This is a genomic window from Micromonospora qiuiae, from assembly GCF_016863555.1.
GTDB classification, from domain to species: domain Bacteria; phylum Actinomycetota; class Actinomycetes; order Mycobacteriales; family Micromonosporaceae; genus Micromonospora; species Micromonospora qiuiae.
On sequence record NZ_BOPC01000015.1, the window covers coordinates 1 to 56795 of the forward strand.

General features: G+C 71.6%; 54 protein-coding genes (1 of these 54 running past the window's edge). 23 read left to right on the forward strand and 31 right to left on the reverse strand.

Features of this window, described 5'->3' with window-relative positions; genetic code table 11:
• The coding region (locus tag Vqi01_RS06005; protein WP_204033535.1) for an MFS transporter at nucleotides 1-1373 on the reverse strand (1373 nt) is incomplete at its 3' end.
• 219 nt (nucleotides 1374-1592) lie between these two features.
• Between Vqi01_RS06005 and Vqi01_RS06010 the strand changes: the two genes are divergently transcribed.
• From Vqi01_RS06010 to Vqi01_RS06020, 3 genes are all read left to right on the forward strand, one after another.
• A complete protein-coding gene (locus Vqi01_RS06010) occupies nucleotides 1593-2573 on the forward strand; it encodes a helix-turn-helix domain-containing protein (protein ID WP_204033536.1) in 981 nt (326 codons plus the stop codon).
• Nucleotides 2574-2641: 68 nt separating this feature from the next.
• Nucleotides 2642-2878, forward strand: a complete 237-nt coding sequence (locus tag Vqi01_RS06015) for a DUF397 domain-containing protein (protein WP_204033537.1) — start codon at nucleotides 2642-2644, stop codon at nucleotides 2876-2878.
• 214 nt (nucleotides 2879-3092) lie between these two features.
• Nucleotides 3093-3365 (forward strand): hypothetical protein, encoded by a 273-nt coding sequence (locus tag Vqi01_RS06020; RefSeq protein WP_204033538.1) that lies wholly within the window; start codon nucleotides 3093-3095, stop codon nucleotides 3363-3365.
• A 340-nt stretch (nucleotides 3366-3705) separates the two neighbouring features.
• Here the strand turns inward: Vqi01_RS06020 and nudC are convergent, their stop codons facing one another.
• The 9 genes from nudC to Vqi01_RS06065 all read right to left on the reverse strand — a co-directional run bounded on the left by nudC (nucleotide 3706) and on the right by Vqi01_RS06065 (nucleotide 16812).
• The gene (gene nudC, locus Vqi01_RS06025; RefSeq protein ID WP_204033539.1) at nucleotides 3706-4695 is read right to left on the reverse strand and encodes an NAD(+) diphosphatase; all 990 of its coding nucleotides are present in this window, start codon (nucleotides 4693-4695) and stop codon (nucleotides 3706-3708) included.
• Nucleotides 4692-6017 carry a M16 family metallopeptidase gene (locus tag Vqi01_RS06030; RefSeq protein ID WP_204033540.1) on the reverse strand — a complete coding sequence of 442 codons (1326 nt, stop codon included), beginning with the start codon at nucleotides 6015-6017 and terminating at the stop codon, nucleotides 4692-4694. The genes nudC and Vqi01_RS06030 overlap by 4 nt, the downstream gene beginning before the upstream one ends.
• 118 nt (nucleotides 6018-6135) lie before the next feature.
• On the reverse strand, nucleotides 6136-7446 hold the full coding sequence (locus Vqi01_RS06035) for a M16 family metallopeptidase (RefSeq protein WP_204033541.1): 1311 nt from the start codon (nucleotides 7444-7446) through the stop codon (nucleotides 6136-6138).
• Nucleotides 7447-7544: 98 nt separating this feature from the next.
• On the reverse strand, nucleotides 7545-7724 hold the full coding sequence (locus tag Vqi01_RS06040; RefSeq protein ID WP_204033542.1) for a hypothetical protein: 180 nt from the start codon (nucleotides 7722-7724) through the stop codon (nucleotides 7545-7547).
• Nucleotides 7725-7929: 205 nt separating this feature from the next.
• On the reverse strand, nucleotides 7930-8133 hold the full coding sequence (locus Vqi01_RS06045) for a cold-shock protein (protein ID WP_013735772.1): 204 nt from the start codon (nucleotides 8131-8133) through the stop codon (nucleotides 7930-7932).
• A gap of 233 nt (nucleotides 8134-8366) precedes the next feature.
• Entirely contained in the window at nucleotides 8367-11723 is a 3357-nt protein-coding gene (locus tag Vqi01_RS06050; RefSeq protein ID WP_204033544.1) for an ATP-dependent helicase, read from the reverse strand.
• Between the two features lie 2 nt (nucleotides 11724-11725).
• Nucleotides 11726-15145 (reverse strand): ATP-dependent helicase, encoded by a 3420-nt coding sequence (locus tag Vqi01_RS06055; protein WP_204033545.1) that lies wholly within the window; start codon nucleotides 15143-15145, stop codon nucleotides 11726-11728.
• 281 nt (nucleotides 15146-15426) lie between these two features.
• Nucleotides 15427-15972 (reverse strand): LOG family protein, encoded by a 546-nt coding sequence (locus tag Vqi01_RS06060; protein WP_204033546.1) that lies wholly within the window; start codon nucleotides 15970-15972, stop codon nucleotides 15427-15429.
• Nucleotides 15973-15975: 3 nt separating this feature from the next.
• Complete coding sequence (locus Vqi01_RS06065; protein WP_204033547.1) at nucleotides 15976-16812, reverse strand: LOG family protein; 837 nt, start codon at nucleotides 16810-16812, stop codon at nucleotides 15976-15978.
• Nucleotides 16813-16947: 135 nt separating this feature from the next.
• Here Vqi01_RS06065 and Vqi01_RS06070 point away from each other — a divergent pair, with 135 nt between their 5' ends.
• Complete coding sequence (locus Vqi01_RS06070) at nucleotides 16948-17091, forward strand: hypothetical protein (RefSeq protein WP_204033549.1); 144 nt, start codon at nucleotides 16948-16950, stop codon at nucleotides 17089-17091.
• Nucleotides 17092-17166: 75 nt separating this feature from the next.
• Here Vqi01_RS06070 and dapE read toward each other — a convergent pair whose 3' ends face one another.
• Nucleotides 17167-18240: a succinyl-diaminopimelate desuccinylase gene (dapE, locus tag Vqi01_RS06075; RefSeq protein WP_204033550.1), complete on the reverse strand. Its 1074-nt coding sequence runs from the start codon at nucleotides 18238-18240 to the stop codon at nucleotides 17167-17169.
• Between the two features lie 138 nt (nucleotides 18241-18378).
• Between dapE and dapD the strand changes: the two genes are divergently transcribed.
• Nucleotides 18379-19338, forward strand: a complete 960-nt coding sequence (dapD, locus tag Vqi01_RS06080; RefSeq protein ID WP_204033551.1) for a 2,3,4,5-tetrahydropyridine-2,6-dicarboxylate N-succinyltransferase — start codon at nucleotides 18379-18381, stop codon at nucleotides 19336-19338.
• A gap of 68 nt (nucleotides 19339-19406) precedes the next feature.
• Here the strand turns inward: dapD and Vqi01_RS06085 are convergent, their stop codons facing one another.
• Nucleotides 19407-22742, reverse strand: a complete 3336-nt coding sequence (locus tag Vqi01_RS06085; protein ID WP_204033552.1) for a S8 family serine peptidase — start codon at nucleotides 22740-22742, stop codon at nucleotides 19407-19409.
• Nucleotides 22743-23129: 387 nt separating this feature from the next.
• On the opposite strand from Vqi01_RS06085, the gene Vqi01_RS06090 reads away from it, so the two are divergent.
• Nucleotides 23130-25745, forward strand: coding sequence for a hypothetical protein (locus tag Vqi01_RS06090; RefSeq protein ID WP_204033553.1), 2616 nt, complete (start codon nucleotides 23130-23132; stop codon nucleotides 25743-25745).
• Here the strand turns inward: Vqi01_RS06090 and Vqi01_RS06095 are convergent.
• From Vqi01_RS06095 to Vqi01_RS06105, 3 genes are read right to left on the reverse strand one after another with little or no spacing between them, the layout of a single operon-like run.
• Complete coding sequence (locus Vqi01_RS06095) at nucleotides 25722-26369, reverse strand: nucleoside/nucleotide kinase family protein (protein ID WP_204033555.1); 648 nt, start codon at nucleotides 26367-26369, stop codon at nucleotides 25722-25724. The two genes, Vqi01_RS06090 and Vqi01_RS06095, sit on opposite strands and share 24 nt — an antisense overlap.
• Complete coding sequence (locus Vqi01_RS06100; protein ID WP_204033556.1) at nucleotides 26369-27016, reverse strand: SIMPL domain-containing protein; 648 nt, start codon at nucleotides 27014-27016, stop codon at nucleotides 26369-26371. Before Vqi01_RS06100 ends, Vqi01_RS06095 begins: the two co-directional genes overlap by 1 nt.
• A 50-nt stretch (nucleotides 27017-27066) precedes the next feature.
• Entirely contained in the window at nucleotides 27067-28083 is a 1017-nt protein-coding gene (locus Vqi01_RS06105; protein WP_204033557.1) for a prephenate dehydrogenase, read from the reverse strand.
• Between the two features lie 436 nt (nucleotides 28084-28519).
• Here Vqi01_RS06105 and Vqi01_RS06110 point away from each other — a divergent pair, with 436 nt between their 5' ends.
• Nucleotides 28520-29191, forward strand: a complete 672-nt coding sequence (locus Vqi01_RS06110) for a hypothetical protein (RefSeq protein ID WP_204033558.1) — start codon at nucleotides 28520-28522, stop codon at nucleotides 29189-29191.
• Here the strand turns inward: Vqi01_RS06110 and dapC are convergent.
• The gene (gene dapC, locus Vqi01_RS06115) at nucleotides 29178-30287 is read right to left on the reverse strand and encodes a succinyldiaminopimelate transaminase (protein WP_275408730.1); all 1110 of its coding nucleotides are present in this window, start codon (nucleotides 30285-30287) and stop codon (nucleotides 29178-29180) included. The genes Vqi01_RS06110 and dapC overlap by 14 nt on opposite strands.
• Nucleotides 30284-30610: a ferredoxin gene (gene fdxA, locus Vqi01_RS06120; RefSeq protein WP_088992046.1), complete on the reverse strand. Its 327-nt coding sequence runs from the start codon at nucleotides 30608-30610 to the stop codon at nucleotides 30284-30286. The genes dapC and fdxA overlap by 4 nt, the downstream gene beginning before the upstream one ends.
• Before the next feature lie 79 nt (nucleotides 30611-30689).
• On the opposite strand from fdxA, the gene Vqi01_RS06125 reads away from it, so the two are divergent.
• Entirely contained in the window at nucleotides 30690-31682 is a 993-nt protein-coding gene (locus Vqi01_RS06125; protein ID WP_204033559.1) for a GNAT family N-acetyltransferase, read from the forward strand.
• 572 nt (nucleotides 31683-32254) lie between these two features.
• On the opposite strand, the gene Vqi01_RS06130 is transcribed toward Vqi01_RS06125, so the two are convergent.
• The 4 genes from Vqi01_RS06130 to mshB all read right to left on the reverse strand — a co-directional run bounded on the left by Vqi01_RS06130 (nucleotide 32255) and on the right by mshB (nucleotide 34950).
• Nucleotides 32255-32542: a transposase gene (locus tag Vqi01_RS06130; protein WP_204033561.1), complete on the reverse strand. Its 288-nt coding sequence runs from the start codon at nucleotides 32540-32542 to the stop codon at nucleotides 32255-32257.
• A gap of 483 nt (nucleotides 32543-33025) precedes the next feature.
• On the reverse strand, nucleotides 33026-33490 hold the full coding sequence (locus Vqi01_RS06135; protein ID WP_204033562.1) for a hypothetical protein: 465 nt from the start codon (nucleotides 33488-33490) through the stop codon (nucleotides 33026-33028).
• A gap of 78 nt (nucleotides 33491-33568) precedes the next feature.
• Complete coding sequence (locus tag Vqi01_RS06140) at nucleotides 33569-34009, reverse strand: hypothetical protein (protein ID WP_204033638.1); 441 nt, start codon at nucleotides 34007-34009, stop codon at nucleotides 33569-33571.
• Between the two features lie 14 nt (nucleotides 34010-34023).
• Nucleotides 34024-34950 (reverse strand): N-acetyl-1-D-myo-inositol-2-amino-2-deoxy-alpha-D-glucopyranoside deacetylase, encoded by a 927-nt coding sequence (gene mshB / locus Vqi01_RS06145; protein WP_204033563.1) that lies wholly within the window; start codon nucleotides 34948-34950, stop codon nucleotides 34024-34026.
• A gap of 86 nt (nucleotides 34951-35036) precedes the next feature.
• Between mshB and Vqi01_RS06150 the strand changes: the two genes are divergently transcribed.
• The 7 genes from Vqi01_RS06150 to Vqi01_RS06180 all read left to right on the forward strand — a co-directional run bounded on the left by Vqi01_RS06150 (nucleotide 35037) and on the right by Vqi01_RS06180 (nucleotide 45459).
• A complete protein-coding gene (locus Vqi01_RS06150; protein WP_204033564.1) occupies nucleotides 35037-37181 on the forward strand; it encodes a S9 family peptidase in 2145 nt (714 codons plus the stop codon).
• Nucleotides 37182-37354: 173 nt separating this feature from the next.
• Nucleotides 37355-38791, forward strand: a complete 1437-nt coding sequence (locus Vqi01_RS06155; RefSeq protein ID WP_204033565.1) for a TldD/PmbA family protein — start codon at nucleotides 37355-37357, stop codon at nucleotides 38789-38791.
• Nucleotides 38788-40212, forward strand: a complete 1425-nt coding sequence (locus tag Vqi01_RS06160; RefSeq protein ID WP_239098216.1) for a TldD/PmbA family protein — start codon at nucleotides 38788-38790, stop codon at nucleotides 40210-40212. The genes Vqi01_RS06155 and Vqi01_RS06160 overlap by 4 nt, the downstream gene beginning before the upstream one ends.
• Nucleotides 40213-40469: 257 nt before the next feature.
• Entirely contained in the window at nucleotides 40470-41276 is an 807-nt protein-coding gene (sdhC, locus tag Vqi01_RS06165; RefSeq protein ID WP_204033566.1) for a succinate dehydrogenase subunit SdhC, read from the forward strand.
• A 12-nt stretch (nucleotides 41277-41288) separates the two neighbouring features.
• On the forward strand, nucleotides 41289-43271 hold the full coding sequence (locus Vqi01_RS06170) for a fumarate reductase/succinate dehydrogenase flavoprotein subunit (RefSeq protein ID WP_239098217.1): 1983 nt from the start codon (nucleotides 41289-41291) through the stop codon (nucleotides 43269-43271).
• Entirely contained in the window at nucleotides 43271-44338 is a 1068-nt protein-coding gene (locus Vqi01_RS06175; protein ID WP_204033567.1) for a succinate dehydrogenase/fumarate reductase iron-sulfur subunit, read from the forward strand. Before Vqi01_RS06170 ends, Vqi01_RS06175 begins: the two co-directional genes overlap by 1 nt.
• A gap of 191 nt (nucleotides 44339-44529) precedes the next feature.
• Nucleotides 44530-45459: a PDDEXK family nuclease gene (locus tag Vqi01_RS06180; protein WP_239098218.1), complete on the forward strand. Its 930-nt coding sequence runs from the start codon at nucleotides 44530-44532 to the stop codon at nucleotides 45457-45459.
• A gap of 169 nt (nucleotides 45460-45628) precedes the next feature.
• Here Vqi01_RS06180 and Vqi01_RS06185 read toward each other — a convergent pair whose 3' ends face one another.
• Entirely contained in the window at nucleotides 45629-46060 is a 432-nt protein-coding gene (locus tag Vqi01_RS06185) for a (deoxy)nucleoside triphosphate pyrophosphohydrolase (RefSeq protein WP_204033568.1), read from the reverse strand.
• A 181-nt stretch (nucleotides 46061-46241) separates the two neighbouring features.
• On the opposite strand from Vqi01_RS06185, the gene Vqi01_RS06190 reads away from it, so the two are divergent.
• A complete protein-coding gene (locus Vqi01_RS06190) occupies nucleotides 46242-46547 on the forward strand; it encodes a 4a-hydroxytetrahydrobiopterin dehydratase (protein WP_204033570.1) in 306 nt (101 codons plus the stop codon).
• A gap of 61 nt (nucleotides 46548-46608) precedes the next feature.
• On the opposite strand, the gene Vqi01_RS06195 is transcribed toward Vqi01_RS06190, so the two are convergent.
• Together Vqi01_RS06195 and Vqi01_RS06200 are read right to left on the reverse strand one after the other, a co-directional pair.
• The gene (locus Vqi01_RS06195) at nucleotides 46609-47004 is read right to left on the reverse strand and encodes a VOC family protein (protein ID WP_239098219.1); all 396 of its coding nucleotides are present in this window, start codon (nucleotides 47002-47004) and stop codon (nucleotides 46609-46611) included.
• Nucleotides 47001-47159: a hypothetical protein gene (locus Vqi01_RS06200; protein ID WP_204033572.1), complete on the reverse strand. Its 159-nt coding sequence runs from the start codon at nucleotides 47157-47159 to the stop codon at nucleotides 47001-47003. The genes Vqi01_RS06195 and Vqi01_RS06200 overlap by 4 nt, the downstream gene beginning before the upstream one ends.
• 111 nt (nucleotides 47160-47270) lie before the next feature.
• Here Vqi01_RS06200 and Vqi01_RS06205 point away from each other — a divergent pair, with 111 nt between their 5' ends.
• From Vqi01_RS06205 to Vqi01_RS06215, 3 genes are all read left to right on the forward strand, one after another.
• The gene (locus Vqi01_RS06205) at nucleotides 47271-48269 is read left to right on the forward strand and encodes a LysR family transcriptional regulator (protein WP_204033573.1); all 999 of its coding nucleotides are present in this window, start codon (nucleotides 47271-47273) and stop codon (nucleotides 48267-48269) included.
• A 57-nt stretch (nucleotides 48270-48326) separates the two neighbouring features.
• Nucleotides 48327-48689: a PH domain-containing protein gene (locus Vqi01_RS06210; protein WP_204033574.1), complete on the forward strand. Its 363-nt coding sequence runs from the start codon at nucleotides 48327-48329 to the stop codon at nucleotides 48687-48689.
• A gap of 103 nt (nucleotides 48690-48792) precedes the next feature.
• Nucleotides 48793-49554, forward strand: coding sequence for an Ig-like domain-containing protein (locus Vqi01_RS06215; protein ID WP_204033575.1), 762 nt, complete (start codon nucleotides 48793-48795; stop codon nucleotides 49552-49554).
• Here Vqi01_RS06215 and Vqi01_RS06220 read toward each other — a convergent pair.
• From Vqi01_RS06220 to Vqi01_RS06235, 4 genes are all read right to left on the reverse strand, one after another.
• The gene (locus Vqi01_RS06220; RefSeq protein ID WP_204033577.1) at nucleotides 49547-50296 is read right to left on the reverse strand and encodes a hypothetical protein; all 750 of its coding nucleotides are present in this window, start codon (nucleotides 50294-50296) and stop codon (nucleotides 49547-49549) included. The genes Vqi01_RS06215 and Vqi01_RS06220 overlap by 8 nt on opposite strands.
• Nucleotides 50293-51621, reverse strand: coding sequence for a hypothetical protein (locus Vqi01_RS06225; RefSeq protein ID WP_204033578.1), 1329 nt, complete (start codon nucleotides 51619-51621; stop codon nucleotides 50293-50295). Before Vqi01_RS06225 ends, Vqi01_RS06220 begins: the two co-directional genes overlap by 4 nt.
• 80 nt (nucleotides 51622-51701) lie before the next feature.
• Nucleotides 51702-51959 carry a hypothetical protein gene (locus tag Vqi01_RS06230; RefSeq protein WP_204033579.1) on the reverse strand — a complete coding sequence of 86 codons (258 nt, stop codon included), beginning with the start codon at nucleotides 51957-51959 and terminating at the stop codon, nucleotides 51702-51704.
• The gene (locus tag Vqi01_RS06235) at nucleotides 51959-52237 is read right to left on the reverse strand and encodes a DivIVA domain-containing protein (protein ID WP_372444318.1); all 279 of its coding nucleotides are present in this window, start codon (nucleotides 52235-52237) and stop codon (nucleotides 51959-51961) included. Before Vqi01_RS06235 ends, Vqi01_RS06230 begins: the two co-directional genes overlap by 1 nt.
• A 24-nt stretch (nucleotides 52238-52261) precedes the next feature.
• Here Vqi01_RS06235 and Vqi01_RS30605 point away from each other — a divergent pair, with 24 nt between their 5' ends.
• The 3 genes from Vqi01_RS30605 to Vqi01_RS06245 all read left to right on the forward strand — a co-directional run bounded on the left by Vqi01_RS30605 (nucleotide 52262) and on the right by Vqi01_RS06245 (nucleotide 53867).
• Complete coding sequence (locus tag Vqi01_RS30605; RefSeq protein ID WP_239098222.1) at nucleotides 52262-52423, forward strand: hypothetical protein; 162 nt, start codon at nucleotides 52262-52264, stop codon at nucleotides 52421-52423.
• A gap of 227 nt (nucleotides 52424-52650) precedes the next feature.
• Entirely contained in the window at nucleotides 52651-53067 is a 417-nt protein-coding gene (locus tag Vqi01_RS06240) for a GntR family transcriptional regulator (protein ID WP_204033582.1), read from the forward strand.
• A 299-nt stretch (nucleotides 53068-53366) separates the two neighbouring features.
• The gene (locus Vqi01_RS06245; RefSeq protein WP_204033583.1) at nucleotides 53367-53867 is read left to right on the forward strand and encodes a hypothetical protein; all 501 of its coding nucleotides are present in this window, start codon (nucleotides 53367-53369) and stop codon (nucleotides 53865-53867) included.
• Nucleotides 53868-53952: 85 nt separating this feature from the next.
• Here the strand turns inward: Vqi01_RS06245 and Vqi01_RS06250 are convergent, their stop codons facing one another.
• The 3 genes from Vqi01_RS06250 to Vqi01_RS06260 all read right to left on the reverse strand — a co-directional run bounded on the left by Vqi01_RS06250 (nucleotide 53953) and on the right by Vqi01_RS06260 (nucleotide 56202).
• A complete protein-coding gene (locus Vqi01_RS06250) occupies nucleotides 53953-54429 on the reverse strand; it encodes a hypothetical protein (protein WP_204033584.1) in 477 nt (158 codons plus the stop codon).
• 477 nt (nucleotides 54430-54906) lie between these two features.
• A complete protein-coding gene (locus Vqi01_RS31520) occupies nucleotides 54907-55656 on the reverse strand; it encodes a DUF6932 family protein (protein WP_372444319.1) in 750 nt (249 codons plus the stop codon).
• Between the two features lie 75 nt (nucleotides 55657-55731).
• Nucleotides 55732-56202, reverse strand: a complete 471-nt coding sequence (locus tag Vqi01_RS06260) for a hemerythrin domain-containing protein (RefSeq protein WP_204033587.1) — start codon at nucleotides 56200-56202, stop codon at nucleotides 55732-55734.
• A 174-nt stretch (nucleotides 56203-56376) separates the two neighbouring features.
• Between Vqi01_RS06260 and Vqi01_RS06265 the strand changes: the two genes are divergently transcribed.
• Nucleotides 56377-56795, forward strand: partial view of a SanA/YdcF family protein gene (locus tag Vqi01_RS06265; protein ID WP_204033589.1) — the 5' portion only. It continues 301 nt past the right edge of the window; the window shows 419 of its 720 coding nt (coding positions 1-419); its start codon is at nucleotides 56377-56379; its stop codon lies off the right edge, out of view.

Genomic DNA, 56795 nt, shown 5'->3' on the forward strand with positions numbered 1-56795 from the left:
GGGCTCGTTGAGGGCGGGCTCGTTGAGGGCGGGCTCGTTGAGGGCGGGCTCGTTGAGGGCGGGCTCGTTGAGGGCGGGCTCGTTGAGGACGGAGGGCTCAGCCGGCGGCCGCTCCAGAGGTAGCCGCCGGCGCCCAGGGTGGCCAGGCCGACCAGCGCGAAGACCAGCCGGTAGTCGAGCACGCCGACGACCAGGGCACCCATGCCGACCGAGAGCGCCTGCGGACCCCGGATCACGGCCTCGGAGGCCGCCGCGACCCGGCCGAGCAGCTCGGGCGGGGTCCGCCGCTGGACCAGCGTGTGCAGCCCGACCAGGGCCAGCGGCAGCGACACGCCCGCCAGCAGCACCGCGGCGAAGCCGAGCCACAGATTCGGGTACGCCAGCACCAGCGCGGCGGGCCCGAAGAACGCGACACCGACGCCCAGCGTGCCCAACTCGCCGACCCGCCGCAGCACGGCGGCGGAGCAGAGGCCGCCGAACAGCCCGCCGACGCCCTGCACCGTGATCAGCACGCCGACGAACGCCGCGTCCCGGCCGAGCCCCTGATCGACGTACGCGAAGATCAGCGACTCGGTGAAGCCCATCACCAGCGAGCCGAGTCCGTAGCCGAGCAACGCCCGCCGCAGCGCCAGCTCACGGGTGAGGTGGCGGAGCCCGGCGATCAGCTCCGCCGACCACCGTCGCGCCGGCTTGGCACCGTCGGCCATCGTCACGCCGCCGGGCGAGGTGACGCCGCCGGACGGGACAGCGCCCCTGGGCGGGACAGCGCCCCTGGGCGGGACAGCGCCGCCGGGCGAGGTGGCGGACGGCTCGGCCGGACGCAGCGTACCGACCACCGCAGCAGCGGTCAGGAAGCCGGCCATCCCCACGGCGGCCAGCATCCAACCGCCGAGGACCGCGTAGAGCCCGGCACCGGCCAGCGGACCGACCAGCCGTAGCCCCTGACGAACCGTCTGCAGCACCCCGTTCGCCTCACCGAGCAGGTCGGACGGCACCAGTTCCCGGACCAGCCGGCTGAGCACCGCGCTGACCGTGAGGTTCGACAGGCCGTAGAGAGCGGCGACCCCGTAGATGATCCACATGTCGCCCGCGTCCCGGACCGCGAAGAGCGGCGTGAGCAGCAGCGCCATCGCCAGGTTGGTGGCCACGAAAAACGGGCGCCGGGGGTACCGGTCGACGAACCAACCGACCAGCGGCGCGAGCGTTCTCGGCGCGAGGATCACGAAAATGGTGGCACCGGCGAGCCCATCCGATCCGGTCAGGTCCTTCACCCAGATGGCGAGCGCCAGCAGCAGAATCGACTCGGCGGTCATGCTGGCCAGCAGTCCACCGAAGAGCAGGCGGAAGTCCGGGCGACTCAGGACGGTGCGCATTTATCCCTCCGGGGGTGGCGCGACGCGGGGCGGCAGACGCCCGTGGCGGATCCGGCGACGCAGGTCACGGCGGCTCCCGTCCGGGCATCAGTACGCGTTTTCTGATGACACGCCCTCCGCCGGTACCTCCGGCGCCGGTCGCGACGTCCATACTGACCGTGGGGGGCGAATTCATACAGTTACCGTCGCGTCGCCGGCGGTCGACGAAAAGAGGAGACGGTGCCTCCTGCCGTACCCAGCCCGATCCGGCGCCGAGGCCGGCTCGGCAATGAACTGCGCCAGTTGCGCGAGGCCGCCGGCCTTACCGGGGACCAGGTCATCGAACAGATCGGCTGGGCCTCCGCATCCAAACTGTCCCGACTGGAGAACGGCCGCAGCCGGCCCGATCCACAGGACGTCCAGACCCTGCTTGACCTGTACGGTGCCGGCGAAGCAGTGCAGAAGAAGTTGCTCGACATCACCCACCAGGCCGGCGACATGCGCGGCTGGCTCAAGAAGTTCCCGGCGATGACCCAGCAGCAACGCGGCTTCGCCGAACTGGAGGCGGGCTGCGCCGAGATCTCCGAGTACAGCCCGGTGCTGGTGCCGGGGCTGTTGCAGACCACCGGGTACGCCCGGCTACGGCTCTCCTCGGCGCAACGGGTCGACCAGGAGGCCGGCGACCCGCAGACCGGTGAGGACGTCGAGGCTGAGATCGCGGCCCGGCTGGCCCGGCAGGAGCTGCTCACCCAGGACACCGACCCACCTCGTTACACGGCAGTGCTGGAGGAGGCGGCGCTCGGCCATCGGGCCGGCCCGCCCGAGGTGCTCCGAGAGCAGTTGGCACAGCTGCGCGAGCTGGCCACCCTGCCGAACGTCACGCTGCACGTGCTCCTCCGGGAGACCCCGGTCGACCGGTGGTACCTTCCGCCGACCGCGTTCTCGCTCTACCGGTTCGCCGACCCCCTCGATCCGGAGACGCTGGCCATCGAAGGTGGATTCACCGACGTCATGTCGACCGAGATAATCGCCCTAAATCGCTATAAAGTGGTGTTCGAGTGGCTACGCACGGCGGCACTCTCCGACACGGACACCTACCAATGGCTGACGCAGTCGCTGGGACGGCTGTCCGGGGCGGCGACCCCGTCCACCCTGGCCAGTGGCTCGGCAACGGCGCCGGCCCAGCGTCGCGGATCCTCCGGGCGCCTGACGGAGCGGTGACCCGCGGAAAACCGCCGTCGGGACGTGCGGTGCCACTCGTTTTATCGGTTCACCACAGGAGCGCAACGATGAACGAGATCCGCAACACGCCGTCCGTCCTGGCTCAACTCGCGGACGCGCCATGGCGTACCAGCACGCGCAGCCAGACCTCCAACTGTGTCGAGGTCGCGCCGCTGCGTACCGGCTCTGCCGCAGTGGCCCTGCGTGACAGCAAGGACCGGGGCGGCCCGGTGCTGCTGTTCGACCGGGCCGGCTGGCAGGGCTTCATCTCCGGCACCAAGGCCGGGGAGTTCGACCTCACGTAGGGCCGTGCGATAGCGCGGGGCCGCCGGTACCCACCGGCGGCCCCGTCGTCGTTCCGAGCCGACAACGCCGCTGAGCAGGGGTCGGATGATCGGACGGGGCCGTAGGGCCGATAGGCGCGTTTCACTTGCTGGGACGCGGGCCGGGCGTACGATGACGGGGTAGTGACGTGGAACTTCCACGGATTCCACCCGTCGCGCACATCCGGAGACCCAGATGCGGTTCCTGATCGTTCGCACCGCCATTCGCGCCGCCGCCGACACCGACATCACGGCTGCCTGGGCCGGCGGTCGCCGGCTGCGGGACGAGACCACCCGACCCGAGCTGCGTCGCCAGGTCGTCCACGCCGAAGACCGCGACGCCGCCCTCCTGCTCGCCCGGGCGCTCGCCACGGTCGGTGCCGTACGCTCCGGCAAGCAGCGGGTCAAGGTGCTGCCGCTAGATGACCCGGGGGACTTCCGTGCCCGCCCGGGCTCGCCCGGCACCTGACCCAATCCGCGTCCGTCGTGGTCGACCGGCTCCCCCGCCGTGTTCCTCACCCAGCCGACCACGACGGCCCGTGTCCCCGGCCCGTGTCCGCCGCGGCAACGACGGTCACGGGCCGGGGCCGCACCCACACGACGCCCCGCCACACGTGCACGCCGCCCCGCCGCACGCCCCGCCGCCGCCCGGCCGCACGCCGCCCCGCGCCGCGCCGCCCCGCGCCGCCCCGCGCCGCCCCGCCCCGCGCCGCCCCGAGCCGCGCCGCCCCGCCCCGCGCCGCCGCAGGCTTGTTAAAAGGGGCCCCCTGCTATACACGAGGCGTTAAAAGGGGGCCCTTCCTTACACCTCAGCAGTGTCCGTCGAGCCAGCGGTGGATCAGGAACAACGCGATCGACGACGACGGAGGCAGCTGCAGTTGGGCACCCCCCACGTCGACCGTCCGCCCGGCCAGCGCCGCACCGATCTCCTGTCGGGAGAACCAGCGGGCCTGGGCGATCTCGACGGGATCGATCCGAAGCGGGTGCGCCGGATCGGCCGTGGCCAGGAAGCCGAGCATCAGCGTGCCGGGGAACGGCCACGCCTGGCTGCCCACATACGTGATGCCGGAGACCGGCAGGCCCACCTCCTCGCGTACCTCCCGCAGCACCGTCACCTCGACCGACTCGCCCGGTTCCACGTAGCCGGCCAGGCAGGAGAAGCGGAGCTGCCCCGCGGCGTTGGGCCAGGTCGCGTTGTTGCCCAGCAGGCACCGCCCGTCCAGCCCGTCGACCCCGTCGTGCACGAGCACGATCATCGCCGGGTCGGTTCGCGGCCACACCCGCTCACCCTGGGCGTCCACCCGGGACCACCCGGCCTCGGCTGCCCGGGTCGGCGCGCCGGTGATCGGGTGGTAGAGATGCCGCAGATGCCAGTTGGTCAGCGCCAGCGCCGTGGTGAACAGCCCCGCGTCCCGGTCGCTGAGCAGGTGCCCGACGTGTCGCAGGTGCGCCGCTCGGGTGCCCGGCACCACCGCCAGCGCCGCGTGCACACAGAACACCGGCACCCCGTCCGGCTCGACGCCGAGGAACATCGCCTCGGTGGCGAGCGCCGGCGGCAGATCGTCCGCGTCCGCGATGACCAACGCCGGCACCGGAGTGTCCGTACGCACCAGGGCCTGCCCGCCGGACTCGACGTCCAGCACCAGCACCCGGGCGCCGGCCCACGCCTGCGCCAGCCACTGCGGATCGGTACGTCGGTGCGCCGCCCGATCCAGCGTGGAGCGGGCCAGCGGCGGGACCGCTTCCCCACGCGCGTCGGCGAGCTGCCCGGTGCCATCCGGCCCGGCGTGCGGCCTCATGACGGCACCGGCACGGTCTCGATCGGGGTCAGGGCGGCCAGCGACGACGCGATCCGCTCGGCGTCGCCGAGCACCACGGTGACCGCCCGCGCCGGGGCGAGATACCGGGCTGCCGCCTCGGCCACGTCGTCGGCGCTCGCCCCGGCCAGTCGGGCCGCGTACTCGGGCAGGAAATCCAGCCGCAGTCCGTTGCCGGCGTACGCGCTGACCAGCGATGCCAACCCCGCCTGGGTGGAGACCCCGAGCTGAAGCGTGCCGAGGGCGTACTGCCGGGCCTGTTCCAACTCCTCAGGGTTGGGTGGCACGGTGGCCAGCCGGCCCAGCTCATAGCTGGTCTCCAGCAGCGCCGGGGCGGTCACCTCGGTGGCCACCTCCGCGGCGGCCACCAGCAGCGAGCCGGCCACCGAGTGCTCCACCAGCGAGTGCGGCCCGTACGTGTAGCCCTTGTCCTCGCGGATGTTCTCCACCCACCGGGAGGAGAAGTACCCGCCGAAGATCAGGTTGGCCAGTTGCAGCGCGGCGAGGTCGGGGTGGGTGCGCGGCACCGCCGGCAACGCCAACCGCAGCGAGGACTGCACCGACCCGGGCCGGTCGACCAGCAGCAGCGGGCCGGGCACCAGCGGCGGGGCGGGCGGCAGGTCGCCGCGGTGCCCGTCGCCCTGCCAGCCGCCGAGGGCCTTCTCGGCCACGTCCAGCGCCCGCTCCGGCCGAACGTCGCCGACCAGCGCGAGCACCGCACCCGCCGGGTGCACCCGCTGGGCGTGCAGCGTACGCAGCCCGGCCGGCCGGACCGCGCGGACCTGCTCGGGGTCCGGCGTCTGCACCGCGTACGGGTGCCGACCGTAGATCCGCTTGAGCAGGGCGGTACGGGCCAGGTGGGCGGGCTGGCTCCGGGCAACCTGGATCCCGTCGATCAACCGGTCCCGCTCGACCCCCACCCACTCGGCCGGGTAGCTGGCGCCGGTGAGCACCTCGGCGAGGATCTCCAGCATCCGATCCAGCCCGGTGGCCAGACCGGTGCCGGAGAGCATCAACCGGTCCGGGTCCAGCCCGACGGAGAGCCCCCCGCCGATCTTCTGCAACTCGGCGGCGATCTGCACGCTGCTCATCGTCTCCGTGCCGGAGAGCATGGTCTGCGCGAGCATCTGCCCACGGGCCAGATGAGCCCGACCGAAGGGAATCCACAGCCGCACCTCGACCAGCGGCACCGCCGGGCGGCGTACCGCGATCACGGTGAGCCCGTTGTCGAGTGTGCGCTCGGCCTGCTGGGGCAGCTTGAGCCGGCGGGTCGGGCCGAGCGGCGGCAGCGGTCGCGCGCTCACCGGGCCGTCTTTCGTTCGCGACTGCGGGGCTCGCAAACCCGGCTCACTCCTCGCGCTCACCGAGCCATACCTTTCGTTCGCGACTGCGGGGCTCGCAAACCCGGCTCACTCCTCGCGCTCACCGGGCACCTCCGGGGATGACCTCGACGGACGCGCGGCACTCGGGTCGTAGCGCGGCTGCGGCGGCCCGGACCTGTTCGTCGGTGACCTCGCCGACCAGCCGGGGCAGCTCGCCCAGCAATTCCGGTTCGCCGCGTTGCTGCTCCAGCACCGCCATCCGCAATGCGCGGCCGAGCACCGCGTCGGTTTCGCGCAGCAGGTGGGTGGCCATCCGGGCCTGGGTGCGGGCCAGCTCGCCATCGCCGAGCCCGTCGGTGGCGAGCCGGTCCAGCTCCTCGTCGACGGTACGCAGCACCTTGTCGACGTCGCCGCCGGGCGGCAGATGGGACTGGAGCAACAGGGCCGTGGGGTCGCGTACGTCGAACGGATCCCCCATGAAACCGAGGTAGCCACCCACGCTGGTCACCGCGCGGTCCCGGTGCACCAGCCGCTCGACCAGCCGGGACGCGTCGCCGTCGGTGAGCACCTCGGCCAGCACCACGTACGGCAGGTAGGCGGCGAAGTCGCCGATCGGGTCGGGCACCCGCCACGCCGACGCCACCGCCGGCAGCGGAGCAAGCTTGTCGGTGTACGCGGAGCGTCGCTCGGCGGTCAGCTGCGGCTCGGCGAAGTCCGGCCGGGCCGGCGCCGGCCGGGCCGGTACATCACCGAAGTGCCGCTCGATCAGTTCGGTCGCCTCGGCGGTGTCGATGTCGCCGCTGACCGAGAGCACGGCATTGCCGCTGGCGTAGTAGCGCCGGAAGAAGTCGGCGGCGTCGGCGACGGTGGCCGACTCCAGGTCGTCGAAGGAGCCGTAGCCGTCGTGCGCGTTGGGAAAGGTGTCGAACATGACCGGCGGCAGGGCCAGCCAGGGGAACCCGCCGTACGGCCGGTTGAGCACGTTGACCCGGATCTCTTCCTTGACCACGTCGACCTGGTTACGCAGGTTCTCCTCGGTCAGCCGGGGACCACGCATCCGGTCGGCCTCGAGGAACAGCGCCCGCTCCAGCGCGTTGCTCGGCAGGGTCTCGAAGTAGTCGGTGTAGTCCAGGTGGGTGGAGCCGTTGAAGGTGCCGCCCGCGCCCTGCACGTGCCGGAAGTGGGCGAGCTTTTCCAGGTTTTCCGAGCCCTGGAACATGAGGTGCTCGAAGAGGTGGGCGAAGCCGCTGCGGCCCTCGGGCTCGGAGCGGATGCCTACGTCGTAGACCACCGCCACCCCGATGACCGGGGCACTGCGGTCGGGGGCGAGGACCACCCGCAGTCCGTTGTCGAGGGTGAACCGCTCGACCGGATACCTCGTCGCTGGGATCTTCGCTCTGCGCGTCGGCACGGATCCGACCCTAACCTGTCGGCGCGTCCCAAGCGCCATCCTGCCGCCACCCCGCCCCTCCCACATCCGGCCCACGGGTGCGCGGAAGGCCGTTGCTTTCAGGCCGAACTCCGGTCGGGCGGAGTGGGTGGGGTGTGTAGCTCCACCAGCCCGGACGGGGCGGCCCCGCCCGGGGTTACGGGCCAGGGCGTGAACGCCGCCACTGTGGCGAGCAGCACCCCGAGGATCGCCACCGCGACCACCAGGAGCAGTTCGCGTACCCCCGTGGAACCCACCATGGTCGTCCCTTTCCGCACCGAGCCGAATCCCCCGGATCGAGCGTGGCCCGGCCGGGTTGCTGGCGGCAGTCGCCCACCCGACCGTCCAATGGCTGATTGCCGACTCAGGGTTGCGAGCGCGGCTGACCGCGGTGCGAACGGCCGGACCACCGCAGACGAGACCTGCCCGCCGCGATGACCCGACCGTCGCTGACGACCTGCGAGATCAGAGCGGGCGGATGTTCTCCGCCTGCGGGCCCTTCTGGCCCTGGACGACCTCGAACTCCACCCGCTGGTTCTCGTCCAGGCTGCGGTAGCCGGAGCTCTGGATCGCCGAGAAGTGGGCGAAGACGTCGGCGCCGCCGCCGTCCGGGGTGATGAAGCCGAAGCCCTTGTCAGCGTTGAACCACTTGACGGTGCCAATAGCCATGCTTGTTTCGTCTCCTTGACGGAACGTCGAACCCGCACCTGCTGCGGGATCGGAGAGAGGAATGCTCCGTGCGGACATGCCCGGAACATTTGTCGCTTCTGGTCGCCCCGCCCGGAGAACTCCGGACACAACAAAGTGCGCCTGGGTCTCGTATCCACCAGGCGCATACAGAGCTGGTAACCAAAACTGCAACGCGGGAACCCTACCACGGGTCCGGCCCAGGCGCGGTAGGTTCAGGGCAACTCCGGCACCGAGGTGATCAACGCGGCGAGCCCGTCAGCGTCGAGCAGGTCCGCCGGACGGACGGTCACGCCGTCCCGTACGTAGTGGAAGGCGGCGCCGACCCGGTCGACCGGTACGCCGGCCAGCTCCGCCCAGGCCAGCCGGTAGACCGCCAACTGCACGGCGGCCACCTCGGCGGCTGACCCGGACGGGCGGGCACCGGTCTTCCAGTCGACCACGTCGAAGCGGCCGCCGGGCCGACGGAACACCGCGTCCATCCGGCCGCGTACCACCACACCGCCGATCACGGTGGCGAACGGCACCTCCACCTCGACCGGCATCCGGTCGGCCCACTCACTGGACAGGAAACGCTGCTGAAGCTCGGCCAGCGCCTCGTCCGGTGCGGCATCGGCGTCCGCCGCGCCGGGCAGCTCGTCGGTGTCGAGCAGCCGGTCCGCGCCGAACCGCTGCTCCAGCCAGGCGTGAAAAGCGGTGCCCCGGCGGGCGTACGGGTTCGGCTCGACCGGCAGTGGTCGGCGCAGCGTACGGGCCAGCGCCACCGGGTCCCGGCGCAACGCGACCAGCTGTGTCACCGACAGGTGCTCGGGCAGCGCCACATCGATCGGGCCGGAAAGTCGACTCAGCTCCGCCCGCTCGGTCAGCAGCAGGTCTGTTTCCCGCCGCCATCTGGCGATCTCCGGATCCGCCGCCGCCTCGTCCGACCGGGCGGCCCTGTCGCCCTCGGTGAGGCTACGCCGCACCAGCGCCGCCGCCTCGGTCAGCAGCGGACGGCGCACACCGAGCGGGTCGGCCGGCCATTCGGCGCGCAACACCACCTCGGTGGTCGGGTTCACCGCGTCCGGCGTCGGCTCCGGCGCCCACTCGTCGATCAGGTGACCGGTGCCGCCGGCCAGGCACGCGTCGTGTACCTCACGCAGCAGTGCCGACGGTCCGCGCGGTCGCTTGGTGCCCTCCCCCCACCAGTGACCAGAGCAGAGCAGCAGTCGGCGCGGGCGGGTGACCGCCACGTACGCCAGCCGGCGCTCCTCCCGCTCGTCGTGGGCTCGCCAGGCGTCGGTGAAGTCCGCCACGGCCCGGGCCACCGCGCGCTGGTCGGCGGCCTCGGCCAGGGCCAGATCGGGCAGGCCGTCGACGTCACCACGCAACGGAAAGGGCAGCACCCCCAGCCCGCCGAGCCAGTGATCCGAGTTGCGCACCGGCCCCGGCCACACTCCCCGGCTCAACCCGGCCACCGCGACCACGTCCCACTCCAGCCCCTTGGCAGCGTGCGCGGTGAGGATCTGCACCGCCCCCTCGACCACCTCCACCTCCCCCGGGGCCAGGCCGCGCTCCTCGTCCTCGGCAGCGGCGAGGTAGGCCAGGAAACCGGCGAGCGTGGCACCCGGGCTCTCCCCGCTGAACCGGGCCGCCACGTCGCCCAGCGCGTCCAGGTGTCCCCGGGCCAGGCCGGCGTCGCCGGCGCCGCCCCCGCCGGACCGCACCGCCACCTCCACGTCCAGGCCGGTGGTCCGCTCGATGTCCGCGATCAGGTCCGGCAGGGACTGGTCCAGCCGGTAGCGGAGCAGGCCCAGTTCCCGGGCGTACGCGCGCAACCGCGCGTACCCCTCGGCCGAGTACGCCTGCGCCGGCCCGAGATCGGCCAGCGCCTCGACCAGGGTCGCCTCGTCGAGGCGGTCCGGGACGATCTCCGGGGGGTCGTCGTCGGCGAGCTGCCGGCGGGCGGCGGCGATGGCCCTGGCCCGTCGGTGCAGGGCGACCAGGTCGCGTGGCCCGATCCGCCACCGGGCACCGGTCAGCAGGCGCAGCAGCGCGGCGCCGTCGGTCGGGTCGGCCAGCACCCGCAGCGTGCACACCACGTCGCGTACCTCGGGGGTGTCCAGCAGGCCCCCCAGCCCGACCACCTCGACCGGCAGGCCGCGTTCGCGCAGCGCGGCGGCGATCGCCGGGATCTGACTGCGCAGCCGGACCAGCACCGCCGTGGTCGGGCGCCGGGTGACCGGGATCTGCTCGGGCAACGCGCCGGGCATCGCGGCCGCGCCTCGCCAGGCGGCGAGCAGGCTGTCGGCGATCCAGTCGGCCTCGTCGGCGTATGTGGACAGCAGCGCACAGTGCACGGTGCCGGCGGCGGCGCCACCCGGGCTGCGGTGGGCGATGGGTTCGTCGACGCTGAGCGCGGCGTGCAGTTCCGGCACCCGGGCACCGGCGGCACGCAACGGGGTGGACAGGGCGTTCGCCACCGCGAGAATCTCCGGGCGGTTGCGCCAACTGGTGGTCAGCCCGAGCACCGGGGCCGGGCTGCCGTCGGCCCGGGCGAACTCGGTCGGAAAGCGGTCCAGGGTGCCGGCGCTGGCGCCCCGCCAGCCGTAGATGGACTGGCACGGGTCACCCACGGCGGTCACCGGGTGCCCGCCGCCGAACAGCGCGCCGAGCAGCACCACCTGGGCATGGCTGGTGTCCTGGTACTCGTCGAGCAGCACCACCCGGTAGCGGCTTCGCTCGATCTCGCCGACCCCCGGGTGGTCCCGGGCCACCCGGGCGGCCCGGGCGAGCTGGTCGGCGAAGTCCATCGCCTCGAAGTCGTCCTTGCGCCGGGCGTATGCGCGCACCAGCGGCAGCAGCTTCAACCGGGTCTGTTGCAGTGCGAGGGCCTTGCGCACGTCGGCGTAGACGCGCCCCGGGCGGGACTGCACGTCGGCGAAGAAGCGGCCGGTCCACGCGGCGAGGGCGTCCGGGTCGACCAGGTGCTCGTCCAGCTCGCCGGCGAGCGCCAACACGGCGTCGGTGATGCTGCTCGGCATCCGGTCCACCCCGGACATGTCCCCGTCGTAGTTGCGCACGATCAGGTCGACCAGCTGCCAGCGGGACGCCTCGGTGAGCAGCCGGGTGGTGGGTTCGTAACCGGCGCGCAGGCCGTGCTCGGTGACGATCCGACCGGCGTACGAGTGGTAGGTGGCCACCGTCGGTTCCCCGGCCAACGGGTCGTCGAGCGGGTCGCGCCCGCGCCGGCCCAGTCGACGGATCAGCTGGTCGAGCCGGGTACGCACCCGGTGCGCCAGCTCGCCGGCGGCCTTGCGGGTGAAGGTGAGGCCGAGGACCTGTTCCGGCCGGACGTACGAGTTGGCGACCAGCCAGACCACCCGGGCCGCCATCGTCTCGGTCTTGCCCGAGCCGGCGCCCGCGACCACCAGCAGCGGCTCCACGGGCGCCGCGATGATCGCCGCCTGTTCCCGGGTGGGTGCCGGCAGACGCAGCAGCCTGGCCAGCTCCACCGGGGTGTATCGGGGGCCGGCGTCGGCCGCCCGGGGCGCCGGGGTGGCGGGGTTGAACAGGGCGGGCTGGGAGGGCACGCTCACTCCTCGCGCTCCGGCCGCCGGACGGTCGGCGGCTCGACCACCTGCCGCCCCTGCCCGGACACCGGGCAGCTGGTGCGCACCGGGCACACCCGGCACTTCGAGTTGGCGACCGCGGCGAAGGTGGCGGCGGCCATCGTATCGGCGGTGCGCCGGACCAGCGCGGTGGCCCAGCCGGCCTCCGGCCCGTCGGTGGCCGGTGGCTGGGCCTGCTCCCGGGCGTCGCGGGCACCGGTGCCGAGTTGCACCAGGGCCGCTCCGCCGGGCTCGTCGCCGAACTCGGCGAAGGCACCCGCCTCCACCGCCGCCTGGTACCCGCCGAGTTGTGGATGCTCGGCCACCTCACGTGCGGTGACGGCAGTGGACTTGCCGGTCTTGAGGTCCACCACCACCAGCCGGCCGTCCGCGTCCACCTCCAACCGGTCCACCCGGCCAACCAGCTCGATCGGCCGGCTCGGGTCGTCCAGGCGTACCGCGAACTCGTGCTCGATGGCGAGCAGCCGGCGCGGGTTGGCGGCCAGCCAGCGCAGCAGCTTGTCGACCATCTCCTCGGCGCGGGCCCGCTCCGGGCCGACCATCCACCGCGCGGCCAGTTCGATCGCGTCGAACCGGGCGGCGACGTAGTCCAGCAACTCGCTCCGGTCGGCGCTGGCGTCCTCGGCCAGCATCGCCGCCGCGTGCACCAGGTTGCCGACACTCTGTGCGGTGCTGGCCGGAGCGCTCCCGCCGTGCCGTTCCAGCAGCCAGCGCAGGCTGCACCGCAGCGCGCTCTCCATCGCCGACGGAGTGACCCGGACCGGCTCTCCCTCGTCCACCAGCGGCCGGTCGTCCGACAGCGGGCGCAGTCCCCACCAGTCGTCGGGGTGCGCGCCGGAGACCCCGGCAGCGGCCAGCCGGGCCAGTTCGGCCGCCGCCGCCCGCCGCCGGACGACCGGGACCGCCGGGTCAGCGACCGCGGTACGCAACTCCGCCACCAGCGCGGGCAGGGTGAGCGCGCGGGGCGGGCGGCTGACCGGCAGTGCTCGCGGGGCATCCGGTTCGGACCCGCCCGGTGGGTCGCCGTCGCCGGGGCCGGGCGGGTCGGTGGGACCGATCTCGTGGAGGAAGCGGCTGGGCTGCTCCTCGTGGTCGTCGCCACCCACCGCCGCGGAAGCGACTGCGCTGACCAGCAGCCGGCGTCGGGCCCGGGTAACCGCGACGTGGAACAGCCTCCGCTCCTCGTCGAGCAGGGCGGAGGTCTGCCCGACCAGGGTGGCCGCCCCACCGGCCCCGTCCGACCGGCCGGCCAGCACGTCCACCAGGCGTTCGGAGCCGAGCAGGCTGCCGCGCAGTCGCAGGTCGGGCCAGACTCCCTCCTGCACTCCGGCGACGGCCACCAGGTCCCACTCGAGGCCCTTGGCGGCGTGCGCGGTGAGCAGCCGGACGGCGTCGCCCCGGTCGGCGGTCGGGGCCAGGGTGTCGGCCGGCAGCTCCTGGCCGAGCACGTGGTCGAGGAAGACTTCGGTACGCGCACCCGGAAGCCGGTCGGTGAAACGGGCGGCGGCGTCGAAGAGAACCAGCACCGCGTCCAGGTCACGGTCGGCCGCCTCGGCCCGGCGGCGCCGGGCGAGGTCACCCTCACCGGCCACGGCGGGGCCCCGGGTCAGCGCGGCGGACCACAGCTCGGCCAGCCCGCTGGCCCGCCACACGGCCCAGAGCACCTCCTCGGCGGTGGCACCGGGTCGGCCGGCCGCCTCGCGGGCCACGGCCAGCAGCCCGGCCACCGTCTGCGCCGGCTCGGCCCAGCGCCGTTGCACGCCGGCCAGTTCGGCCGGGTCGCGCAGTGCCTCGACGATCAGCTCGCCGGAGGGCCGGCGATCGCCGGTGGCCAGGGCGATGGCGCGCAGGCCCTGCCGTAGCCGCCGCTCGGCCAGCGGGTCGGCACCGCCGAAGGGCGAGTGCAGCAGGGCGACGGCGGCCTCCTCGTCGAGCCGCTCCGGCTCCAGCGCGCAACGCAGCAGGAGCAGCAACGGCGCGACCGCCGGTTGCAGGTGCAGCGGCAGATCCTCGCCGTGCACCACGGTCGGCACGCCGGCCGCGTGCAGGGCCCGGCGCAGCGTGGGCAACTGCCGGCCGGTGGAGCGGACCAGCACCGCCATCCGCCCCCAGGGCATCCCGCCGAGCAGGTGCGCCTCGCGCAGGGCGTGCGCCAGCCAGGCGGCTTCGCTCGTGGCCGAGCGGAAGGTGTGGACCTCCACCTCGCCCGGCGGCGCGTCCGGCAACGGGCGCAACCGGCGGTGCGCCACCGGGCCACGCAGCCGTCGTGCCAGTCGGGCGGCGGCGGCCAGCAGCCGCTCACCAGCGCGGTAGCTGGTGGTCAGCAGCAGCTGCGCGGCCGGCGCACCGGAGGCGGTGCGGAACCGGTGCGGGAAGCTGGTCACGCCGCCGGGATCCGCGCCCCGGAACGCGTACGTGGACGAGTCGGGATCGGCGAACGCGATCAGCGGCAGGCCGCCGCCGGCGACCGTGTCCAGCAGGTCGAGCTGGGCGGGATCGGTGTCGGCAAGTTCGTCGACGTAGACGTACGCCAACCGGCGCCGCTCGGCGGCCAGCAGTTCTGGGTCGTCGCGCAACATCCCGATGGCCGCCCGGACCAGCTCCGCCGGGTCGTACGCGATCGAGCCCCGGTTGGCCACGTCGCGCAACGCCAGCACGGCGACGTACTCCCGGAGGAACCGGGCGGCGGCGGGCCAGTCGGCGCGGCCGAGCTTCTCGCCGAGCCGGGCCAGCTCGACCGGGCCGATCCCGCGCTCGGCCGCACGCATCAACAGGTCGCGCAGCTGGGCGGCGAACGCCCGGGTGCGCAACGCCGGGCGCAGATCCTCGGGCCAGCCGACCGGATCGTCATCCGGCTCCTTGCCGACGACGTCCAGCAGCTCACGGATGATCAGATCCTGTTCCGGGCCGGTGAGCAGGCGCGGCGAGGGCTCTCCCCGCTCGGCGGCGGCCCGCCGCAGCAGCCCGAAGGCGTACGCGGGAAAGGTGCGCACCAGCGGTTCGCGCAACACCCGCTGCCCGTCGGCGGCGATCCGGGCCTCGATCCGGTGCCGCAGGTCGGCTGCTCCCCGCCGGCCGAAGGTGAGCACCAGGATCCGCTCCGGATCCACCCCCTCCGCGATGCGGGTGGCGACCGCCTCGACGAGCGTCCGGGTCTTCCCGGTGCCCGGTCCACCGAGGACCAACAACGGCCCGTCGGTGTGCGCGACCACCTCCGCCTGCCCCGGATCGACCCGGCCGGCGCCGCCCGGCGCGCGGACCTCGACAGCCTCCGCGCGGACCTCGCGAGCCTGCCCGCGGACCTCGTCCGAGGGGCCACCGGTCGACTGGCCGCTCCCCTCGGTCGGCCCGGCGGGCCGACGCACCAACCGGTACGCCTGCATCCCGCCATCCCATCACGGGCCTGCGACACTCCCCGAATCGCCACACCATCCAGCCACCCCAGCTCACACCCCGAACTCCACCAGGTGGCTCCCCCAGCCAGTGGCGAGGCCCCGCTGCCACCCACCGGTCCCCTTCGTCCGCGCTTTGCTCTGCTTCAACCAGCGCACCAGTCGGGACGGATTTTCATTGCGTGGGGTGAAGCAGAGCAAAGGGATCGGGACGAACAGGTGCTGGGCGCGGGGTGGCGGGCCGGGGGTGCAGGATGCGGAGTGCAGCGCGTTCAGGTGAGGTGGGACTCGAGGACGTCGAGGGCGTCCGGGACGGTGTCGACGAGCCGGAGCAGGTCGAAGCCGGCGGGCTTGAGGAAGGTCTGGTCGGCCAGGTCGCGCAGCCAGGCCAGCAGTGGACGGTAGAAGCCGTCAGCGTCCACCAACACCATCGGCTTGTCGTGCAGGGCCAGGGTGGCGGTGGTCCAGACCTCGAAGAGCTCGTCGAGCGTGCCGAGCCCGCCGGGCAGGGTGAGGAAGGCGTCCGACTTCTCGATCATGAGGATTTTCCGGCTGGCCATCGATTCGGTGACCAGCAGTTCGTCGGAGGCGAGGTCGGCCACCTCCAGGTCCACCAGCGCCTGCGGGATCACGCCGATGGTTCGCCCACCCGCCGAACGCGCGCCGTTGGCCATCGCGCCCATCATTCCGACGCAGCCGCCGCCGCTGACCAGCGTGTGCCCGCGACGGGCGATCTCCGCGCCGGTGGCCGCCGCGAGGTCGAGCCAGCGCTGGTCCAGCGTGCGGGAGGAGGCGCAGAACACGCAGATCGCCGGCATCCGCTAGCGCTCCGACTCGTCGGCCGCGGCCCGCTGGTCGGCGGCGGCACGGGCGACGGCCTCCTCGCGTACCGCCTCCTGCTCGGTGCTGAGCGCGGCCTCGGCCTCGACGATGTGCCGCACGGCCGTGGCCACGTCGTCGGTGACGCAGATCAACTCCAGGTCGACCGGCCCGATCTTGCCTTCCGCAACCATGGTTTCGCGCAGCCAGTCGAGCAGCCCCTGCCAGTACTCGGTGCCCATCAGCACCACCGGGAACCGGGTGACCTTGCCGGTCTGCACCAAAGTGAGCGCCTCGAACAGCTCGTCCATGGTGCCGAAGCCACCGGGCAGCACGACGAAGGCCTGGGCGTACTTGACGAACATCGTCTTGCGGGCGAAGAAGTAGCGGAAGTTGATCGCCAGGTCGACCCACTCGTTGATGCCCTGTTCGAAGGGAAGCTCGATGCCGAGCCCGACGGAGAGCCCGCCGGCCTCGCTCGCCCCCCGGTTGGCCGCCTCCATCACACCGGGGCCGCCGCCGGTGATCACCGCATAGCCGGCGCGGGCCAGGGCGGCGCCCACCGCCTCGGCGAGCTGGCACTCGGGGCTGTCCGGCTTGCTCCGGGCGGATCCGAAGACGCTGACCGCCGGTGGCAGGTCGGCGAGGGTGTCGAAACCCTCCACGAACTCGGACAGTATGCGTAGTGCCCGCCAGGCGTCCTTGGTCTTCCAGTCGGCGCGCGCCCGCGAGTCCAACAGCCGTTGGTCAGCGGTGCTGGTGGGGATCGCCTGTCGGCGCAACGTGACGGCACCCCGATGCCGCTCCTGGCCCGGTTCGCGGCGGTTGCTCTGAGTCATGGGAGCAACCGTAGTGGAGCCCGGCCGGAGAGCCCGGTAACACTTGCTGATCTTGTGCAACCAAATCGCCTTGCCGCGCGTCCTACTATTCACATACCGGGTATGCCCCGGCACTCGGGTCGGGGAGGAGACAGCGTGATCACCAACAACGAACGCATCCGGATCCGGCGCCAGATGCAGCGGCGCATCCGTGACGTGGTGGCCGAGCGCCGCCACGCCAGCCTGCTCAAGACCCCGCCCGAGCCGCCCGCCGACCCGCCCCCCGCCAGCGTGCGTTGATCATGAGGTCAGCGGCGGTTTCGGATCGAGAACGCCGCCAACCTTGAGATCGACGGGGCAACGGGGTGGGTGGGTTCAGGTGCGGGAGAGCCAGCGGTGGAGGGTGGCGGCGCCGTCGCGGATCTTGCCGATCTCGACGTGCTCGTCCGGATGGTGGGCGAGGTTGGGGTCGCCGGGGCCGAAGTTCAGCGCGGGAATTCCCATGGCCGCGAACCGGGCCACATCGGTCCAGCCCAGCTTCCCGACCGGGGCGGCACCCACCGCAGCCAGGAATTCCCGCGCAGGTGGGGCCTCCAGTCCGGGCAGGGCACCGGGCGCGGAGTCGGTCACCGTCAACTCGTAGCCCGCGAAGACCTCCCGCAGGTGCGCCTCGGCCTCCGCCGGCGTACGATCCGGCGCGAAACGGTAGTTGACCTCGATCTCGCACCGGTCCGGTATGACGTTGCCCGCCACTCCGCCGTGGATCCGCACCGCGTTCATTCCCTCGCGGTACTCGCATCCGTCGATGGTCACCCGTCGCGCCTGGTAGTCGGTGAGGCGCCGGAGCAGTTCGCCCGCCCTGTGCACCGCGTTGACCCCCTGCCACGATCGGGCCGAGTGAGCCCGGACCCCGGTGCTGACCACCGTGGCCCGCATGGTGCCCTGGCAGCCCGCCTCCACGACCCCGTACGTCGGTTCGAGTAGCAATGCGAAGTCGGCCGCCAGCCACTCCGGGTGCGCCTCGGCCACCAGGTGCAGCCCGTTGTACTTGGACTCGATCTCCTCCGCCTCGTAGAAGAAGTACGTGACGTCGTAGCGGGGATCGGCCAGGGTCGCCGCGAGGTGCAGCGCGAACGCGACCCCGGATTTCATGTCCGAGGTGCCGCAGCCGTACATCAGGTCGCCGCGCATGGTCGACGGGAAGTTGTTGTTCAGCGGCACCGTGTCCAGATGCCCCGCCAGCACCACCCGGGACGTCCGGCCGAGGTCGGTACGCGCCATCACCGTGTTGCCGTGCCGGTAGGTGGTCAGGTGCGGCACCTCCCGCAGAACCTCCTCGACGCAGTCGGCGATGGCCTTCTCGTTGAGAGAAACGGACTCGATGTCGACCAGCGCGCGAGTCAACGCCACCGGATCGGCGAGGACCTCGGGGGTAAGCGGGTTCTCCATGGTCCGCACGGTACCGTCACAACCGGCGACCGCGAGACGCGAGGCCGCGAGCCCTTCGTCGGAGCGCAAGGAGTGAACTCGCGAACCGCGCAGCCGCGAGCAGCAGCCAGCTGCAGCATGGGAACGAGAGGTGAGAAAGTGACGTCCACACAATCCGCGTGGGGCATCGGCCTGGCCACCGTCACCGCCGACGACCAGGTGCTCGACACCTGGTACCCGACCGGCAAGCTGGGCCTGGGCGAGCTGCCGCTGGTCCCCGGCGAGGACGAGGCCGACGTACTGGATCTGCCTCCGGGAGCCATCGGCGAGCGGCCCCTGCCGGGTCTGCGTACCGTCCAGGTGGTCACCGTGATCGGCGCGCTGGACGACCCGATCAAGGACGCCGCCGACGCGTACCTGCGGCTGCACCTGCTCTCTCACCGCCTGGTGCGGCCCAACGAGCTCAACCTCGACGGCATCTTCGGCAAGCTGGCGAACGTGGCCTGGACCTCCGCCGGCCCGTGCCCACCGGAGCGGGTGGACGAGCTGCGCGTGATCGAGCGGGCCGCCGGCCGCCACCTGGCCGTGTACGGGGTGGACAAGTTCCCCCGGATGACCGACTACGTGGTGCCCGCCGGGGTCCGGATCGCCGACGCCGACCGGGTCCGCCTCGGCGCGCACCTGGCCGCCGGCACCACCGTCATGCACGAGGGATTCGTCAACTTCAACGCCGGCACGCTGGGCACCTCGATGGTCGAGGGCCGGATCGTGCAGGGCGTGGTGGTCGGCGACGGCTCGGACATCGGCGGCGGCGCCTCGATCATGGGCACTCTCTCCGGTGGCGGCACCGAGAAGGTACGCATCGGCGAGCGCAGCCTGATCGGGGCGAACGCCGGTGTCGGCATCTCGCTCGGTGACGACTGCGTGGTCGAGGCGGGCTGCTACGTCACCGCCGCCTCGAAGATCACCCTGCCGGACGGCCGGGTGGTCAAGGCCCGCGAGCTGTCCGGCGCCGACGGGCTGCTGTTCTGGCGCAACTCGGTCACCGGCGCGCTGGAGGCCCGGCCCCGCACCGGCCGGGGCATCGAACTCAACGCCGCCCTGCACGCCAACGACTGAGATGTATGTAAGGAAGGGCCCCTTCCTAACGCCTCGCGTATAGGAAGGGGCCCCTTTTAACAACCGGCTCAGCGCAGGCGGTACGCCTGGATGATCCGCTGAGTCACCGTGTTGCCGGCAGTGTCCGTGGCGCTCGCCCGCAGCGACACGTGCCCGGCTGCCCGCGGATGCTGCACGGTGGCCTGCCAGCCGTTACCGCTCTTCTGCACCCGGGCCCGCTGCCACTTCCGGCCACCGTCGTACGAGACCTCCACGGTCAGCGACGCGGTCCTCGCCGCCGGGGCGCCAGGCTGGCGCTCCACCGTCACCGGGATGACGAAGGACCGGCCGGCCGACGCCGAATGCTGTGCGTCCAGCTTCGGCGTGAACCTGATCGCCGAGGCGGGCAGTGGGACGAACTCGTCGCCCCGGACGTGCCGGGAGCGGAACGTCCAGGTAGCGGCGACCTCCGTGCTGAGGTCGGTGAAGCTGCGCTTCGCCGACGTCTCCAGCCGATAGCTGGCCGCCCCCGGGGGCACCTCGAAATCTCCGCCGCCCTGGTACGGAAGCTCGTCGACCAGCTTGCCGTTGCGGTACAGGGCGGTGCGCGCGGTGTCCGTGATCGACCCGCCGGCGTGCCCCTCGGCGTCGCTGTGCAGCGGCAGGTCGACCACGATCAGGTCACCCTGTCGGGTGAGGCCCTGACCGGGCCACTGCCGGGCGGGGAAGGAGGGCCCGTAGGGCGCGCCGTTCCAGGTGTCCCGGTAATGGCGGCCGGGCCGGTATCCCGTCGGCTCCGACATCAGCACGGCCACCGTGTCGAGCCACGGCTCCTCGGTGGGCGTACCGATCCACAGATCGGTGGCGTAGCGCATCTCCCCGGTGTTGTAGTACTCGACCCGCTGCCCTGGCAACGCGACGTGCAGCACGGCCGCCCAGGCGCCCAGGTCGGGTTCGAAGACCGGGTAGGCCGTCCGCTCCGCGAGCGTGCCCGGGGGGCCGGCGCGGAACGTCTGCGTGACGGTGGCCAGGTCGCGGCTGCGGTAGTGCTTCGTCAGCCCGTTGGGCATCCGGCCCTGGACGCGCTCGGCCAGGGCATAGAAGTACGGGCTGTTGGCCACGTCCCGATCGGCGTACTGGGTGTTCAGGATGACGGTGAAGTGATCCGCCAGCGCCGACCGAACCCGCTGACCGACGAGGACGCTGTCGAAGTCGGAGCCGACCGCACCGAAACTGGCGCTACCGCCGTCGTCGATCATGAATACCGCGTCGACGGCGATCATCGCCGGTTTCGCCGACCGGTCCGGCACCGTCATCCGCACCGGCCCCGCCTTGCGCGCGTCGATCGTGATCTCGTCGTCCTCCGTCACCACCAACTCCGGTTGGACGATCAGCGACCAGGCTTCCTCGTCGTCCGCCTCGGCCACGTAGCTGGCCAGCCCGTACCGCCCCTTGGGCACGCGCACCTCGGTGGTGCCCTCCGGGTCGTACGCCATGAAGTCGCTGAAGTCCGTCAGCCCGACCAGGAAGGTGGCGTAGTCGACCGGCACGGCGCCGGCCCGGTCCAGGTGGCGAATGGTCAGCGTGTAACTTTCCACCTCCTTGTGCACGGCCAGCGGGGTGTTCGCCACGGTGTCGCCCGCACGGGCGGCGATCCGGCCGGTGTAGTGGCCGTCCGGGGCATCGACGCTGGTGTCGGCGGTGACGGTGGCCGATGCCGTGCCGCCGGCCGGCACCACGACCCGCTCGGTGCTCAGCGCGAACATGCCCGCCGGTGCCGGCGTCCCGCCGGGGCCGCTGGCCTCGATCGTGAGGTCCACGGTGAGCGGTTCGGACCCCGTGTTGCGCCAGCTCAGCTCCCGGATGACCGGTTCGTCGTCGTCATGGGGCCAGAGCGTCCGGCCGAAGGAGATGCTCGCCGGCTCGCTGATCAGCGACTGGTTGATCGCCCGGGCCACGTCGACCCGGCCGGCCCCCTGCTGGTACGCGGTCAGCTCGGGGTGAGGCTGGGCCGAGGCCATCAGGGTGGCCTTCAGTTGGGCCGCCGTCGCGTCGCCGCGCTGCTGGGCGAGCAACGCCGCCGCTCCGGCGACGTGCGGCGCGGACATCGAGGTGCCGGAGAGCGTGACGTACTGCTCGCCGACCGGTTCGCCGAGCGACGTGCCCTGCCCTCGGGCGGCGACGATGCCCACGCCGGGGGCGGTGATCTCGGGCTTCAGCGCGTCGTCGCCGACCCGGGGACCCTGGCTGGAGAAGTCGGCCAGCTCGTCGTCGCGGTCCACCGCGCCGACGGCCAGCGCCGCGTCCGCGCTGGCCGGCGAGCCGACCGTGCCGGCCCTGCCGCTGTTGCCGGCCGAGATCACGAAGAGCGCCCCGGTCTGCTCGGTCAGCGTGTTGACCGCCTCCTCCAGCGGGTCGACCTGCGGCGTGTCGGCCCCGCCGAGACTGATGTTGATCACGTCGGCCTGCTGGTCGACAGCGGCCCACTGCATCCCGGCCAGGATGGCGGACTCGGTGCAGCCGTACTCCTCGCAGACCTTCCCGGAGAGCAGGGTCGCGTCCGGCGCCACGCCCCGGTAACGGCCGCCGGAGGCGGCACCGCTGCCGGCAATGATCGACGCGACGTGGGTGCCGTGCCCGACGATGTCGCCCGGGTCGGCCTCCTCGGTGAAGTTCCGCGCCTCGGCGACGCGCCCGGTCAGGTCCGGGTGCGCGGCGTCGACGCCGCTGTCCAGCACTGCCACCCGTACGCCCTGGCCGGTGAAACCGGCCTGGTAAGCGGCGGGGGCGCCGATCTGCGGCACACTGTGCTCCAGCGTCAGGTGTCGCCGGCCGTCGAGCCAGATCCGCCCGACACCCTGCGCCGCGTCGACCCGGGCGCCCGCACCGGCGACGGCGGCCCACACCTGACCCGCCTCCTGTTTGTCCGCCGTGGCCGCGACACCGCCGATGGCCGCCAGCTCGCGGGTGACCCGCACCCCGCCGGGCGGGCCGCTACGCCGGGCCGTGCCCGCCTCATAGGTCATGATCAACGGTAGGTTGTCGCGGCGGTCGTCGTCGTAACCGGCGGCGATCAGCCCGGTCACGTCGAACAGCCGCCGGTCGACCCGTCCGTCGCGAATCAGCGGAAGGGCGTCCTGCGGCAGCACCCAGAGGTGGCCCCGCTCCCGCCGGGTCAGGAAGTGGATGTCGGAGCGGCCTTCGGCCGGCCGGATGCTCGCCGCTCCGGAGGCGTTGACGGTGACCCGGTCACCGGTGATCAGGGTGACGGTGGCCGGCTGGCCGCGTTCCGCCGGCCGCGCCTCGGTGAGCTGGGCAGATGACGGTGCGGCCGGTCGGTGCGGCGCGGCTGTGGCGGTGCCCGGTGCCCCGAGCAGCAGGCCCAGCGCGAGTCCGCCGGCGATCAGTTTGCTGTTCCGTAGCAACTGATCCTCCTTCCTGGAGCGTCTCGGTCGATGAGGAAGTCATCGACACCCATCAGATGTGCATACCGAGTATGTAGGCGAGAGTCAAGGAAACGAGAAGGGAACTCCACGCCACCCCGGCCGGCGGCATGATCGGACAGGTGACGTCCACGAGGGCGGCGGCCCGATCATCCTCGCTGGGGTCACCGTGGGTGAGAACACGGTCGTCGGAGCGGGCGCCGCGGCAACCCAGGACCTGCCGGACAACGTGGTAGCGGCGGGCAACCCGCACGCCCGGTACGCGAGATCAACTAAGCCTGCACCTGCACAAATACTGCTTCCGGGGGGTGGCGCTTCACGCCAAAGACGAGCACTCTGGGTAATGGAGTCGTCACCAGGAGGCTTGTCATGGGCGGCCGAATCCTCGAACTGCGCGTACACGGAGTGTCAAACACGCCGCCCGCCGAAGCCCTCGGACTGACACCCGGACCGGGCGGCGAAGCGCCCCAGCCACGGCTGGTCGCTGGCAGTCCGGTCACCGGCTTCTACCGCTCCCCCACGGCCTCGCCATCCGACCCGATCGCCGTCGAGGCGTACAGCTGGGGGCAGTTGACCTCCGGGGCCCGGACCGCACGGGACGTGGAGCGGGCCCTGTGGACGCTGCTGTTGCCGTTCACCCTGGCCAACGTGGCGTTGCACGCCCGCCCCGATATTCCGGCCGACCCGGCCGACGAGCGGTTGGCCAGCCGATCCGGGATCACGGCCTGGCTCATCCGGCTGTTCTGCCTGAGCCTGACCGGCACGCTGGTGCTGGCACTGACCGGGGTCGGGGTCGACCTGATCGGCTGGCAGTGCGTGGACGAGACCTGCCTGAGCCGCGTCCCCGGGCCGTGGGAGTTCCTCGCCGACGCCTGGTGGCAGCAGGGTGGTCGGACGCTCGCCGTCGGTCTGGCCGCGCCGCTCGCCCTGATCGCGGTGCTCGGCCTGGTCGCCTGGCGGACCTATCAGTACGAGGCGGTGATGCCCGCCGACCCGTCGAACGCCTCGGTACGTCAGCCGTTCGCACCGGTCGACGCCGACCGGCCCGTCGGCCAGCCGGATCAGGAGCAGCCACCAGCACCGAAGCCGCCCGCCGGACCGCTCGCCAACCCCCTCGAAGATCCCACGTTCTGGTGGGGTGAGGGGCAACTGCGGCGTGCCGCCGTGCTGCACCTGTGCACCGGCACGGCGGTGGCGGCGGCGGTGCCGTTGGGCACCGTACTGGTGCTGGATCCGCCGCACGATGCGCGCGCGCCGGTCGCCTGGACCAGTGCCGCGACGCTCCTCGCGGTACTGGTGATCACGCTGGTCGCGCTCGGCCGCCCCTTCCTCACCCGGCGCCACGGGGCCACCCCGCTCGGGCCGTGGAGTATCACGGTCATCGTGCTCACCGGGGTCGGGCTGGCCGGCACCCTGCTGCTGCTGATGCTGCCCGACGGTCCCGCCGGCGCCCCACTGGCGGCGTTGCGGCCACCATCGGGGTGCGGCGGGCAGCCATCCCTGCCCGGCTGCCTGGAGGATCGCTCGCTGCCGGGCTTCGACCGGATCCTCGCCTGGCTGGTCACCGGCCAACTGCTGCTGCTCATCGCCATCGGCGCGACCGCCCGCTCCGGGCGCCGCGGCAGCGTGGCACCCGCGATCGCCACGGTGCTGATCGTCCTCGGTGCCGCCTGGTGCCACGGCTGGCTGCCCGCCGCGCCGCCGGCACCGCTTGAGGTGTGGCAGCTCGCCGTACCGTTGCTGGCCCTCGCCACGACCGGCCTGCTGCTGCCGCGGGCCCGGCCCACCGCCGGGGAGCAGCCAGCGCTCGGGCCCCACACCGGCCTGGCCTGGCGCGGTCAGGCCCCCGCCGTGATCGCCGGGTTCGGTTGGCTTCTCTGTCTCGCCTACTGCGCGGGGGCGTTCTACTGGATCACGGACCGGCTGAACAGCGGCGGTGCCGTCGTGGTCGTACCGCCCACGCCGGTGTCCTGGGCAGCGCTCTGCTTCGGCGGCGCGCTGCTGCTGCTCACCCTGGTCGCGCTCCGCGGTTTCGTGCTCTTCCACCAGTTGCGGCACGAGGAGTACGCCGAACTGAAGACCGGCGGATCGCTCACCGCACACGACCTGCGCCGAGGGCGGGACGTCAGCAACCACCGGGCTCTACACCGGCTGGTGGGCGAACACGCGATCCGCCTGATCGGCTGGTACGCCACCGCGATGGCCGTGCTCGCCGCCCTGGCCTGTGTCGCCGTCCTCTCCCCCGCCTGCCCCTACCCGATGTCGGAGACCGGCGCCGCCACCCTGATCAGGCTGGTGACCGACGTGGGTGACGCGCTGCTCGGCTGGCTGCCGGTGGCGATCGCCGCCCTCGGCCTGCTCGTCTTCCGCAACAACACGGTGCGGCGATCGGTCGGGGTGGTCTGGGACGTGGGAACGTTCTGGCCGCGCGCCGCGCACCCGCTCGCCCCACCGAGCTACGCCGAGCGGGCGGTGCCCGAACTGCTCACCCGCACCGCCGGCCTGCTCGCGCTGACCGAGCACGACCCACGTCGAATGGACGGCATCATCCTGTCCGGTCACAGCCAGGGCACGGTGATCTGCACCGCGGTCATCCTGCAACTGCCCGACCGCTGGCGGCGGCGGATCTGGTTCTTCTCCTACGGCTGCCAGCTGACCCGGCTCTACGGCCGGATCTTCCCCGCGTACTTCGGGCCGGACCGGCTGCCGGCACTGACCCGCGCGTTGAGCCGGCCCTCCGGCGAGACCGGGTGGACGAACTTCTGGCGCGACACCGACCCGCTCGGCTGGCCGGTCACCGCGGGGGAACGCGATGTGGCCGTGACCGACCCCGAGGCGCTGCACCCCAGCGACGGCGAGGTCGCCGATCCACCGATCCGCAGCCACGGCGGCTATCCGGAGGCCGCCGAGTTCCAGCGGGAACGGTCCCGGGTCGCCTGGATGCTCCGGCGTACGGTGCCGTCACCCAGGCGGGGGCTCGGCTAGGCGTACCACCAGGTCGGCCCGGTCTGCGGTGTCGGCGACCAGCGCCGCGTTGACCTCGTCGCTGCCCAGAACCCAGGCTTGCGCCTCGGCCGGCGGCCGCCCATGGGCCACGTGCCGGGCGACCAGCCGGCGCCGCCGCAGCTCCGCGTCGATGTCCAGGAACCACGCCTCGTGCAGCAGCGAGCGCACCTCGCCCCAGGGCGAGTCCCGCATCAGCAGGTAGTTGCCCTCGGTCACCACCAGCCGGACCTCCGGCGGCACCTCGATCGCCCCGGCGATCGGCTCCTCCAGGTCCCGGCGGAACTCCGGCGCCCAGACCGAGGTCGGCTCCTTGCGCCGCAGGCGCCGCAGCAGCCAGACGTACCCGTTGGCGTCGAAGGTGTCGCTGGCACCCTTACGCGCGGACCTGCCCAGCCGGCGCAGCTCGGTCTGGGCGAGGTGGAAACCGTCCATCGGCACCAGCCGGGCGGCCGGGCCGACCGCCGCCACCACCTGCTCGGCCAGGGTGGACTTGCCCGCGCCGGGGGCACCGGCGATGCCGAGCAACTGCCGGGAGCCGGCGTCGGCGAGCGCTCGGGCCCGCTCCACCAGCTCCTCGACCGGCAGCACCCGGGCGGCGGGCATCAGGACAGGACCGGACGGCTGATCGCGAACCGGGCGCGTACGGCCGCGTGCACGCCCTGAGGTTGCGGGTCGAGTTCCAGCTCCGGCGCTCCACCGGCCGCGCCGCCACCGGCGTCGAACGCCATCCGCGCCATCATCGGCTGCGCCGTGCCGCCCTCGTCGGCCAGCTCGATCAGGTCGGTGACCTGTGCATCGAGCGCCGCAGCATACTCCCGGGCCCGTCGCAGCGCGTCGGCGAGCGCGGCCTGCCGAGCCTGGCGGTAGGTCGGACTGTCCGGCCGCAGCGACCACCACGGCCCGGCCACCTCGACCTGGTCCTGGTCGGCCAGGCGCAGCATCAGCTCGCCGAGCGCGGTGAAGTCGCTGACCGTCACCGTGGTGACCACCGAACCGTGCCAGGCCACCACCCGTTCGCCGGAACGCCGTGTCTCGGGTCGCACCCGCAGATCGCCGGTCTCCCGGCGGTCGATCGCCGGCTCCGCGGCGTCGAGCAGCACCCGGACCGCAGCGGCCCGCTCGGCCAGCCGGGTCAGCGCGACCTCCCGGTCGCGGTCGCGGGCCAGCACGGTCACCGTGAACCGGGCGATCTCCGGATCGATCTCGCGGTACGCCTCACCGCGCACCGACACCACCGGTCCGTCCACCATGCCCTCACCCTATCGGCGTCCCCCGCATCACGCCCATCGGCGTCCCACGATCAGGTGGGGTGAGGGAGGTGAGCGCTGTAGGAGACGGTGGTGGGGGTGGTTCGGCAGGCGGTCAGGTGGCCGCCGCTGGCGCCGACCTCGCAGAGCCAGGTCATCTCGTCGGCCGGCGCACCGTCCGTGCGGAACGATCGGGTCTGCTCGTCGTACAGCCGTGCTGCGAGGGCCCGGCGAGTGGTGCCGGCCTCGGCGTACCGGGCGCGCAGGGTGGCCCCGTCTCCGGCCCGTAGCGCGGCGGCCAGCTCGTCGAGGTACGCGGTGACCTCGGCCAGCGCGGCCAGCACCTGCTCGCGGTTGCCGGTCAGCATGTTCGCCGTCCGCTGCGGCGGAGTGCCGGCGACCCGGGTCCCGTCGCGGAAGCTGCCGGCGGCCAGCGCGCGGACCGCGTCGCGCAGCGGTGACCGCTCGGCCGCACCGGCCAGCGCCCCGGCGAGCAGGTGCGGCACGTGCGAGGCGAGAGCGACCACGGCATCGTGCCGATCCGCCGCCATCGGCACCACCCGGGCCGCGAAGACCTCGGTGATCACAACAGCGAGCCGGCGGAACGCGGCCAACCCGTCCGGCGCGGGGCAGAGCACCCACGCAGCGCCGTCGAACAGCTCGGGCAGCGCCGCGACCAGGCCGGCCCGGTCGGTGCCGGCCATCGGGTGACCGGGGACGAACCGGCGCGTGAGGCCCTGCGCCGCCGCGTACGCCGCCAACTCCGCCTTGGTGCTGCCGACATCGGTGAGCAGGCACTGGGCACCGGTCGCCGCAGCCACCTCGACCAACGTCGCCGGCAGGGTGGGCAGCGGCCCGCCGAGGAAGACCAGATCCCGCCCGGCCACCGCGTCGATCAGCCGCTCCGCCATCGGTACGCCGGCCGACCGGGCCTGCCGCCGGGTCGCCTCGTCGGGGTCCCAGCCGATCACGTCCGCCCCGGCGGCGTGCAGCCGCAGCAGGATCGACCCGCCGATCAGGCCGGTGCCGACCACCGCCGCCCGCAACGGCGCATCGGGCCCATCCACCATTGGCACCCCTCGGCGTCACTGCTCGGGTACGGGACCGGCCGGCCCCGCGCGAAGCCCGCGCCGAGAATACCGTCCGGGCCCGCGGACACCCGATCCTGGCCGCTGCGTCGCGCCTTCTCCAAAATGACCGGTCCGGACCGGTCGGGGGTTGCCCGGCCAACCCCCACGTCGTACGGTCCCGTGCGCTGCCCGCCGTCGGGGGCGGGCCCTCGACGGGGAAGGACACAACAATGGCCGCGACATACCGGGCACTCGCCTCGGTGGTCATGTTGATCGGTTTCTACGTGGTCGCGCTGCTCCAACTCGTTGCCGTCGGCGCACTCTTCTACCTCATCGCCAGCAAGACCAACGGCCTGGCGGCGAGCAAACTGATGCTGCCGCTGATCGTCGCGCTCGGCGCGGTGGCCGTCGGGCTCTGGCGGCCTGGAACTTCTACATGGGCGCGTACGTGCAGTCTGGCTGGCAGGCCGGGCTCGCCCCGGACGACCTCTTCGGCGCGGTCCGTTTCGCCGGCCCGATGGAGCTGCTGCTGGACAACGCCGCCGTCCGCGCCGGCCGCGCCCGTTGGCAGCTGTCCTGGACCGGCCCTGCCCGGTTCATCGGCACCGACGGCGAGCCGTTGGACCTCGCCGAGATCGCCAAGCTCGCGGTCGACCCGCAGACCCTGGACGAGGCGCTGGCCCGGCTGGCCGAACTCGGCATCGACCCGGCCGTGTCGACCGTGGTGCAGAGCCGCGCCACCGCCGACAACGCCGGCGTGATCGGCGCCATCGGCAACGTGAAGATCGACGACGTGGAGCACGACCTGCTGATCCTCGACCGCGGTCTGATCCTGGTCGGCAACCCGGGCAAGGCCGGCGACGGCGAGAAGCGCCTCACCGCCCTGCTCGAGTCGGCACCGGTGGCGGACCTGGCCGCCAGCCACCGCTTCCTGCCCTATGAGGAGATGGTGTCGGTGAACGTGACGAGGGAAATCCCGCTGCGGGCCGAGCTAATGCTGCACGACGGCAAAATGATCGCCATGAAGGAGTTGTACGGCAGCGTCCTGCTGGAGAAGCGCAGCCGGGACAACCTCCTGGCGGTCTTCGAACGCATCAACGAGAACTGAGGCGGGCGGCGACGGCCGAGATCCGCTCGTCGGATTCGGTCAGCGCCGCCCGAACATGCTGGCGCGCACCGGGGCCGTAGAAGACGCCCGCGGCGACCAGGATGCCTCGCCGAGCCAGCCAGTCGACCGTGTCCCAGCAGTCCTCACCTCGGGTCAGCCAGAGATAGAGACCCGCCTCGGAGTGCTCCACCCTGAAACCGGCACCGGTGAACGCCGCGCGTAGCGTCTCCCGCCGCGTCCGGTAGCGCTCCCGCTGCTCGTCGGCGTGCCGCTCGTCGGTCAGCGCAGCCACCATGGCCGCCTGCACCGGCGTGGGCACGATCATCCCCGCGTGCTTGCGGACCTTGAGCAGTTCGGCCACCAACGCCGGGTCGCCGGCGACGAAACCGGCCCGGTAGCCGGCGAGGTTGGAGCGCTTGGAGAGCGAATGCACCGCGAGCACCGAGTCGTACGAGCCGCCGCAGACCTCCGGCGAGAGCACGGACACCGGCTCGGCGTCCCAGCCCAGCGGCAGGTAACACTCGTCGCTGGCGACCACCGCACCGCGCTCCCGGGCCCAGTCCACCACCTTGCGCAGATGGGTCGCGGGCAGCACCCGGCCGGTCGGGTTGCCCGGCGAGTTGACCCAGACGAGGCGTACCCGGGAGGTCGGGCCGACGGCGGTCAGCGAATCGGCGCGTACGGTGGTGGCACCGGCCAGCCGGACCCCGTCCTCGTACGTCGGATAGGCGATCGACGGCACCACCACGATGTCGCCCGGCCCGATCCCGAGCAGCGTGGGCAGCCAGGCCACCAGTTCCTTGGAGCCGATCGTCGGCAGCACCCCGAACCCGTCGACACCGGCCCCACAGGCCCGGGCCACCCAGGCGGCGATCGCGGCCCGCAACGCCGGGGTGCCAGCGGTCAGCGGGTAACCCGGTGCGTCGGACGCGTCGGCCAGGGCCCGCCGGATCACCTCCGGCACCGGATCGACCGGCGTGCCCATGGAGAGGTTGATCAGCCCGTCCGGATGCGCCGCGGCCAGCGCGGCCGCGGCGTCCAGGGCATCCCAGGTGAACTCGGGCAGGCGCGACGAGACCGGCGCGGGCCGGTTCAGTGGCCCTCGCCGCGCGGCGGCTGCGCGGCGACGAAGGTCGCGTCCTTCTCCACCTTGCCGATCTTCGAGGCACCACCGGGCGAGCCCAGGTCCTCGAAGAACTCGTAGTTGGCGGCGGTGTAGTCCTTCCACTGCTCGGGAACGTCGTCCTCGTAGAAGATCGCCTCGACGGGGCAGACGGGCTCACAGGCACCACAGTCGACGCACTCGTCGGGGTGGATGTAGAGCATCCGGTTGCCCTCGTAAATGCAGTCGACCGGGCACTCCTCGATGCATGCCTTGTCGAGTACATCCACGCACGGCTCGGCGATGATGTAGGTCACCGGTCTTCTCCTCCGCAAGACTCGCCGCGATCACACGCGACGCTAAGAGCCTAGTATCTCGCCGGGGAGGAGGTCGATCGTGCTCCGAGAGCGGGACGTGGGACACCGGGTCGTGGTCCGCCGTGTGGTGGGCCTACGCGCCGGTCGCCCGCTGTATTCCGATGCTCTCGGCGAGTTGGTCGAGCTGACCGAGACCCATCTCACACTGACCACCCGTCAGGGACGGCTGCGCGTACCGCTCGCCGAGGTGCACCGGGCGAAGCGGGTGCCCGCCGACCGGCGGCCGAGCGTCGCCGCCGTCACCGAGCTGGAACTCGCCGCCGACGAGGGGTGGCCGGCGCCCACCCGGGCCCGGCTCGGCGACTGGCTGCTGCGCGCCGCTGACGGCTGGACGGGTCGCGCCAACTCGGCCCTGCCCGTCGGCGACCCGGACCGGCCGCTGCCGTCCGCGCTCGACGCGGTCGAGCGCTGGTACGCCGATCGAGGCCAACCTGCCCTGGTCAACACGCCGCTGCCGCTGGCCGCGCCGGTCGGCGCCGAACTCGACCGGAGAGGCTGGGACAGCCGCCCCACGGTGCTGGTGCAGACCATGCCGCTGGCCGCCCTCATCGCGGCGTCGGGCGGGAGGCCCGATCTCGCGGCGACGCCGGGTGGGTGGCTGGTCGAGCTGGCTGCCGCACCATCGGACGACTGGCTCGCGGTGGCAGCCGGCAGCAAGGGCCGACCGCCGGCCGCCGCCCGGCACGTGCTCACCGCCGTTGACCAGGTCCGCTTCGCCCACGCGTACGACGGAGGCACGCTGGTCGCCGCCGGCCGGGGCACGGTCACCGGGCAGGGCCGCTGGCTGGGGCTGTGGCTGGTCGAGGTGCTCCCCGCCGCCCGCCGGCAGGGACTTGCCACCCGGCTGATCCGGGCGCTCGCCGAGTGGGCCGCCGAGATCGGGGCGACTGACGCGTTCCTCCAGGTGGAACAGCGCAACACGGCCGCCTGTGCGCTCTACCGCAGGTTGGGTTTCACCACCCACCACACCTACCTCACCCGCGTCGCCCCACCTCACTCACCCGGTCCTTGACCCGGCCGAGAAAATTCGTGCAGCTGATCAGGAGGTTAACGGCAGTTAGGGAGAGCGACTGGCAATAGGACGGTGGCCACCTTGGCCGCCCGCGCAGCCACCGGCCGGCCAGCCTGAGCCGCTCTCATCCGGCATCGTCACGCAGGATGCCGCACCTCGTGATCTGCGAACGAGATACCGCAACTCGCGGCCTCAGCGACCCCACACACCCCAACATGCCGCAACTCGCGCCGCTCAGAGGACGAGATACCCCGGCATGCCGCAACTCGCGCCCGCCCGATCGGCCCGAACACCCCGACATCCCGCATCCCGCCCCGCCACCACCCCAGGGACCGGCCTGGACCCCAACCCCGCCACCACCACCTACTGCCGGTCTCTCTTAGCTTGCGTTTTAACCTGTTTGGGGTCGGCGGAGACATGTCCGCCAGCCCCACCCTTACCTTCCTCCTCGCCGTGGCATGTCCTTTTTGCGGGTTTTCTTGCCGGCGGGGTGGGGTGGAGCCGGTACGGAGGTGCGACCTTGAGGCCGGCCTGGGCCGGGTCGGGTGGGTTTCGCCGCGCGGGCGGGAATGTCAACAGCACGGCGGATGCGGCGGAATCCTCGCCGGACCCGTAGCGGGCTGGGTGGTCGGTGTGGCGGTAGGGGTTTCTCCCAAGGGGTGGCGCAGGTCATCGATGTGTTGGCGGGCCAGGCGTAACTGTGCGTATGCGGCGATGATCAGCCATGTCCAACGGTCGGCTTGGGCGGGAGTACGCACCCGGGCGCGGGTCCAGCCCAGGACTTGCTTGAAGAACCGGAAGGTGTGCTCAAGATCGAAGCGGCGTAGATAGGCCCGCCAGAGCCGGTCCAGGTCGAACACGGTGCTCTCGGGTGCGGTCCACCACAACCACAGCGGCGTCGGTGCTCGACCACCGGGTAGGGCCCTGTCGAGCTGAATGCGTCAACGGATCGCGGTGACCGGTCGCCGGTGCAACGCTTCGAAACCCTGAACGATCCTCCGTACGAGACTTCGAAACCCTGATCGGCGGCGGTGGGATGCTTCGCGTCGCTGGGCCGACCTGCCGATCGGTCGACCATGCCTGCGATAGCGTATGCGGTTCAGCTCGACAGCGGCCGAACCCGACCCTACTGAGGTCTAGGCGGTACCCGTGACCGAGGTCTGGGCGAGCGACCGGCAATCGGGCGGATACCCACAGGGCCGGATACCCCGACATGCCGCAACCCGCGCCCGCCCTGGGCACCCCAACACCCCGACATGCCGCAACCCGCGCCGTCCACGCCCCAGGCACAGCAGCCACCACGCCCGGACCCACCACCCCGGGCCCACCTATTGCCGATCTCTCTAGCGGCGGACTATCCGGCGGGGTTTGGTGCCGGCGCGCTCGGCGTAGCGCTTGAGGGCCTGCGAGCGGTGGTCCCGGCCGAGCGTGGTGAGGAGCAGGTAGCCCAGGAACGTGCCGGCAGTGGCCGCGAGCAGGTAGAGCACGACCTGCCAGAAAAAGGTGGCGCTGCCGGAGGCGAACGGGCTCTGGCCGACCAGCAACGGCCCGATCAGCATGGTCAGCAGGAGCGCCACGCCGATCGCGCCGGCCACCTCGACGCCCCACTGGCTCACCGGGTGCCGCTGACCCCAGCTGAAGGCGACCCCACCCAGGATCAGCCCGATCACCACGAACATCCCGAGGGTCACCCGATCGGCGGCCATCTCGTCACCGTCGAAGGCGAACCGGATGATCAGCCGGGCGACCACGTTGACCGCGAACAGCGCGATCGCCAGCACCACGAGCGCGCGCCACCGCTGCCCCATCGCACACCTCCCGCCACATCCCCGCCCGGATGGCGAGGTCTCCTGGCAGGAATATGTACCACTCGTCGCATGGCCTCGTCAGTACCGGCCGGGACCCGGTGGCGGAGCCACGATGGACCGGAACGCCACCACCGCGAAGGTCATAGCGCCGGCCACCACCAGCGTGAGCCCGACCCAGTTGCCGACCAGCAGGACGTCCCCTTCGGCGGTCCGGTCGGCGGCGACCACCATGATCACCACCCACGGCAACGCCGGCAGCGCCACCGCCCAGCGGCGACCGACCGCCTCGACGGCGAACCAGCTCAGCGCGATGTTGGCGACCACGGCCACGAGCACCGCCACCCCGGTCAGATAACCGCCGATCCGCAGCGGGGCGAGCAGCAGCTCCAGGACCGCGGTCACCGCCGCGGCGACGACCGCGACCAGCCCGCCGGCCGTCCGCAACCCGAGGTCGACCCACCGCCGCAGCCGGGCCGGCCGGGGCGGCTGCTGGGCCTGCTCCTGCGGGGCGACCGGCATCGCGGCGGGCAGAGTCACCGCTGGCCGGCCGAGCTGACCGGGATGCGATTTGGCGTATCGGCGGAATCCAGCCCGGCGAAAAGATCCGACTCCCAGCCGTACGGCCCGCTGCCCGGCCCCTTCGTCCCCTTTGCGAGGGTGAAGTACTCCACCCCCATGAACTCGGCGCCGAAGTTGCCGGCGATCGAGTACAGCCAGGAGGTGGCGGGGATCTGGGTGGCGTGCGCACGCATCGCCGCCTCCTTCGCGGCGTGCTGCTCGGTGGCGTCGACGCGCGCCGCGATCTGCTCGTCCGGAGTGCAGAAGGGCAGCTCGGTGGCGTCGGAGATGCCGGCGAAGGGGTTGTCCGAGGACTCCTCGAAGTGCGACATGCCCGCCTCCAGGACGCTGCGCGGCATCGCCGTCCAGTAGACCTTCGCCGGGGCGATCCCCTCGGCCTCGGCCAGCTCGACGGCCCGCATCGTCACCCGGTGCGCCTGGATGTGATCGGGGTGGCCGTAGAAGCCGTTCTCGTCGTAGGTGATCACCACCTGCGGGCGTACCTCTCGGATGACCTCCAGCAGGAAGCCGGCGGCCTCGTCGAGGTCGGCCCGCCAGAACGCGCGGGGATGCCCGTTGGTGGGCAGCCCCATCATGCCGGAGTCGCGGTACCGACCGGCCCCGCCGAGGAAGCGGTGGTCGGTGACGCCCAGCTGCGCGCAGGCCGCGGCCAACTCGGCGATCCGGTACCCGCCGAGCTGATCCGCCTCGGTTGCGGCGAGCCCGGCCAACTCCGGCACGTGGATCTCGCCCTCCTCGCCCAGGGTGCAGGTGACCAGGGTGACGTGGGCACCGGCGGCGGCGTAGTGGGCCATGGTCGAGCCGGTGCCGATGGACTCGTCGTCGGGGTGCGCGTGGACCAGCAGCAGGCGGCGGTCAGGCAGCGTCGTCACGAAGGTCACTCTAACCGGCGGTTTGCGCCTGGCGGCCTCAACGCGTCCGCGCAGGTCGCTCACATTGGGCTCGACGCCCGCTTACGATCTGGCCTGTGGACTTTCCCGAGCTGGCCGCCCGCACCCGTCGGTTCAGCCACGGGGCGCCGCGCGCCGTCTCCGTGGCCGACGACGGCGCTCGGGTGGTCTTTCTGCGTTCCGCCGGACCGGAGGATCCGGCCGACGCACTCTGGCTGTTGGACGTCGCCACCGGCGAGGAGCAGCTGCTCGCCTGCCCGGCCACCCTGCTCGGCGCGGACGCCGACCCCGGCGTGCTCGGTCCCGGGGAACGGGCCCGCCGCGAGCGGCTGCGGCTGAACGCGTCCGGCATCGGCTCGTACGCCCTCGACGGCGCCGGCCGGGTGGCCGTGTTCGCGCTGGCCGGCCGGCTGTTCCGGGCCGACCTGGTGCACGGCGACGTGATCGAGGTGCCCGCCGCCGGGCCGGTGCTCGACCCCCGTCCCGATCCCACCGGTCAGCGACTGGCGTACGTGACGGACGACGCCGAAGGGGTACGCCGCGGCGAGCTGCGGGTGGTGGACGCCGACGGTACCGACACGATCCTGGCCGGCGAGGACTCCGGGGTCATCTGGGGGCTGGCCGAACACATCGCGGCGGAGGAGTTCGGCCGGCACCGCGGGTACTGGTGGGCGCCGGACGGGCGGTCGGTGCTGGCCGCCCGGGTCGACGAGTCCCGGCTGCCCCGCTGGCACCTGCACGACCCGGCGCAGCCGGCCAGCCCGCCGGTCAGCGTCGCGTACCCGGTGGCGGGTGGTCCGAACGCGGAGGTCAGCCTGCACCTGCTCGATCTCGACGGCGGCTGGGTCGACGTGCACTGGGACCGGGAAACCTACCCGTACCTGACCGCCGTGCACTGGGCCGAGGGCGCCCCGCTGATCACCGTGCTGCGCCGGTCGCAGCAGCACGGCCTCGTGCTGGCGGTCGATCCCCGCACCGGCGAGACCCAGGTGCACGCCGAACTGGCCGACCCGCGCTGGGTCGATCCGATTCCGGGTACGCCCGCCCACCTGCCCGACGGGCGGGTGCTGGTCGGCGGTGAACTGGCCCACGACGGGTACGACGCACGGTGCCTCTTCGCCGACGGCACCCTGCTCACCCCACCCTCGCTGTACGTGCGCCGGGTGGTCGGCCGGCTCTCCGCCAGCACCGGCCCGGCCGACCTGCTGGTCGAGGCCAGCGACGGCGAGCCGAGCGAGCAGCACCTGTACCGGGTACGCACCAGCATCGGCGGTGGCGTGGACGCCCGGCGGCTCACCACCGACGCCGGCTGGCACGTCGCCGCAGTCGGTGGGGACGTGCTGGTGGTCGGCAGCGCCTCACTCGACCACGCGGGCACCCGGTGGACGGTGTCCAAGGGCGACCGGGAGGTGGCCACCCTGCGGTCGCTGGCCGCCACCCCGGCGTACTCTCCGCTGCCGCTGCTGGAACGGGTGACCGACCGGCGGCTGCCCTCGGCGGTGCTCTACCCGGACAACCACGTGACCGGCCGGCGGCTGCCGGTGCTGCTGGACGTCTACGGCGGGCCGGGGCACCAGGAGGTGGTTTCCGCACGGTCGGCCTGGCTGGAACGGCAGTGGTGGGCCGACGCCGGCTTCGCCGTGGTGGTGATCGACAACCGGGGCACGCCGGGCGTCGCACCTTCGTACGAGAAGGCCATCCATCGGCGGGTGGCCGACGTGGTTCTGCTCGACCAGGTTGATGCGCTGCACGCGCTCGCCGACAAGCACCCGGACCTGGACCTCGGCCGGGTCGCCGCACGCGGCTGGTCGTTCGGCGGCTGGCTGGCCGGGCTCGCGGTGCTGCGCCACCCGGAGCTGTTCCGCTGCGGGATCGCCGGGGCGCCGGTCACCGACTGGGCGCTGTACGACACCGCGTACACCGAGCGTTATCTGGGTCTGCCGGCCGACGGCGAGGACATTTACGCGCACCACTCGCTGGTGGAACTGGCCGCCGAGCCGGTCACCGACCCGGCGCAGGCCCGGCCGCTGCTGCTGGTGCACGGCATGGTCGACGACAACGTGGTGGCGGCGCACACGCTGCGCCTGTCGGCGGCGTTGGTGGCCACCGGCCGGCCGCACTCGGTGCTGCCGCTGACCGGTGCCACCCACATGGCCGCCGACGGCCTCTCCGAACGCCTCCTCCGCCTGGAGTTGGACTTCCTCCGCACCCACCTTGCGTGAAAGCAAGGAGCAGCAGGTGGTCAAGCGGGGCGGGGCGTTGGAGCTGTGCTCACCGGTCCGCGCCACGATCTGGCCGGAGGATCTCGTCCTCTGACGAATGTCGGGCCGTTCGCTTAGGGTCGGGCCATGGTTGAGCGGCAGCGAGCGAAACCCGGGCAATATGGAGCGCCGGCGTGAGCGAGTTCGATGTGGCCGGCGCTGCGGTGCAGGCGGCGTTGGACGCGGGCGCGCGGTACGCCGATGCCCGGGTGATGCACCGGCGCTACGAGTCGATGTCGGCCCGCAACGGCGACGTCGAGGCACTCACCCAGGACGAGAGTCTCGGGCTGGGCGTACGCGCGCTGGTCGGATCCAGCTGGGGATTCCAGGCCGTACCCGAACTGTCCGAGCGGGCCGCCCGCGACGCCGGCCACCGGGCCGCCCGTATTGCCGCAGCCAGCGGTCTGGTCCCCGGCCCACCGGTCGACCTGATCGGCTCCACGCCGACCACGGGGAGCTGGTCCTCGGCCTGCGAGGTGGACCCACTCGGTGTCTCACTGTCCACCAAGGGCGACCTGCTGGTGGCCGCCACCGGCACGATGACCGAGCACGGCGCCGACCTCGCCGAGGGCCTCTACCAGATCTGGGACACCGCGAAGTGGTTCGTCTCCAGCGAGGGGCACCGCATTGACCAGCGCATCCGCGAGTGCGGCGCCGGCATCTCGGCCACCTCCATCGGCGACGGCGAGACGCAACGGCGATCCTGGCCCAGCCACCGCGGCCAGTACGGCACCACCGGCTGGGAGCTGGTCGACTCGCTCGACCTGACCGCCCACGCCGCGCGCATGGCCGAGGAGTCGCGGGCGCTGCTCACCGCGCCGCTCTGCCCCACCGGCGAGACCGATCTGATCCTCGGCGGCGAGCAGTTGGCGTTACAGATCCACGAGTCGGTCGGGCACGCCATCGAGCTGGACCGCATCCTCGGCTGGGAGGCGGCCTTCGCCGGCACCTCGTGGCTGGATCTCACGCAGCTCGGCTCGCTGCGCTACGGCTCCGACCTGATGAACATCACCATCGACCCGACCATCCCGGGCGCGTTGGGCAGCTTCGGCTACGACGACGAGGGTTCGCCCGCGGTCAAGCGCGACGCGGTCCGCGCCGGGCGGTGGGTGGGCGTGCTGGCCGGGCGGGACTCGGCCGCCGTCGCGGGCCTGGACTACGGCGGCAGCGTACGCGCCGACGGCTGGGCGCGGCTGCCGATGGTGCGGATGACCAACGTCGGCCTGGAGCCCGGCCCGCACACGCTGGAGGAGATCATCGCCGCCACCGACGAGGGGGTGCTGATGGACGTCAACCGCTCCTGGTCCATCGACGACAAACGGTTGAACTTCCAGTTCGGCTGCGAGATCGGGTGGGAGATCCGCAACGGCCGGCGGGGGCGGATGTTGCGTAACCCGACCTACACCGGCATCGGGCCGCTGTTCTGGCGCTCGATGGACATGCTCTCCGACGAGATCGTCTCCTGGGGCACTCCGAACTGCGGCAAGGGCCAGCCCGGCCAGGTCGGGCACACCGGGCACCCGGCCGCGCCGGCCCGGTTCCGCAACGTCCGCGTGGGGGTGCAGGCGTGACCGCCGCCGACGACGCCGAACTGGACGTCGCCGGTCAGGTGGTGGAGCTGGTCACTCGCTTGGCCGGGCCGGGTGCGCAGGCCGAGGTGCTGGTGACCCGGGCCGAGCTGGCGTTGACCCGGTTCGCCAACTCCGCGATCCACCAGAACGTCGCCGAGTCCGGAATGGAGATCCAGCTGCGCGTACACCTGGCCGGGCGTACCGCCGCGGGCAGCGCGCACGGTGCCGTTCCCGGCGGCCTACCCGCGCTGGTGGAGCGGGTCTTGGCGATGGTCCGGTTCGCCCCGACCGACCCGGCCTGGCCCGGTCTCACGCCGCCCGTGCCGGTGGCCGCCTCGCCGGAGTGGGACGCGGCCACCGGGTACGCCGGGCCGGACGAACGGGCCGCTCTGGTCCGGGCGTTCGTCGACGCGGCCGGCGGGCTGGAGACCGCGGGGTACTGCCGCACGGCGCTGCACGCGACCGGCTTCGCGAACTCGGCCGGGCACGCGGCCCAGGGGTACGCGGCCGAGGCGGCGATGGACGGGATAGCCCGGATCGGTGGTGCGGACGGCACGGCCCGGCACTGGGTCGACCGGCTGGCCGATCTCGACGGTGCCGAGTTGGGGCGCCGGGCCGCGACGAAGGCCCGGGCCGCGGCCGACCCGGTGGAGTTGCCGCCCGGGCGGTACCCGGTGGTCCTGGAGCCGGCCGCCGTGGCGGACCTGCTGGAGAACCTGGCCTGGTACGGCTTCAACGGCAAGCGGTACGCCGAGCGGCAGTCGTTCGCCGAGCCCGGCGTGGCCCAGCTCGATCAGGCGGTGACCCTGGTCGACGATCCGTTGGGCGCCTCCGGGTTGCCGTTCGATTTGGAGGGCACACCGGCCCGGGCGCTGACCCTGGTGGATGCGGGCACCACCACCGCCGTGGTGCACGACCGGCGCAGCGCCGCCGAGTCCGGTGCCGAGTCGACCGGTCACGCCTGGGCCGGCAGCGCCACCTTCGGCCCGATCCCGCGCAACCTGCGCCTCGTCCCGTCCGGCACGGCCGGCGCGGCCAGCACCAAGGGCGCAGGCAGCGCGAACGCAACCGGCGGCGGGGCTGGCGCGGTGACCGATGCGGACACCGCTGCCCTGGTTTCCCGGATGGGGCGCGGCCTGCTGGTCAGCGACCTCTGGTACACCCGAGTGCTCGAACCGAAACGCCTGGTGGTCACCGGTCTGACCCGCAACGGCGTCTGGTTGGTGGAGGACGGCCAGGTCACCCGGGCAGTACGCGACCTGCGGTTCACCGAGTCGTACCCGCGGGCGCTCGGGCCCGGCGCGGTGCTGGAGGTGGGCCGGCGTTCGGTCCGAGTGCCGGATCGCTGGGACGGTGCCTGGTGGGAGGCGCCGTCGCTGCGGCTGGCCTCCTGGAACTTCACCGGCGGCGCGTCCGGCTGACCGCTTGTCGATCTTTTTCGTACGCTCACATCACGATATTGACCGTGGGGTTTCCAAAGAGCGGGACACACGGGACACTGCCTTGCGCGGACGGCCCGCCTAGATCGGCGTAACGTGTGTCACTTAGCTGCTCCGGTACGCCCGGCGCGGTCGTTGGTGTGCGCGTGACCCGGCAAGCGGGCGGTGGTTCGCCGGTCCGCATGCCGGCCGGAAGTGTTCCGCCGCCCGTTGAGGGCCCCGTCAGGGAGACGACACGAATGACATCATCGGCAACGAACCCGCGAGGGGTGCGGGCACGCGCCGCCATCGCGGCGAAGACGTTGCGGACGGACCGTTGGTGGTTGGCGCCGCTGGCCACCGTCATCGGGCTCGGCGCGTGGATCACGTACGCGACGGTCCGGGTCTTCATGCACGACCACTACTGGGTCGAGAAGTACCACTACCTCACCCCGTTCTACTCGCCGTGCGTGACCGACCGTTGCATTCCGGAGGCCTCCCACTTCGGGCAGTACCTGCCCGGCTGGTGGATCATCCCGGACGCCGCGTTCACCCTGCCGTTCCTGCTGCTGTTCCGGCTGACCTGCTACTACTACCGCAAGGCGTACTACCGGTCGTTCTGGCTTTCGCCACCGGCCTGCGCGGTGCCCGACGGCCACGCCAGCTACGGCGGTGAGACCCGGTTCCCGCTGATCGTGCAGAACTCGCACCGCTACTTCTTCTACTTCGCGGTGGTCATCTCGCTGATCAACAGCTGGGACGTGGTCCTGGCCTTCCGCAGCCCCGACGGCTTCGGGTTCGGCCTGGGCAACCTGATCCTGCTCGGCAACGTGATCATGCTCTGGGGGTACACCATCTCCTGCCACTCCTGCCGGCACATCATCGGCGGGCGGCTGAAGCACTTCTCCAAACATCCGGTGCGCTACCGGGCCTGGGGCTTCGTCTCCTGGCTGAACGTCCGGCACATGCAGCTCGCCTGGATCACCCTCGGCACGCTGGCGCTGACCGACTTCTACGTCATGTCCGTCGCCGCCGGGTGGATCTCCGACCTGCGGTTCATCAACTAAGGGCCTTCTGACATGACGACCACTACCACTCGCATCGAGCGACACCACTACGACGTCGTCGTTATCGGGGCCGGCGGCGCCGGCCTGCGCGCGGCGATCGAGGCCCGGCTGGCCGGCAAGAAGACCGCCATCATCTCCAAGTCGCTGTTCGGCAAGGCGCACACGGTGATGGCCGAGGGTGGCGCCGCCGCGGCCATGGGGAACGTGAACAGCCGGGACAACTGGCAGGTGCACTTCCGCGACACCATGCGCGGCGGCAAGTTCCTCAACAACTTCCGGATGGCCGAGCTGCACGCCAAGGAGGCCCCGCAGCGGATCTGGGAGCTGGAGACGTACGGCGCGCTGTTCGACCGTACGAAGGACGGCAAGATCTCCCAGCGCAACTTCGGCGGCCACGAGTACCCCCGGCTGGCGCACGTCGGCGACCGGACCGGCCTGGAAATGATCCGCACCCTCCAGCAGAAGATCGTCTCGCTGCAGCAGGAGGACAGGCGCACGCACGGCTCGTACGACGCGCGGATCCGGGTCTTCGACGAGACCACCATCACCGAGCTGATGCTCGATGGTGACCGGATCGCCGGCGCTTTCGGCTACTACCGGGAATCCGGCGAATTCATCCTCTTCGAGGCACCCGCCGTGGTGCTCGCCACCGGCGGTGTCGGACGCTCCTACAAGGTCACCTCGAACTCGTGGGAGTACACCGGGGACGGTCACGCGCTGGCGCTGCGCGCCGGGGCGACCCTGATCAACATGGAGTTCCTCCAGTTCCACCCCACCGGCATGGTCTGGCCGCCCTCGGTCAAGGGCATCCTGGTCACCGAGTCGGTACGCGGCGACGGCGGCATCCTGAAGAACTCCGAGGGCAAGCGGTTCATGTTCGACTACGTCCCCGACGTCTTCCGCAAGCAGTACGCGGAGACCGAGGAGGAGGCGGACCGCTGGTACACCGACCCGGACAACAACCGGCGCCCGCCGGAGCTGCTGCCCCGCGACGAGGTCGCCCGTGCGATCAACAGCGAGGTCAAGGCGGGTCGGGGTACGCCGGCCGGCGGCGTCTACCTGGACATCGCCTCGCGCCTGCCGGCCGAGGAGATCCGCCGTCGCCTGCCGTCGATGCACCACCAGTTCAAGGGGTTGGCCGACGTCGACATCACGAAGGAGCCGATGGAGGTCGGCCCGACCTGCCACTACGTGATGGGTGGCATCGAGGTCGACCCGGACAGCGGCGCCGCGTACGGCTCGGTGCGTGGTCTGTTCGCCGCCGGTGAGGTCACCGGCGGCATGCACGGCTCCAACCGGCTCGGCGGCAACTCCCTGTCCGACCTGCTGGTCTTCGGCAAGCGGGCGGGGGGCCACGCGTCCACCTACGTCGACCAGCTCGCCGCCCGGCCCCGGGTCGCGGTGAGCATGGTGGAGACCGCCGTGGAGACGGCGCTGGCGCCGCTGCAGCGGGACACCGGCGAGAACCCGTACACCCTCCAGCAGGACCTCCAGGCGGTGATGGGGGATCTGGTCGGAATCATCCGGCGGGAAAACGAGCTGGAGGACGCTTTGGGCAGGCTCGCCGAGCTGCGCGAGCGGGTGGCGAAGGTCAGCGCGTCCGGCGGCCGGCGCTACAACCCGGGCTGGCACCTGGCGCTGGACCTGCGCAACATGCTGGTCGTCTCGGAGTGCACCGCCAAGGCGGCGCTGGAACGCCGCGAGTCGCGCGGCGGACACACCCGCGAGGACTACCCCACGATGGATCCGCAGTGGCGACGGATCAACCTGGTCTGCTCGCTGGAGGGCGACACCGTCCGGTTGGACCGCAAGCCGCTGCCGAAGATGCGCACCGAGTTGATCAGCCTGTTCGACCGCGCGGAGCTGGCCAAGTACCTCACCGACGAGGAGCTCGCCGAGTTCGACGCCCTCGCCGCCGCCGACGCCAAGGCCGCCGCTGCTGCCACCGCCGCCGATGCCGCCGGTGCCGGCGCCGCCGAGAAGGAGAATCGCTGATGGGTACGAAGCGCCAGTTCCGGATCTGGCGAGGCGACGCCGACGGTGGCGACCTGCAGGACTACACGGTCGAGGTGAACGAGGGCGAGGTCGTCCTCGACGTGATCCACCGGTTGCAGGCCACCGAGGCGCCCGACCTGGCCTGCCGGTGGAACTGCAAGGCGGGCAAGTGCGGCTCCTGCTCCATGGAGATCAACGGGTTGCCCAAGCTCGGCTGTATGACCCGGATGTCGACGTTCGAGGAGAACGAGACGATCACGGTGACCCCGCTGCGTACCTTCCCGGTCATCCGGGATCTGGTCACCGACGTGTCGTTCAACTACGAGAAGGCGCGGGAGACCCCGGCCTTCGCGCCGCCGGCCGACCTGGCCCCCGGGGACTACCGGATGCAGCAGGTCGACGTGGAACGCTCGCAGGAGTTCCGCAAGTGCATCGAGTGCTTCCTGTGCCAGACCGTCTGTCATGTGATCCGTGACCACGACGAGAACAAATCGGCCTTCGCCGGGCCGCGGTACTTCATCCGCGCCGCCGAGCTGGACATGCACCCGCTGGACACCAAAAGCGACCGCAAGGAGTACGCGCAGTCAGAACAGGGCTTGGGCTTCTGCAACATCACCAAGTGCTGCACCGAGGTTTGCCCCGAGCACATCAAGATCACCGACAACGGGATCATCCCCATGAAGGAACGGGTCGTCGACCGCAGGTACGATCCACTTGTGTGGCTCGGCAGCAAGATCTTCCGGAGGGGTCAGGTGCCTCAGACCTTCGTGACCAGCGAACACTCCCCAGGCGCCGTGCGCTCGCACGCTCCGAGTGGCGGTACCCACTCGCACGCGGGTGGCTCGCACGACGCCAAGTCGGAGACGCAGGCCCAGCAGGGTGTCAACTGGCACCGTGAGGTGCCGAAGCCGACCGCCCCCGCGGTGGACGCGAGCGGCCGGCTCCCCCTGACGGAGCTCACCTTCGACCGCGCCGCAGCCCCCTCCCCCTTCGGCGACGACGTCACCTTCCCCCTCCCTCCCGAACACCTGAACTTCGCCCACCCCCAACAGGACGAAAAGCACTAACCCCCTCCCTCTCCCTCTCCCCCTCTCTGCGTTGATCATGAGGTTAGCGGCGATGTTGATCTCTTAAACTGCCGCTAACCTCATGATCAACCGCCCGGTTGGGCGGGTGGGGGTGGGCTATCCACAGGGGTTGGGGTGGGGGTTATCCACAGGGGCTGCGGTGGGCGGTGGCGGTACGCCAGGCTCCGGGGGTGGTGGATCGACAGGGGCGACTGCGTTGGATTGCGGGGCGGCAGGATGGGCTCGTCTGCCGTGAGCAGGCACTGGAGCACGGCTTCACCCGGCACGAGGTCGACAACCTTGTCGCCTTCGGGCGGTGGCAGTCGCTCGCCCGAGCCGTCTACCTCCCACAGCCCGTCGCGGCGGTGGAGCCGTCCCGGCGCCAGCAGATCCGGGCCGTACTGCTGTCGCTGGGGCCAGCTGCGCATGCTGTCCTCGGCACCGCTGCCGAGCTCCACGACATTGCCGGCCTGCCGTCGTCCGACGAGATCCACGTCGGCCTACCGGGGGCAGCCGCCAAACGGGTGCGGGTCGGGCAACCCAACGTCGTGCTGCACCAACTTGAGCACCCGGCGAAATCGCTGGTCAGTCTGAGCGGATTGCGGCTCACTGACCCCATCTCCACGGTCAGCGACGTCATCCTGCGCGCCGGGCGCTACCCGGCCGTCTGCGTGCTGGACTCGGCATTGAACCGAGGATTGCTGAGCGAAGACGATCTGTCGTCGATCGCGCGCCGGATCAGGCGCCGGCGGGGCGCGGTAGCCGCTCGTGGCTACCTCGCGGAGGCGGATGGGCGGGCCCAGTCTCCGCTGGAGACCCGCGCCAGGCTGCGCTGCGTCGATGGCCGGGTGCCGCCAGACGTGTTGCAGTTGGAGGTACGCGACGACGACGGATACCTGCTCGGCATCGGCGACCTCGGCTGGCGCGCCCCAAGAGTGATCGCGGAGGCGGACGGCCGAGGCGTGCACGGCACCCCGGAGGCGCTCTTCGCCGACCGCCGCCGCCAGAACCGGCTGGTCAACGCCGGTTGGACGGTCCTCCGCTTCACCTGGCAGGACACCCTGGACCCCGCCTACATCCCCTGGATAGTCCGCCAAGCCCTCTCCACCCCCCGCCCCTAACACCCCACCCCCACCCCACCCCACCCCCTGCCCGACCCCGTTGATCATGAGGTTAGCGGCAGTAAAGGAGATCAACTTCGCCGCTAACCTCATGATCAACGGAGTGGGGAGGGGGTGAGGGGGGTGGGGAGGGGGGTGGGGAGGGGGGTGGGGAGGGGGGTGGGGGTGGTTAGAGGAGGGGGTGGAGGGCGGCGACTATGGGGGTGTCGGCGGGGAGCCAGGGGACCGTGTCGAGTTCGGTGGCGGAGAGCCAGCGCAGCTCCGAGTGCTCCAGGGGCTGGGGGCGGTCGCCGTGCAGCAGGCGGGCCGCGTACACCTTGAGCACGGAGCGGCCGTGCGCCATCCGGACGTCGCGGCCGACCCGCTCGCCGACCTCCACCCGCACGCCGAGTTCCTCGGCGCATTCGCGCACCAGCGCCGCTATCTCGCTCTCTCCCGGCTCGACCTTGCCGCCGGGGAACTCCCACCTGCCCGCCACCTCGGGTGGGGCGGACCGGGCGCAGGCCAGCACCCGCCCATCCTCGATAATGGCCGCGCCGACGACAACTTTCAGATCCCGCCGGGCGGCCTGCCCGCCACTATTAGGCCGTTCGGTCTGCACGGGCGTCCAGCGTGCCAGATCAAATGGCGGTTTGGGTAGCGTGGTTGACCATCAGGCCAGGAATCCCAGAAGTGTGGGCGTGGACACACCCCCCGTGCGACGTAAAACTAGAGGCACCGACAAGACACGGGGCGGCGACGATTTGGCCACAAGCCGGCAACGAAGCCTGGGAGGCGCGGTGATGCGTGCGCTGTTCGGCGGTCGCGCGAAGCACGACTACCTCAGCGACGCCCTCACCCTACTGAACGGGTGGAAACGCGAGGGCGAGCAGATCCGACGCACCCTGGTCATCGACGACACCCAGCACGCGGCGTTGACCGAGCGGGTCAAGGTGGTCGCCGACGCGCTGCATCTGCGGCCGGACATCAGTCGGCGGGCCGACCGCACCCAAATCTGCGTCGGGCACGGCAGCACCCCGCTCACCGAGGGCGAGGTCCTGCTGGCGGCCCGCATCGAGGACGCATACCGAGCGGTCACCGAGTCCTGACCGTAACGGCGCGACCGGTCAGGCCCGCCCGCATCCGGTGGGACGTGAGCGGGGCTGGACGCTACCGGTCGACGTCCTGCGGGTACCACCGCAGTTCGACGGAGTTGCCGTCCGGGTCCCGCACGTACACGGAAGTGGCGTTGCCCCGGGCACCGAAGCGGCCAACCGGCCCCTCCAGGACGGTGAAGACGCCGGAGGCGACGACATCCGCCCAGTCCAGCGGCTCGACCACCAGGCAGAAGTGGTCGACGTTCGTTCCGCCCCGCTCCCCCTTGACCAGGTCGATGATCGTTTCCGGGCTCACCCGGACAGAGGGGAACGGGGCCCTCCCGGCACGCCACTCGTCGACCCGGACCGGTGCCAGGCCGAGCCGGCCGCAGTAGAAGTCGAGGGAGCGCTCCACATCGGCGACGGCGAGCACAAGGTGGTCGAATCCGATTACTCGCGCGGCATTCACAGCGCCTCCAGTTCGTACGCCCGGCGCAGCCATCCGGTGAAGAGCTCCTGGTCGACGTCGGCGGCGGTCCGCAGCTTGACCGAAGCCAGCCGCCGTGCGCCGGGTACGAGCCGGCCGGACGGGTCGGGCACGTCCTGCCCTCGCCATAGGTTCATGGTGTTCCCTTTCAGATCGGTGTGTCCGTCTCAGCCTCCGCCGGACGCGCACCCAGACCAAGACCCGATCGCAGCACTATTGTTTAGCGAGACTCAACGACGGGAGGCGACGTGCTGGAACGCCACGAGCTGGAGGCCTTCCTGACCCTCGCCGACGAGTTGCACTTCGGCCGGACGGCCGAGCGCCTCCGGATCAGCACCGGGCGGGTCAGCCAGGTCATCCGCGCACTCGAACGTCGCATCGGCGCACCGCTGTTCGCGCGTACCAGCCGGGTCGTCCGGCTCACCCCGATCGGCCGGCAGCTCGCCGACGACATTGCGCCGCTGGTCACCGGGATCGAGGAGGCGGTCCGCCGGGCCGCCGAGGCGGGACGCGGCGTGACCGGGCGGCTGTGCGTCGCCTTTCTCGGCGAGTGGACCGCGCCGGTGCTGCTCAAGGCCGTCGCGCTGTTCACCGAGCGGCACCCGGAGTGCCAGGTCCAGGTGCGGGAGGTGCAGCTCTACAGCTCCCGGAGCAGCCTGGAGGACGGGTCGGTCGATCTGCTCATCGCCGCGTACCCCTTCGACGGCATGGCCTGCGGCCCGCCGCTGATCGAGGAGCCCCGGGTCCTCGCGGTGCCGGCCGGGCACCCGCTGGCCCGGCGGGCGTCGGTCCCGCTGGAGGTGCTCGGCGACCACCCGGTGGTCCAGTATCCGGCGGCCACCTCCGCCAGCTTCAAACGCGACCGTACGCCGGAGCACACCCCGGCCGGCCGCCCGGTGCCGAAGGGACCGGTGGGCGAAACCTTCTCCGAGATGCTCACGCTGGTCGCCCTGGGCCGGGGTGTGCTGCCCGTCGGCGAGCACACCCGCCGCTACCACCCGCGCCCCGATGTGGCGTACGTGCCGATCCGTGACGCGCCGCCGATCCAGCGTGGTCTGGTCTGGCGGAAGGACCGCACCACCGCCCGGATCCGCGCCTTCGTCCGCGCCGCCAGCGACGCCAACCAGACCATCCACGCCAGCGACGCCAACCAGACCGTCCACGCCAACCAGGCCGACCACGACACCAGCCACGCCAACCAGACCATCCACGCCAGCGACGCCAACCAGACCGACCGGATCGCCTGATCAGGCTGCCCCCCAGCAAGATCGGGTGGCTGGCGCGGGCCGCCTACCGTGAGGCGCATGGCCAACGCGACGTACGACCGTAAGGAACAGTTCCAGCAGATCCAGAGCGGCCTGCTCGACGGAGAACAGATCATCGCCGTGTACGACGCTGTCGGCACCGGCACCGGGTTCATCGGGCTGACCGACCGGCGCGTGATCATCCAGGACCGCTCGTTCATCGGCAAGCGGTACGCGATCACCAGCATCCCGTACTCGAAGATCACCAGCGTGAGCGTGGTCAGCAACAAGTCCTGGGGCGGTTCGTTCTTCTCCACCGGCGCCATCGCCATCCACGTCGGTAGTCACACCTACGAGGTGGAGTTCCGGGGTGACCAGAAGAGCCACCACGTGCACAACGTGATTTTGCACTACATCAGCTGAGCGACGAACCGACTCTATGCATCGATAATCTTCGGTGCGAAGATGCCAAGCACGAGAGTGAGGTGCGCGGGCGGGCGCCCGCAGAGTCGGAGGGACCAGCCCAATGCCCCAGTCGTCGCACCACTGTGAAACACGTCGAAGCTGGCGGCGGGCAGCCGCGGGCGCGGTTGCCGCCCTCGTCCTGGCCACCGTCGCGGCCACCGGACCGGCCCACGCCGCCACCGCCGAAGCAGCCGCCGCCGCAGCCACCGGACCAGCCGCCACCAACGGAAGGCCGCGGCCGGCGCCGCAGGTGACACTGACCAGCCCGGGCGAGGGCGCGATCCTCGTGTCGGTGTGCGCGGTCCGGCTGACCGCCGAGGCGAGCACCCGGGTCGGCACCATCGATCGGGTCGAGTTCTACGTCAACGGCCAGTTCGTCGGCAGCGACGCCCACGCGCCGTACGCGATCGACGTTCCGCCCAGCCACCCGGCGCTGCGCGGCACCGCACGACACACCACCTTCGCGCGGGTCGTCACCGTCTCCCCGGCCGCTACCGCCGACTCGCGTACGGTCAACTTCGGGCATGCGCCGCCACCCCCGGCGGCCATGGTGATCGGCTGTCCGTCGCAGGTGCAGGTCCCCGAGGGCGGCTCGACGACCATGACGTTCGTGTCGGTCTGCGGCAGCACGCCCGGTCTGATCCTGACGGTGACCGGCGACCCGGGGGTCAGCGTCACGCCGACCGTCTCGCCGCCCGGCAACCAGGAACACCGGATCACCGTGTCGGCCGCACCGGGCAGCGCCGGCGCCGTCGCCAGGATCACCGCCACCCCCGACACAGGTAGCTGCATGCCGGGTAGCGCCGTGGTCACCGTCAGCTGACCAGGCCCAGCCCGCGCAGCGCCGCGCCGAGCGTCGCCGCGCAGGCGATCTGCCGCCAGCCCGATGGTCCGCGCAGGTGGACCCGGCAGGCATGCTGGCCGAGTTCCACCGCCACCTCACCGCCGGCGTGCTGTGACGCCAGCACCTCGATTCCGGGCACGGGGTCCGGTGGCGCGGCGTTGGCCGGGGCCTGCGGCACGGGGATCGGCACGTCGGGGTCGGGTGGCACCGCGTCCCGCGCCACGTTGTCCAGGAACCGCAGGCAGAAGTCGACCGCCGCCTCGACTGTGGGCTGATGCGGCCGGTCGCCCGGCCCGGGTCCGGTGCCGTTGTGCACGAGCGACACCGACCATCGCCACGACAGCCCGGCCGGTCGCTCGTCGCCGGCTGCCACCAGCACCGACAGCGTCAGCCCGTGGGCGAGCCGGACCAGCTCCGCCAGGGGCGGCACGTCCGGGCGGCGGGCCACCACAATCAGCCGGGCACCGGGCCGACCGGCGGCGGCCGAGGCCACGAACCGCCGCTGCGGGTCCGGTCCGGGTGACGGCACCATCCCCTCCCGCAGCGCGTAGGCGAGCGGTTGGCCGCCGTCGGCCTCGGTGAGATCCTCCGGTCGTACGCCGAAATCGGTGGCCCGGTCCGCGAGCCGGTACGGGCCGTCGAGCCGATGGTCGGGGCCCACCTCGGGCCCGTCGCCCGGCAGCCACAGCTGGTGCTCCGCGCGGCCCGCCAGGTCGGTCACGGTGACGGTGAGCGCGGCGTACCGGCGGCGGCTGCCCCGGCAACGCGCGCACCCGCCGGCCACCGGCGCGAACCCGGCCCCGCCGCAGAGCCGGCAGTCCGGCTCGGCCGCGGCGTCCTCGCCCCGACAGTCGCAGCGCACCAGGTGGCCGCCGGGCACGCAGTCGGGGCACGAGGCGTACGGAATCGGCACGCCCTGCCAGCTCGGCGCGGGCGGCTCGGCGACGCGCCGCAGCACGGTGACCGGCTGCCGCGCCACCTGCCCGGTGTCCCGCTGGGTGAGCACCATCGTGCTGCCGCCCACCACGAGCCGCAGGTGCCACCAGCGGCCGTCCCGCCAGACCGCGCCTGGGCCCCCTGCGCCCGGCGCAGGTCGGCGGCGACCCGGCGGGCGAGCCGCGCGAGGTCCACCTCCGGCCGCGCGGTCCGCGCCCGGTCGCTGGGCAACATGGTGTACGCGGGTGCGCCCGACCCGCGCTCCCCTAGCCCGAACAGCGCGTCGGCGGCCGTGGTCGCGGCGACCGCCGTGGTCAAATCCGGCCAGTGGGCGGGTGTCTGTGCGGGCACTTCCCCGCCGGGCACCTCGTACCGCACGTGCCAGGTCGGGTCGCCACGACTGTGCCGGCGTGCCTCGACCACCAGGTCGAGCCGGAACAGGTCGGCCAGTTCGCAGAGCCGTCCCAGCCGGGCGTCCGGCTCCTCGGCGGGCGCGGCGGCCGACCGGGCCAGCAGCAACCACCAGGGCCGGTGTACGTGCCGGGCAATCGCCTCGGCCTCCAACGCCCACCGTCGCCGCGCCGGCAGGCCGGGCCGCCACGCTCGACCGAGTGGCACGACCAGCGTGGCCGCTTCCCAGGGCCGGTTCCGTTCCCGCAGCACGTCCTCGCCGGTGACAGCGCTGTCAGCGGCGGTGCTCGTGGTGGCGGCGCTCGTGGCGCTGGCCGCGCTGGTGGTGCTCGTGCCGGCGGCGGCGCCTGTGCCGGTGGCGATCGCGGTCAGGTCGCGTACCAGCGCGGTCAGGTCGAGGCACCACCCGCCCCGGGCGGCCGGGGTCGGTTCGGCACTGCCCGGCACGACGTTCGCCGACGCCACCGCGCCGCTGTCCAGGTCGGCGACGGTGAGCACCAGCTGCGCCCGCCGCCGGCCGGTCCGCCGGCAGTCCACGCAGTCCCCGGTCACCCGACCGACGCCGCCGCAGAGCTGACACTCCGAGTACGCCCGCCCCACCTCCTCCCGCCACCCCACCAGCAACCGGTCACCACCGTCGGCACACCCGCACGCCTCGGTCACAGTCCCCGCGCCGGCACAGGTCGCACAGTCGATCACCGGAGCAGTCGACGGCTCGAGCGGCGTCTCTCCCAACGGGCCGCCCGTCGGCGGTCCGGGACGCTCTCCCAACGGGCCGCTCATCGGCGCACCCGCCGGGCGCACGGTCCGTCGTGGCCGGCCCGCAGCAGACAGCGCCGATTGCCGGGCAGCCGCAGATCACAGAAGACCCGATGGCGTACGCCCTGCTCGTCCTCGGCCGACACGGTGGTCTCGCCGGGGTCGGTCGCGGCGAGCAGACTCGACCAGCGGGCCACCACCCGAGCCAGGCGTACGGCGACACTCAGGTCCCCGGCGACCACCGGCAGGTGGATGACGAACCGCTGACGCGCGGGCATCAGTACCGCCCTCCCGCGTTCAGGCGACGCGCCTGCTCGGACTGCCAACCGCGCAGCGCGTCCCGGAACCGGACCGCCTCCTGCACGCTGTTGCCCAGCGCGTCGTAGACAGCGGCCAGGTCGTCGGCCACCCGGTCGAGGAACTCGTGCACCTCGTTCGGGTCAAGCCCTCGCCGCCCGAACCGGCAGGCCCGGAACCGCCACGCCCGCACCTGCCAGGGCCGCAACGGCGGGCAGGCCGCCGACCTGTAGTACCCGGGCCGCTGGTTCCGCCCCACCGACGCCACTCCCCCACCCAGCGCATGCCGCCCGACGCGCTGATGCCGCCCGACCCGTTGCTGTTGGCCAACCTGCTGGTGTTGACCGATCTGCGCATGCCGATCGGCCTGCTCGTGCCGGCTGGCCTGCTCGCGCCGGCTGATTCGCCCGAAGAAGCGCATGACCTGTTCCCCTTCGCCGCGTAGCCCTCGTCAGGTGGGCACCCGCCAACCCGGGCAGGCGGGTGCCCACAGCCCTGAGACCGCAGCCCAACGGCAGTACGGCCACAGAGCAGTTCACCGGAGGCGGATGCCGCCTGATTTCTCATCCGCACACCGAAAGTGACTGGAACTATACGGACGTGAGGTCAGGGGCACAACCCCACGGGGGCGCGTCCTGATGTCTGGCCCTAGGGGGACAAGGCTGATTCGGTATGAGCATCGATCCGCGTTCGCACACGCCGGTCTATGTGCAGCTTGCCGACCTACTGAGGCAACGGATCGAAGCCGGCGAACTCAGTCCGGGCAGCCTCCTACCGAGCGAGGCGCGGCTGACACAGGAGTACGGGATCGGCCGAGAGGCAGTCCGCATGGCCGTCGCGCTCCTGCGCTCCGAAGGACTCGTTCGCACTCAGCGCGGGCACGGCAGCTACGTACGCGAAATCGCCGAGCGCACGAAGATCGAGCTTGCCGCTGGTAACTCGGCGATCGCCCGGATGCCGACCGGCGCCGAACGCAAACACCTTGGACTCGACGAGGGGGTGCCGGTGCTGGAGATCCGCGACGCCAAGGGCAGGACCGAGGTTCTCCCCGGTGACGAGGTGGAACTCACTCGCCCCACATCGGATTGAACTGCCTGGCTACATGAGCATCGATCCGCGTTCGCACACCCCGGTCTACTCGCTGACCTCGTGCGCAACCAGATCGAATCCGGCGAACTGGTGCGCCGCCCTTCCGCTACTCACGCTGGGTGGAGTCGAGTCGGTGCCCGAATCGCGCCATGAGCGCGCATCGCTTGTCTTGCGGGTGTGCAAAGTTGGGGCGAGCGCAGGGCTATCCCCGGGTCTCCCAGATCGCAGGAGACGGTATGCAGACCTTGGACAGTTTCCGTTCAGCCGGAACGGAAACTGTCCAAGGTCTATGAGTAGGAGTGGCGCGTGTAGCGAAGGGTGTGACGTGGCCGCCGTTTCGACGGCGTTGTGGCATCCCGACGTCAGAATCCCGCCATTCCGCCGAAACCGAGTTGATTAATCTGGTGGTTACGGGGTCGGGGCGACCTGGCGAGACGGCGCACGATCAGCGGATTGATCGCGAATGCTTCGGCGTACTACTCTCGGCCAGATCCGGGCGCCGCCGGTTTGCACCCAACGAAGCCGTCGTCGTACTGGACGACGACCACGTAGGCGTCCTGTCACGGATCATCCACGACCACGCACCGCCCGGCCTCACCATCACCGAGCGGAACCTGGCCGAGGAAATCGACCAAGTCGTCACCCGAACCCTCGCTCAGACATGGGACAACGCAGACGCCCGCAACCGAGGCGTCCGCCGCGCCACCGCCGCCGTCTTCCGCCGCTACATGTTGAAACCGGTAGGAGAGCCGTACGACTCCACCGTCGCCTACATCGAAGCCCACTACCTCGTCGACTGACTCAACCTCCCCCGTTCAGAGGGCCAAGCAGGGAGCAAAACCCTCTGAACGGATCGAGGTTGATGACGTCATGCACGGTCGTAATCTAACTGTTGTCGAGGGTGGGTTCCGAGGCAACAAAACCAAGAAATTCATACCGAGGAGGGCTGGCGATACCAAGCCGGTTTACACGCGTCTTGGATTCGACGGTCACATGCACCAGGTCTCCGAGGCTGATGTTGAGACGCAACAGGCTCTCCTCGCCTTCGACGTGGATCACATATCGCTTCCCTCGGCCGGTGCTGGTTTTCACATCGAATGTGCCGCCGAGGTCCATTGATATCACTCGGCCGGCGATTTGCCGTGTTTCGCTCTCGACCTGGTCTTCCCACTGGCTTCGGACATGGGCTCTCGCGCGGTCCGTGAGAGAAGATTGCCGATGCACTCCTGTTCCTGAGCGCCATCGCATGCGTAGGTCCAGGTTGTGCTGGTCCAAGGCTTTGGTCAGTTCGTGCAGGCCTCTGAGGAGCGACGCCGCATTGCCGAACTGTCGGAAGTTCGCCCTCTCCTTCGGCAACGTCATGCAGTCGAGTGATGCGCTCAAGCAAGGCATCAAGATGGTCTGCGGTGATTGGTATTTCGTCGCTCGCCGGGCGGCTCTCGTCTTCCTTAGCGACTAGGTGAAGGATGGCGCTACCACGCGAGACTCCAGCAAGCTCCAGTTTTGGAACATCAGAAACTCCTTGAGCGCTGGCTGCGCCGTTGACCTCCATCGAGAATGCGCGAAGTATGTCCTCCGCAATGTCGATATCAAGGCTCCCAGTGCTTACTTCCTGCCCTGACACTGTCAGGTCGAGTCGGCGGGTAAGTCGGGTCGACTCATCGTAGGATGCGATCGTCTCGTAATAATTCCTATCGAAGATCTCGTCTGTTGAGAGTGCCGGATCTTCCGGGGCCTCGATCGCTTCCCACAGACGGTCAACCTCGGCCAGGTCTACATCAGGGTGAACGGGCGTAGACGCGGGCGAGCGTTCGGAACGCCGAAGGCGAGGTTGCTTGCTCACGTCAGCCTCACCTCCACGTAGCCACGAACCCACTTGCCGCTCTCAGGTGTTGGAGCCCCTCTAGCTTCCCCCTCGGGGCGCGTCCGAGTCCACCAGTCGTCCAAGCATCCCCGCATGACCAAGTACTGCTGCTGGTCACCGCCGTACGGGTCTCTCTGCCAGGGCGTCCCAGGGTAGTAATAAGGAACGACCGTAGGCGTTACCCGCAGTAACCGCTCAAGATGTCCCCGGCTCGTCAGCTTGCTGATCTGGGTCTTGTGTCTGATGCCCTGCTCGTCGGCTCTGGTCAGCGCGCCGCCGTCGATGAACACCACAAGATCCACATTGCGGGGGTCAAGTTTGACGGTGCTGATGAAACTTCCGCCGAGCCACAGGCTGATGATCAGTCCTTCATCACCTACGGTCTGGCCGAGCCGATCCTCGAACGATCGCCACATCTGAAGGTAGTTGAGGAGGCCCTGCCAACAGTCGCGACGCGTCGTGGACGACTGGAAGATTTCCGCCTCAACGAACGCCGCCTTGACCTCATCAAGGTCGAGTAGGTACCGGCCGTGCTGGGGGAATCCAAGTTCGTTGGTAGCAGGTCGGCCGGGCTGCTCAGCCGCGCAGCCGGGACGGTCATGCCGTGGCACGTTACCGGAAGCCAGATCCTCGCGCCACGACCGCAACAAGCCATCTCGCCCAACTCGGTTTGACACCTCCGACTGGAACCGCACCCCCTTCACCCCCGACAGCGCCTCCCACATCTCCGTCTACCGCCGGAACTGATGCAGATCTTGGTGCGATGGCGCCCTTTCAGGGGGAGTTTCGCACCAAGATCCTTAGAGTGGGCCCAGGACGATATCCGGGTGGGTGTCCAGGGAGAGGGTATCCAGGACGGTCAGGAGTTGGCGTTCCTCGTACCTGAAATGGGACTCCATGATTGCTGCCAGCCCCTCCAGGTGCCGGGCCAGCTCCGCGGGCGGGGCGGCCCGGGCGACCGCGGCCTGGAGCCCGGCCAGCAGCTGCGCCATCATCGAGTGGTCCTGACGCAGGTGATACAGCGTCTCCCGCAGCTCGGGGTACTGCTCGGCGATCGCCGGAAACAGGTCACGGTCCTCGCCCTCATGGTGGGCGGTCAGCGCCGCACAGAACCCGTGACAGAACAACAACAACTCTCTGGTCGCCGGCTCAGCCGGCTCACCAGCGGCCAGCGCCTGCTGGGTCACGGTCAGTGCTTCGCGAAGCCTGTCGTGCACACGGCGCAACTCATTGCTCCACGCCACCAGCCTGGTCTTCTCGCCCTCACCCATAGGTGAGGGACGAAGGTACGACGAACATCGTCATCGATTCCCTTCGGTCCGGCGCCTCCATGCCTGACACGGCCTGCCACCGACACGCGACGCTGCGGCCGAAGGTAGCACGAGGCGGGCGAACGGCGACTGGTTCCGGCCGGCGCTCGGCGGCGGACTGGGATACTGATCCGCATGGGGATTCGCACGTGCCTGCTGGGCCGGCTGCGTGCGGTCCGGGAGAACGGCCGTGGTCGCTGGTTGCGCCGGGCGGTGCTGGCAGGCGCGGTCGGCGCGGTGGTGCTGGCCGCCGCGAGTTGGGGCAGCGTGAGCTGGATCCGGTCCGGCGCTGAAGGGCGGATGTACACCGTCCAGAGCGTTCCCGAGGCGCCGGTCGCGCTGGTGCTGGGCACCCGGGTCCAGGCCGACGGCACGCCGGCGCCGTTCCTCGCCGCCCGGCTGGAGATCGCCCGAGAGCTGTACGCCGCCGGCAAGGTCCAGGCCATCCTGGTCTCCGGCGACAACATGCGCCACGAGTACAACGAACCCGAGGCGATGCAACGCTGGCTCGTCGAGCGGGGAGTGCCCACCAACAAGGTGGTGCTCGACTACGC

Bases quoted from the DNA above. Each gene is read 5' to 3' on its own strand.
- sdhC (WP_204033566.1), top strand. From the start codon at position 40,470: ATGACATCATCGGCAACGAACCCGCGAGGGGTGCGGGCACGCGCCGCC.
- Vqi01_RS06065 (WP_204033547.1), bottom strand. From the start codon at position 16,812: ATGACTCAGAGCAACCGCCGCGAACCGGGCCAGGAGCGGCATCGGGGT.
- Vqi01_RS06100 (WP_204033556.1), bottom strand. From the start codon at position 27,016: ATGGTGGACGGACCGGTGGTGTCGGTGCGCGGTGAGGCGTACCGCGAG.
- Vqi01_RS06250 (WP_204033584.1), bottom strand. From the start codon at position 54,429: ATGACGTTGCCGAAGGAGAGGGCGAACTTCCGACAGTTCGGCAATGCG.
- Vqi01_RS06105 (WP_204033557.1), bottom strand. From the start codon at position 28,083: ATGGTGGATGGGCCCGATGCGCCGTTGCGGGCGGCGGTGGTCGGCACC.
- Vqi01_RS06135 (WP_204033562.1), bottom strand. From the start codon at position 33,490: ATGGGGCAGCGGTGGCGCGCGCTCGTGGTGCTGGCGATCGCGCTGTTC.
- Vqi01_RS06055 (WP_204033545.1), bottom strand. From the start codon at position 15,145: ATGCAGGCGTACCGGTTGGTGCGTCGGCCCGCCGGGCCGACCGAGGGG.
- Vqi01_RS06240 (WP_204033582.1), top strand. From the start codon at position 52,651: ATGAGCATCGATCCGCGTTCGCACACGCCGGTCTATGTGCAGCTTGCC.
- Vqi01_RS06015 (WP_204033537.1), top strand. From the start codon at position 2,642: ATGAACGAGATCCGCAACACGCCGTCCGTCCTGGCTCAACTCGCGGAC.
- Vqi01_RS06200 (WP_204033572.1), bottom strand. From the start codon at position 47,159: ATGAACCTATGGCGAGGGCAGGACGTGCCCGACCCGTCCGGCCGGCTC.
- Vqi01_RS06040 (WP_204033542.1), bottom strand. From the start codon at position 7,724: ATGGTGGGTTCCACGGGGGTACGCGAACTGCTCCTGGTGGTCGCGGTG.
- Vqi01_RS06215 (WP_204033575.1), top strand. From the start codon at position 48,793: ATGCCCCAGTCGTCGCACCACTGTGAAACACGTCGAAGCTGGCGGCGG.
- Vqi01_RS06140 (WP_204033638.1), bottom strand. From the start codon at position 34,009: ATGCCGGTCGCCCCGCAGGAGCAGGCCCAGCAGCCGCCCCGGCCGGCC.
- Vqi01_RS06090 (WP_204033553.1), top strand. From the start codon at position 23,130: ATGGGCGGCCGAATCCTCGAACTGCGCGTACACGGAGTGTCAAACACG.
- Vqi01_RS06230 (WP_204033579.1), bottom strand. From the start codon at position 51,959: ATGCCCGCGCGTCAGCGGTTCGTCATCCACCTGCCGGTGGTCGCCGGG.
- Vqi01_RS06190 (WP_204033570.1), top strand. From the start codon at position 46,242: ATGCGTGCGCTGTTCGGCGGTCGCGCGAAGCACGACTACCTCAGCGAC.
- Vqi01_RS06170 (WP_239098217.1), top strand. From the start codon at position 41,289: ATGACGACCACTACCACTCGCATCGAGCGACACCACTACGACGTCGTC.
- Vqi01_RS06020 (WP_204033538.1), top strand. From the start codon at position 3,093: ATGCGGTTCCTGATCGTTCGCACCGCCATTCGCGCCGCCGCCGACACC.
- Vqi01_RS06095 (WP_204033555.1), bottom strand. From the start codon at position 26,369: ATGCCCGCCGCCCGGGTGCTGCCGGTCGAGGAGCTGGTGGAGCGGGCC.
- Vqi01_RS06110 (WP_204033558.1), top strand. From the start codon at position 28,520: ATGGGCGCGTACGTGCAGTCTGGCTGGCAGGCCGGGCTCGCCCCGGAC.
- dapE (WP_204033550.1), bottom strand. From the start codon at position 18,240: ATGGAGAACCCGCTTACCCCCGAGGTCCTCGCCGATCCGGTGGCGTTG.
- nudC (WP_204033539.1), bottom strand. From the start codon at position 4,695: ATGAGGCCGCACGCCGGGCCGGATGGCACCGGGCAGCTCGCCGACGCG.
- Vqi01_RS06210 (WP_204033574.1), top strand. From the start codon at position 48,327: ATGGCCAACGCGACGTACGACCGTAAGGAACAGTTCCAGCAGATCCAG.
- Vqi01_RS31520 (WP_372444319.1), bottom strand. From the start codon at position 55,656: ATGTGGGAGGCGCTGTCGGGGGTGAAGGGGGTGCGGTTCCAGTCGGAG.
- Vqi01_RS06060 (WP_204033546.1), bottom strand. From the start codon at position 15,972: ATGCCGGCGATCTGCGTGTTCTGCGCCTCCTCCCGCACGCTGGACCAG.
- Vqi01_RS06260 (WP_204033587.1), bottom strand. From the start codon at position 56,202: ATGGGTGAGGGCGAGAAGACCAGGCTGGTGGCGTGGAGCAATGAGTTG.
- Vqi01_RS30605 (WP_239098222.1), top strand. From the start codon at position 52,262: ATGCCGCCCGACGCGCTGATGCCGCCCGACCCGTTGCTGTTGGCCAAC.
- Vqi01_RS06045 (WP_013735772.1), bottom strand. From the start codon at position 8,133: ATGGCTATTGGCACCGTCAAGTGGTTCAACGCTGACAAGGGCTTCGGC.
- Vqi01_RS06175 (WP_204033567.1), top strand. From the start codon at position 43,271: ATGGGTACGAAGCGCCAGTTCCGGATCTGGCGAGGCGACGCCGACGGT.